Source organism: Flavobacterium sp. A45, from assembly GCF_002001005.1.
In the GTDB taxonomy this organism is placed as follows: Bacteria; Bacteroidota; Bacteroidia; order Flavobacteriales; family Flavobacteriaceae; genus Flavobacterium.
In genome coordinates, this window is sequence record NZ_MUNX01000038.1 from 1 (window position 1) to 41,139 (window position 41,139).

At 34.9% G+C, this 41,139-nt stretch carries 25 protein-coding genes; 15 read left to right on the forward strand and 10 right to left on the reverse strand.

From position 1 onward, the window contains the following. Positions 1–78: 78 nt before the first annotated feature. A complete protein-coding gene (locus B0E44_RS01355; RefSeq protein WP_077370406.1) occupies positions 79–1,446 on the forward strand; it encodes a hypothetical protein in 1,368 nt (455 codons plus the stop codon). Positions 1,447–1,525: 79 nt separating this feature from the next. Continuing rightward, entirely contained in the window at positions 1,526–3,793 is a 2,268-nt protein-coding gene (locus tag B0E44_RS01360; RefSeq protein WP_077370407.1) for a glycoside hydrolase family 3 N-terminal domain-containing protein, read from the forward strand. 85 nt (positions 3,794–3,878) lie between these two features. Here B0E44_RS01360 and bglX (B0E44_RS01365) read toward each other — a convergent pair whose 3' ends face one another. Together bglX (B0E44_RS01365) and B0E44_RS01370 are read right to left on the reverse strand one after the other, a co-directional pair. Further along, positions 3,879–6,128: a beta-glucosidase BglX gene (gene bglX, locus B0E44_RS01365; RefSeq protein ID WP_077370408.1), complete on the reverse strand. Its 2,250-nt coding sequence runs from the start codon at positions 6,126–6,128 to the stop codon at positions 3,879–3,881. A gap of 118 nt (positions 6,129–6,246) precedes the next feature. After that, positions 6,247–7,653, reverse strand: coding sequence for a glycoside hydrolase family 5 protein (locus tag B0E44_RS01370; RefSeq protein WP_077370409.1), 1,407 nt, complete (start codon positions 7,651–7,653; stop codon positions 6,247–6,249). A 695-nt stretch (positions 7,654–8,348) separates the two neighbouring features. On the opposite strand from B0E44_RS01370, the gene bglX (B0E44_RS01375) reads away from it, so the two are divergent. The 9 genes from bglX (B0E44_RS01375) (at position 8,349) to uxaC (ending at position 21,055) form a co-directional block, all read left to right on the forward strand. Beyond that, positions 8,349–10,589 carry a beta-glucosidase BglX gene (gene bglX / locus B0E44_RS01375; protein ID WP_077370410.1) on the forward strand — a complete coding sequence of 747 codons (2,241 nt, stop codon included), beginning with the start codon at positions 8,349–8,351 and terminating at the stop codon, positions 10,587–10,589. Positions 10,590–10,653: 64 nt separating this feature from the next. Continuing rightward, positions 10,654–12,456 carry a glycoside hydrolase family 2 protein gene (locus B0E44_RS01380; RefSeq protein WP_077370411.1) on the forward strand — a complete coding sequence of 601 codons (1,803 nt, stop codon included), beginning with the start codon at positions 10,654–10,656 and terminating at the stop codon, positions 12,454–12,456. Between the two features lie 50 nt (positions 12,457–12,506). After that, the gene (locus tag B0E44_RS01385; RefSeq protein ID WP_077370412.1) at positions 12,507–14,939 is read left to right on the forward strand and encodes a glycoside hydrolase family 3 N-terminal domain-containing protein; all 2,433 of its coding nucleotides are present in this window, start codon (positions 12,507–12,509) and stop codon (positions 14,937–14,939) included. Positions 14,940–14,943: 4 nt separating this feature from the next. Then, entirely contained in the window at positions 14,944–15,966 is a 1,023-nt protein-coding gene (locus tag B0E44_RS01390) for a sugar kinase (protein WP_174565119.1), read from the forward strand. A 43-nt stretch (positions 15,967–16,009) separates the two neighbouring features. Continuing rightward, on the forward strand, positions 16,010–16,678 hold the full coding sequence (locus tag B0E44_RS01395) for a bifunctional 4-hydroxy-2-oxoglutarate aldolase/2-dehydro-3-deoxy-phosphogluconate aldolase (RefSeq protein WP_217341282.1): 669 nt from the start codon (positions 16,010–16,012) through the stop codon (positions 16,676–16,678). Positions 16,679–16,682: 4 nt separating this feature from the next. Next, entirely contained in the window at positions 16,683–17,501 is an 819-nt protein-coding gene (locus B0E44_RS01400) for an SDR family oxidoreductase (protein WP_077370413.1), read from the forward strand. Positions 17,502–17,638: 137 nt separating this feature from the next. Continuing rightward, positions 17,639–18,451, forward strand: a complete 813-nt coding sequence (locus tag B0E44_RS01405) for an SDR family oxidoreductase (protein ID WP_077370414.1) — start codon at positions 17,639–17,641, stop codon at positions 18,449–18,451. Between the two features lie 22 nt (positions 18,452–18,473). After that, the gene (uxuA, locus tag B0E44_RS01410) at positions 18,474–19,631 is read left to right on the forward strand and encodes a mannonate dehydratase (RefSeq protein WP_077370415.1); all 1,158 of its coding nucleotides are present in this window, start codon (positions 18,474–18,476) and stop codon (positions 19,629–19,631) included. Positions 19,632–19,642: 11 nt separating this feature from the next. Then, on the forward strand, positions 19,643–21,055 hold the full coding sequence (gene uxaC / locus B0E44_RS01415; protein WP_077370416.1) for a glucuronate isomerase: 1,413 nt from the start codon (positions 19,643–19,645) through the stop codon (positions 21,053–21,055). Between the two features lie 89 nt (positions 21,056–21,144). Here uxaC and B0E44_RS01420 read toward each other — a convergent pair whose 3' ends face one another. From B0E44_RS01420 to B0E44_RS01460, 8 genes are all read right to left on the reverse strand, one after another. Further along, positions 21,145–25,170: a PQQ-dependent sugar dehydrogenase gene (locus B0E44_RS01420; RefSeq protein WP_077370417.1), complete on the reverse strand. Its 4,026-nt coding sequence runs from the start codon at positions 25,168–25,170 to the stop codon at positions 21,145–21,147. Positions 25,171–25,372: 202 nt separating this feature from the next. Further along, positions 25,373–27,520 (reverse strand): cellulase family glycosylhydrolase, encoded by a 2,148-nt coding sequence (locus tag B0E44_RS01425; protein WP_077370418.1) that lies wholly within the window; start codon positions 27,518–27,520, stop codon positions 25,373–25,375. 515 nt (positions 27,521–28,035) lie between these two features. Beyond that, the gene (locus B0E44_RS01430; protein ID WP_077370419.1) at positions 28,036–30,804 is read right to left on the reverse strand and encodes an Ig-like domain-containing protein; all 2,769 of its coding nucleotides are present in this window, start codon (positions 30,802–30,804) and stop codon (positions 28,036–28,038) included. Positions 30,805–31,067: 263 nt separating this feature from the next. Next, positions 31,068–32,714, reverse strand: coding sequence for an aryl-sulfate sulfotransferase (locus B0E44_RS01435; protein WP_077370420.1), 1,647 nt, complete (start codon positions 32,712–32,714; stop codon positions 31,068–31,070). A gap of 33 nt (positions 32,715–32,747) precedes the next feature. Continuing rightward, entirely contained in the window at positions 32,748–33,389 is a 642-nt protein-coding gene (locus tag B0E44_RS01440) for an SCO family protein (RefSeq protein ID WP_077370421.1), read from the reverse strand. Further along, complete coding sequence (locus tag B0E44_RS01445; RefSeq protein WP_124019258.1) at positions 33,364–33,951, reverse strand: toxin-antitoxin system YwqK family antitoxin; 588 nt, start codon at positions 33,949–33,951, stop codon at positions 33,364–33,366. The genes B0E44_RS01440 and B0E44_RS01445 overlap by 26 nt, the downstream gene beginning before the upstream one ends. A 3-nt stretch (positions 33,952–33,954) precedes the next feature. Next, positions 33,955–34,731 carry a YHYH protein gene (locus tag B0E44_RS01450; protein WP_077370422.1) on the reverse strand — a complete coding sequence of 259 codons (777 nt, stop codon included), beginning with the start codon at positions 34,729–34,731 and terminating at the stop codon, positions 33,955–33,957. A 1,440-nt stretch (positions 34,732–36,171) separates the two neighbouring features. Next, the gene (locus B0E44_RS01460) at positions 36,172–36,444 is read right to left on the reverse strand and encodes a DNA-binding protein (RefSeq protein WP_077370423.1); all 273 of its coding nucleotides are present in this window, start codon (positions 36,442–36,444) and stop codon (positions 36,172–36,174) included. A gap of 310 nt (positions 36,445–36,754) precedes the next feature. Between B0E44_RS01460 and B0E44_RS01465 the strand changes: the two genes are divergently transcribed. From B0E44_RS01465 to B0E44_RS01480, 4 genes are all read left to right on the forward strand, one after another. Next, positions 36,755–37,654, forward strand: coding sequence for a YafY family protein (locus B0E44_RS01465; protein ID WP_077370424.1), 900 nt, complete (start codon positions 36,755–36,757; stop codon positions 37,652–37,654). After that, entirely contained in the window at positions 37,654–38,133 is a 480-nt protein-coding gene (locus B0E44_RS01470; protein ID WP_077370425.1) for a 3'-5' exonuclease, read from the forward strand. Before B0E44_RS01465 ends, B0E44_RS01470 begins: the two co-directional genes overlap by 1 nt. Further along, entirely contained in the window at positions 38,133–39,830 is a 1,698-nt protein-coding gene (locus B0E44_RS01475; protein ID WP_077370426.1) for a DUF262 domain-containing protein, read from the forward strand. Before B0E44_RS01470 ends, B0E44_RS01475 begins: the two co-directional genes overlap by 1 nt. Then, positions 39,817–41,139, forward strand: a 1,323-nt coding sequence (locus B0E44_RS01480) for a DUF262 domain-containing protein (protein WP_131828080.1), incomplete at its 3' end; no start/stop codon positions are given. The genes B0E44_RS01475 and B0E44_RS01480, both read left to right, overlap by 14 nt.

The following is a 41,139-nucleotide window of genomic DNA, read 5'->3' on the forward strand; positions in this document are numbered from 1 at the left end:
GTCTTATTTAGATCATTCACAGGACTCTTTTTGCAACACTTTAGACTTTTTATAGTAATTATGAAATTATAGAAAATAATGAATAAATATTTATTTTATGGTTTATTGACTATATTATTAAACTCCTCTTGTTCTATTAAATCAGTAGTAACTCTAGAGGAAAATAATAGCGATTCTTCTGTTTCTAAAGAAGAAAAAAAAACAATACAGCCTATCAAAATTAGCCCAGTTCTTGTTGGAAATAACGTCTGGTTTTCAAACCCAACTAATGAGGTTTGGAAATTAACGGCTCAATCTGGAGTTACATCCATTCGAATTGGAGGCCATTCTTATGATAAAAAACTCCCATCGAAAGTAGAATTATTGGCGTGGGTTAAAAATATTCAAGCGATGGGTGCAGAGCCTATAATGCAGGTTTCACAATATGCACCAGCTTCTGACGCAGCAGATTTAGTTAAATATTTTAATATTGATTTGGCCTCTGGTAAAGCGATTAAATATTGGAATATTGGTAATGAACCTTGGCTGCAAAATGGTAAACCTGAGAGTTCAATTGTTGGTTCGATGGTGGAGACTTATTTTAAACCCTGCTCAGCAGCAATGAAATTAGTTGATCCAGCCATAAAAATATATGGACCTGATGAGTGTTATTATATGGATGAGGCTATGAATGATTTGTTTGGCGGTAAAAACGATATTTCAGGTAAAATACCTGGAAAGGAGTATTATTATTGTGACGGCATTTCATGGCATCGTTATCCTCAAGATACGAGTATTAATTTGGCATACGAAGGAATTGAAGATTTTAAATCCTCTATTTTAAAATGCAAGGCAAGAGTCGATTTTGTAAATGCATTGCACAATCGAAATGGTGATGATGCAATTGGATGGGCTATCGGTGAATATAATGGTAAAGGAGGTGAGCAGGTTCATACATGGGAAAATGGACAAATGTTTGGAGGCGTATTGAACTTGTGTATGGAATATGGTGCAACATATGGTGCAACTTGGAGTATGTTTGAAAATGAAGGCAATCGAAAAGGAACAGATTTTAGTTCCATTGACGGCAGCAATATGATTCCTAGACCTAGTTATCGTCACATGCAAATGATTGCCAAAAACTTTAAAGGCTTCTATGCAAAAGGGAAGTCATCATTATCAGATATAATAACTTTTGGTTCAGTTGATGGCAGCACAATTAGTGTTATGATCATGAATCGGGCAGATAAAGCAACTGCTTTTACATTGCATTTAAATAATACCGCTGAGCAATCAAATAGTAGTGTTCATTTAAATATAGATGCTCACAGTCCTATTATTTATACTGATACGATAGGACCATTGGCTACTTATACTTACGTTTTTAAAGACAATAAAATAGTCAAGACGGTGTATACTAATCAGCATTTTATAAATGAAAAAAGCCCTGATGAGGCAAAATTATAATCTATTCCATTAAGAATTGTTTTAGAGTTCTTTAAATGGAATTCGTATTAAATTTATATAACAATCAAAATTATACAAAATGAAAAAAAAGCATATATTTTTAATTCTCTTCAGTCTTTATTGTTTTTTTGGGTGGTCTCAAAAAGGCACTCCAACTGAAGCAGAAATAGAAAAGAAAGTAACTGAACTGCTTTCTAAAATGACTCTTGAAGAAAAAGTGGGTCAAATGACTAACATTGCGGTCACCATTTTTGAAACTAAAGGGCAACCTGGTGTTTTTGATATGGCCAAACTAAATGAAGCTGTTCAAAAATACCATATTGGGTCTTTGCAAAATATTCCAAATTCTGGAGCACCAACTCAAAAGAAATGGAATGAAATAATGACAAGTATAAATAATGAAACCAATAAGACAAGGCTTAAAATTCCAATATTATATGGAATTGATGCCATACATGGTGCAAATTATACTGCCGAAGGCACTCTGTTTCCTCAAGAAATTGGGCTAGCGGCTACATTTAATACTGCAATAACCAAAAAGGGAGCACAAATCTCAGCTTATGAAACTAGGGCATCTTCCATTCCGTGGGTTTTCTCACCAGATTTAGATTTACCCCGTAATCCTTCATGGTCAAGAATTTGGGAATCCTTTGGTGAAGATTCTTATTTGACAACCCAAATGGGATTGGCAATGGTAGAAGGTTTTGAAGGAAATGATGCTGGTTCAAAATACCAAGTGGGAACTTGTCTAAAACATTTTATCGGATACGGCAGTACAACAACAGGAAAGGACAGAACTCCAAGTATCATACCTGAACGTGTTTTGAGACAGTATGATTTACCTATTTATGAGGCTGCTATAAAAGCTGGAGCCAAAAGTATAATGATCAGTTCGGGAGAAATTAATGGAACTCCAGTTCATGCCAGTAAACAGTTGCTTACTGATATATTGAAGAATGAATTAGGATTTAAAGGCGTTGTAATTACCGATTGGAAAGATATTATTTATCTGCATACGAGACATAAAGTGGCAGAAACCAATAGAGATGCTGTTCGAATTGCTGTTTTGGCGGGTGTTGATGTTAGTATGGTTCCTGAAGATTATTCTTTTTATACGGATTTATTGGATTTGGTTAAGAAAGGGGAGGTGCCTATGTCAAGAATTGATGATGCCGTTACCCGAGTTTTAAGAATGAAAATGCAACTGAATTTATTCAATAGTAACATTTCAGATCCAAAAGACTATCCAAAATTTGCTTCGCAGGAATTCATCGATGAAGCTTATAAAGCAGCTTCAGAATCAATTACATTATTGAAAAACTCGAATGCAGTCCTTCCTTTAAATAAGTCCGAAAAAATATTGGTTACAGGACCAACTGCCAATAGCATGAAATATTTAAATGGAGGCTGGTCCTACAATTGGCAAGGGGAATTATCAGATAGTTTTGCCTCTGGTAAAATGACTATTCTTGAAGCATTACAAAATAAAGCAGGCAAAGAAAAAGTTCTCTACACTCTTGGTGCAGATTTAGCTATAGAAGATGATGCAGAAATCCAAAAGGCTGTTGAATTAGCCAAAGATGCATCAAAAATTATTTTATGCCTAGGAGAGAAAAATTATACCGAAACTCCTGGAGATATTGGCAATTTGTACATTAGCAGTTCTCAAATAAAATTAGCATTAGCACTTTCAAAATTAAACAAGCCTATTATTTTGGTTTTAAATGAAGGAAGACCAAGATTGATTAGTGATTTCGAAGATAAAATGAATGCAGTTGTACAATGTTACCTGCCAGGAAATGAAGGAGGAAGAGCATTGGCAGATATTCTTTACGGTGATGTAAATCCTAGCGGAAGATTACCATACAATTATCCAAGATATTCCAATTCATTAGAAAAATACAACAGAAAATATACTGAAAGTTTAGGTGATGAGGAACAAAATAATGATGCGAAATACGAGAAAAGCTATAATCCTCAATTTGAGTTTGGAACAGGTTTATCATACACCACTTTTACCTATACTAATCTTAAAATAGATAAAGCAGAAATAAACAACACTGATTCAATCACTGTTACTGTTGATGTAAAAAATACAGGATCAAAAGCAGGGAAAGAAGCAGTTTTACTTTATTTAACAGATCTGTATGCCAGTATTACTCCCGAAGTAAAGTCGTTGAAACGATTTGAAAAAATAAGTTTAGCACCAAACGAAAGCAAAACTGTAACGTTTGTTTTAAATCCAAAAGATTTGCAGTTTGTTAATAATGATTTAAAATGGATTTCTGAAAAAGGTACTTTTAGAATACAAATTTCAGATTTAAAGCAGGAGTTTTTATTGAAGTAAGTTTATATTTTTTGAATGGTAATGAACCGTCTCAATATTGTTTTGAGACGGTTTTTTTGTTAGCTTTTTTTAGAAAATTTGGAGTCTAGTTTTCCAGGTCAATAGTTGTTTTCAGCCGAATATCAGCTGAAGAAGAACCAATCATTACATCAAATGCTCCCGGTTCTGTTCCAAACACTAAATCTTTGTTCCAAAAAGCCAAATCTTCGGAAGTAATATCAAAAGTGATTTCTTTTGATTTTCCTGAAGGGATCATTACTTTTTTATACCCTTTTAGTTCTTTTACCGGTCTCGAAATACTAGCTGCCAAATCACGGAGATAAAGCTGAACTATTTCTTCTCCATCTCTTTTTCCAATGTTGGTTACCGTCAATTTAACTTTTATTGTTTCATTGGTTTTCAATTTTGTTTTATCCAGTACAAGATTGGAGTATTCAAAACGGGTATAGCTCAATCCGTGCCCGAAAGGATATAAAGGATCATTTGGAATATCCAGATATTTACTGGAATACTTTGCTTCTACATTAATTGGATTTCCTGTGTTTTTATGATTATAATAGATAGGGATTTGACCCACACTACGAGGAAAAGTGGCTGTTAATTTGCCGGAAGGATTATAATCACCAAACAAAACGTCTGCTACCGCATTACCAGTTTGAACACCGCCATGCCAAGCTTCTAAGACAGCATCAACATGTTCGTCTTCCCAAGTCAATGTCAAAGGTCTGCCATTTGATAAAATCAGTACAACAGGTTTTCCGGTGGCCAGCATTTCTTTTAGGAGTGTCTGCTGACATTCTGGAATACTAATATCAGAACGGCTTGCGGCCTCGCCGGACCAGTCTCTGGATTCCCCAAGTACTGCGACAATAATATCAGCTTTATCCGCTATATTTTTTGCCTCTTGCAATAATTGATTTTCTTTTTCAATCGATGGTGTGATGTAGTCTGCTTTCTTCTTGCTTACATTCAATAAATAAGGGTCGGTTGTATAGGAAGATCCTTTGGCATACAATACTTTGGCTTTGGTTCCTGTCGCATTTTTTATTCCTTCCAATATTGAGATCACGTTTTCGGCTTTGCCTTTCCAGGACCAAGTACCCAACATATCGCTTTTGCTGTTGGCCAATGGTCCAACCACTGCAATTTTTCCTGTTTTTTTAAGCGGAAGCAATTCTTTGTTGTTTTTTAGCAAAACAATGGAACGAGAGGCTATTTCTCGGGCAGCATCGATATGTTCTTTGCAGAGTATTACCTCCTTTGCTTTCTTTTCATTAAAGTATTTAAAAGGATCATCGAATAAGCCCAGCTTATATTTGGCTTCTAATATTCTTCTGCATGCACGATCAATCTCCTGTTGGGTAACTTTGCCTTCTTCAAGTGATTTACCCAAAGTGCTTACGTAAATTTGTCCCGCCAAATCCATATCTACACCTGCTTTTAATGCTCTAGCTGCTCCTGCTTGTGATTCGCCCATTCCATGTGTTTTCATTGAATTAATGGAAGCATAATCTGTAACGACAAGTCCTTTGAAACCCCAATCTTTTCTGAGCAAATCATCTAGCAGCCATTTGTTTCCTGTAGCGGGAATGCCGTCAACAACATTGAATGCTGTCATAAGGCTTCCGGCTCCAGCATCAATAGCCGCTTTATAGGGAGGCAGGTAATCTTGATACATAGAGAGTCTGCTCATATCAACGGTGTTGTAATCACGTCCGGCCTCACTAGCGCCATAAAGAGCAAAATGTTTGACACAGGCCAAAATGGTATTACTGGCTGATAAATCATTCCCTTGATATCCTTTTACATACGCTTTGGCTACTAGTGAACCATACCAAGGGTCTTCACCAGCACCTTCAGCAATTCTTCCCCAGCGTGGATCACGACAGATATCGACCATAGGGGAGTAGGTCCAGCAAATACCGCTAACACCAGCCTCGGTAGCAGCGATCTGGGCGCTTTTTTCAATTAATTCCATATCCCACATGCAAGACATCGCTAATGGAATCGGGAAAATGGTATTGTATCCGTGAATGACATCTTCACCGGCGATTAATGGAATTTTTAATCGGGATTCATTCACAGCAATTTCTTGATTTCTTTTTCCTCCTGTCGAGCCAATTAATCCTTTTCGGATGAAATCTTCCAATCCGCTTCCTTCTGTTGCAACGGGTAAATTTCCAACACCCGAAGCAAGATTGAGCTGTCCCAATTTTTCCATTAGGGTCATTTTGTTCATTAGCTGGTCAATGAATATATTCATTTTAGCATCTTGTGCTGAAACATTAACACAAAAAGTTATGATAGTAATAAAGATGCAAATAGCATTTTTCATAATTAATTTCTAAATTTTAGTTTGATTGTAATAATTTAATTGAACAGGATATATGAAATAACCCTTTTTGCTATTTCAAAAGCAAAAAGGGTCATTGGGTAGCAAATTTAATTTATCACTATTTCATCATTTCAATTACAATATTATTTGTAGATAAAGTGTAATTTATTTTATCAGTTGATGAGATTAATCCAAACCAACCGCGGTCATCCCAAACACTTGCAGACATATTATTAGCCAACATCGTTTTTCTCATTGTGCTATAATATTCATATACCACAGATGTGTTTCTTGCGGCAGAAGTTCTTCCTACACCAAATTCGCCATAATTTATAGCTACTCCTATTAATGCTGAATGCGTAGCAACTTTGGTAACGGCCGCTGCAATAGAAGTTGCCCCTGGGTAAGCTGAATCTGCTCCAGTTTGACCACAAAAGGCCCATGGATCATAAGTATGAACTTGAATAGCGAGATACTTGTCATTTCCCAGTCCGGGAAGCTCAGCTTTGCTAGGGTATACTTCCTCAATCATTCCTTGGTTTCCTTGCCCGTTTGGTTCAACCATTATAATACGGGTGGTGTTTCCGCCTCCAGTGGCACGTATTGCATCATATCCCACTTTGTTGATTTGTCTGGTAAGACTGATTGCGGTAGCACTAGTTGGGAGAGGAAATGTAAAACCGGCTTCGGCTCCCCATTGTCCCATTGTTCCTTCTGGTTCATTCAAAACATCAAAAATTAATTTACTGGAATAGCTTTTAAAATAGGTCGCTATATCTGTCCATATTGCTGAAAATTTATTGTTATACGTAGCCGATCCATCATAATAGTCTTTTAGCCAATGTTCATGGTGAGTATTAAGGACTACATATAAATCTTTGCTTAAGGCATAATCAATCGCAGCTTTCAATTCTAGAAAACGAGGGTTTGTGAAATCTACTTTTCCTGTCGAAGTATTTGCAAGTGTATTTCCACTCACGCTTTGTGCCCAGCTGACAGGAATACGTACGTGTTTCATTCCAGCCGCAGCATATAAATCAATTATGGATTTAATAGAGGTGATTGAAGTGGCATTTATTCCATTATCAAAAGTGTTTCCTAAATTAAAACCAGTACCCATCGCTTTTATAATATCAGCAGCAGTTTGAACAGCAGCTATAGTAAGAGTAACTGTTGTAGAGGCATTTATTGTTTTTCCATTATTAAAAGCAGTTACAGTTACAGTAAAAGTATTTGTTCCAGCTGTCGTAAAAGTATGGGTTAGTTCTCCATTTGTCATAGGGAGTGTTTTTCCTTCAACAACAATTTGATAGGTTGTAGCATTGTTTGCAGTTGCTTTAAATTTTACTGTTCCGCTGCCATCACCGTTTGGTTTGTCGGCTGTAGCTCCTGTAATTTCTGTCGTTATTTTTAGGTCAGATGGTGCTGAACTGTCTGTTTCACTTGAGGAATCACTGCTGCAGGATTGGAAAAAGACTAAAAAGCCTATTAGTAACAAAGTTAATTTTTGCATGTTTTTTTTCATTTTACTAGTATTGGTTTTTATTTGGGTTAATTAATATATTAAACATTCTAAATTATAAGGTGTTGATTATTTTGTTTCACTTTTTGGATTGAATGGTTTATGATGATTAAAAGTCTTGTTGATTTAGCATTCCTTATAATTTTAAGGATGATTGAAAGGGGTGTTTTCTTGTGCTATTTCAAATTTATTTAGTTTTTTAATAGTTAAGCTGTCCATATCGCAAATAAGGACGTATGAAGTATGAAATAGGGACGTTTGTCATATTAGTTGTTTTTTATTCAGGCCTTTTTTAGTTTTAGAAAAAAAATTAAAAGTATTTTTTTACTTGGCTAATTTTGAGAGGATAATATTTTAAAAGAAAGATTGAATTCTTAATAAATCTCAGATTTCATAAAAGAAAGCAAAAAGTGCAGATTCTTATATGTGTAAGGATTTGATGTGATAAATGAAAATAAAGATTCTCATTTTATTTTTAAATTAATAAAAATGGTACGTATAAACCCCTAAAGAAAGATTATCAGAACCCTCTTTGCAGTTATAATTTCCAAATTTTGTAATTAATTCAAAACATTTATTACGTAAACCAATATTACAGTTGTTTTTATAAAACTAAATAAAGGTCTTTATTAAGAAATAATTTTAGTGAACTGATAATAGCTCTAATTCGATTTACAATTCGAAAAAATATAAAACCTATGAATAAGCTGCCTTTTTTGCTATTTATTATAGCTAGTTTTTTAGCTGTTGAAAATAGTAATGCCCAAAAAAAAGATGTAGAAAGCAGAATTGAAGAAGTGCTTTCTAAAATGACCCTTCGGCAGAAGATTGGTCAGATGAATCAAATTAACGGGCGCAATCCTTCAGACAAATTATTCGAACAGATTCGTTCTGGCGAAGTTGGTTCAATGTTAAATGTTGGCAGCCCAGAATTGGTTAATCAATTGCAAAAAATTGCTAAGGAAGAATCGAAAACCGGAATCCCGTTAGTGATTGCAAGAGATGTTATTCATGGATTTAAAACCATGTTTCCAATTCCGTTAGGACAAGCAGCATCATTTAATCCTATTATAGTTGAAGAGGGTGCTAGAATTGCTGCAAGAGAAGCTTCGGAAAAAGGGATTCGCTGGACTTTTGCTCCTATGATGGATATTTCAAGAGATCCACGATGGGGAAGAATTGCAGAAAGTTTTGGTGAAGATACTTTTCTGGCAGAAATAATGGCAAAGGCTATGGTCAGAGGTTTTCAAGGAAATGATTTAACTAATCCTTATTCCATTGCAGCTTGTGCCAAACACTTTGTAGCTTACGGAGCAGCAGAGGGGGGAAGAGATTATAATACAACGAATATTCCGGATCGACAATTAAGAAACACCTATTTGCCTCCCTTTGAAAGTGCCATACGAGAAACAAATTGTGCGACGGTTATGACTTCATTTAACGCCAATAATGGGATACCAGCCAGCGGGAATGAATTTCTTTTGAGAGATGTTCTTCGAAAAGAGTGGGGATTTGACGGTGTTGTGGTTTCAGACTGGGGTTCTGTAAAAGAAATGATCCAGATTGGTTTTTGTGAAGATACCAAAGATGCAGCTCGAAAAGGAGTGAATGCAGGTGTTGATATCGAAATGGTTTCAGGCTGTTATTTAGAACACATTGAAGCTTTATTGGCCGAAGGGAAGTTGCAGCAAAAAACGATAGATGATGCCGTTAGAAATATTCTGAGGTTAAAGTTTAAATTAGGTTTGTTTGACAATCCCTATACTGATGTAAAGTCCAAAACTTCAGTGTATTCAAAAGAACATCTGCAGGCTGCAAAACAAGCTGCGGAAGAATCTTTTGTGTTGTTGAAGAATAAGAATAATATACTTCCTTTAAAAAAATCAGTCAAAACAATAGCTATTATTGGTCCAATGGCTGATGCCCCTCATGATCAGATGGGGACTTGGACTTTTGACGGTGAAAAAGCGATGACTCAAACTCCATTACAAGCTTTGCGTCAACAATATGGTAAAGATGTGAAATTTATTTATGAGCAAGGGCTTTCTTTTAGCCGGGATAATAATACGCAAAATTTTTCTAAAGCAGTTCAAGCTGCTCAACAGGCTGATTTGATTCTTGCTTTTGTGGGAGAAGAAGCTATTCTGTCAGGAGAAGCACATAGTTTGGCTGATATTAATTTAAAAGGAGCTCAAACCGAATTAATAGAAGCTTTGAGTAAAACAGGAAAGCCAGTAGTTACTTTGGTGATGGCAGGAAGACCATTAACTATTGCAAAAGAAATAGAATTGTCGGATGCAGTATTGTATTTGTGGCATCCCGGAACAATGGGCGGTCCAGCTGTTGCAGATATTTTGTTTGGAAAATCGATTCCAAGTGGAAAATTACCTGTAACTTTCCCTAAATATGTAGGTCAAATCCCTGTTTATTACAATCATGACAAAATTGGAAGACCGGCCACAAAAAAAGAAACATTAATAAATGATATTCCGTTGGAAGCCAAACAATCTTCGTTAGGAACTACTTCTTATTATTTGGATGCAGGTTTTGATGCGATGTTTCACTTTGGATATGGATTGTCATATACAACATTTGAGTATTCTAATATGGTTTTGTCATCAGATTTATTTTCTCAATCGGATGTGATAACAGTAAAAGTAGATTTAAAAAATACCGGAAATTACAACGCAACAGAGGTAGTTCAGCTTTATACGGCAGATTTATTTGGGTCAATAGCCAGACCCATAAAAGAACTAAAAGATTTCAAGAGAATCACTCTAAAACCGGGAGAAACACAAACTGTAGAATTTAAACTTCCAATTGCAAAACTTGCTTTTTGGGGAATCAATAATACAAAATCAGTAGAACGAGGAAAGTTTACAATAATGGTTGGGGGAAATAGCAATGATGTGCTAAAAAAAGAATTTTCTGTTCAATAAAAAAGTTTCAATAATATTAAACCTCAATGATTTCTTAATCTCAATAAAATAACAAATATATAATATGAAAAAAATGATAATGTTGTGTTTAACCCTTTCTTTCTTAGGGAAAACAACAGCTCAAGAAGTACCTCTGGTAGCTAATGTTTTCGCTAGAAACAATATTAATTTAAATGGGAAGTGGAATTATGTAGTGGATCCATTAGAAAATGGATATTATGATTACCGTCTTGTTCCTTTTCAAAATAATGGGTTTTTTGAAAATAAAACATTTAAGACCTCAGAATTACAAGAATATAATTTGAACACCTCTGCAACTATGGATATTCCATCAGATTGGAATACTAAAGATGATCGGTTGTTTTTTTATGAAGGAACAGTTTGGTTCAAAAAAGATTTTGTGTATAATAAAACAGCAGCGAGTAAAGGTATTCTTTATTTTGGAGCGGTTAATTATGATGCAAAAGTCTATGTGAACGGTAAATTAGTTGGCAGCCATGTTGGTGGTTATACTCCTTTCAATTTTGATGTTACCGATGTGTTGGTAGATGGGAATAATTTTGTTGTTGTCAAAGTAGATAACAAACGCCATAAAGACAATGTCCCAACGGTTAATATGGATTGGTGGAATTACGGAGGAATAACCCGTGATGTGGTACTTTCTCAAGTCCCAAATACGTATATTGAAGATTATCTTGTTCAATTGGATAAAAAGAACAAAGGGGTAATTTCAGGATGGGTAAAATTGAATGCTGCAACAGCAAATCAAACGCTGACAGTTCAAATTCCTGAACTGAAAATCAAAAAACAGGTTGTTACAGATGCTAATGGAATGGCATATTTTGAAGTAAAAGCCAATCCAGTTTTATGGATTCCGGAATCTCCTAAATTATATGATGTTACAATCAGCAAATCGGATGAAAATATTGCTGACAAAATCGGATTTAGAACCATAGAAACAAGAGGAAAGGAAATTCTATTGAACGGGAAAAAAGTTTTTTTGAGAGGAATCAGTATTCATGAAGAGGCTCCGTTTAGACAAGGGAGAGCTTGGTCTCGCGAAGATGCGGTTACCTTGCTTACTTGGGCAAAAGAATTAGGGTGCAATTATGTTCGTTTGGCACATTATCCTCACAATGAGACGATGGTGCGCGAAGCCGAAAGAATGGGATTAATGGTTTGGTCCGAGGTACCCGTTTATTGGACTATTTCATGGACAAACCCTGATACGTACAACAATGCACAGCGCCAATTGCACGATATGATTTATAGAGATAAAAATCGTTGTGCTGTTGTTATCTGGTCTATTGCCAATGAAACTCCTCATGGGGATGATCGTGATGTATTTTTGAGCAAACTTTCAAAATATGCCCGAGAGCAAGACAATACTCGTTTGATCAGTATGGCAATGGAAGTAACAAAAAGCGCAAATAATATGAACAAACTTAATGACAACATGAATGAATACGTTGATATTGTAAGTTTTAATCAATATTTAGGTTGGTATAGAGGAACAAATGAATCTTGTAAAACAATGCAGTGGGAGATACCGTATAACAAACCAGTTATTATCAGTGAATTTGGCGGAGAAGCATTACAGGGTTTGCATGGTGATAAAACAGAGCGCTGGAATGAAGAATATCAAGAAGAATTGTACAAACAAAATACTCAAATGTTTGCCAGAATTGATGGATTAGCAGGAGTATCTCCATGGATTTTGGTCGACTTTAGATCACCTCGCCGACAGTTGCCAGTAATTCAGGATTTCTTTAACCGTAAAGGATTAATCTCAAGTGCTGGAATAAAAAAGAAAGCATTTTATGTCATGAAAGATTGGTATGAAACAAAAAAAGAAGAGTATAAATAGAAAGCCATTTATAAGCTGCATTCCCTAGTTACACTATTTAAAATATCATAATGAAACAGAAGAATTTAATGTTTACTGTATTAGCAATTGCTATTACGGGTCAGGTCTCTATTGCGCAAAGTAAAGAGAATATTTACAAAAAAGGTTGGATCGATTTCAATAAAAATGGAATTATGGATGTCTATGAAAATCCAAAAGAACCAACGGAAAAAAGAGTCTGGAATTTGGTATCCTTGATGAACTTGGACGAAAAGACATGCCAAATGGCAACGCTTTATGGATTCAAAAGAGTATTGAAAGACTCATTACCAACACCGAATTGGAAAAATGAGATCTGGAAAGATGGAATTGCCAATATTGATGAGCAATTAAACGGAGTAGGACTTTTGACCTCCAATGGTAGAAATGCCGTTGTGTCCAAAAATCTTATTTATCCTTTCAGTAATCATGCCGAAGCCATCAACAAAACCCAAAAATGGTTTATTGAAGAAACACGATTAGGTATTCCTGTTGATTTTACGAATGAAGGAATTCACGGTTTAAACCACACTAAGGCAACTCCTCTGCCTGCACCAATTGGTATTGGTTCTACCTGGAACAAAGATTTAGTGTTAAAAGCAGGTCAAATTGCCGGCCGTGAAGCAAAAGCTTTGGGATATACCAATGTTTATGCTCCAATTTTGGATTTGTCCAGAGATCCAAGATGGGGTCGTGTTTTAGAAACTTACGGAGAAGATCCTTTTCTGGTAGGTGCTTTGGGAACACAAATGGTTAAAGGAATTCAAAGTCAGGGTGTAGCTTCCACATTAAAACATTACGCTATATACAGTGTGCCGAAAGGAGGTCGTGACGGAAATGCTAGAACTGACCCGCACGTTAATCCGCGTGAATTACACGAAATACATCTTTATCCGTTCAAAAAAGTGATACAAGAGGCGCAGCCTATGGGCGTGATGAGTAGCTATAACGATTGGAATGGTGAGCCGGTATCTGCCAGTCATTATTTCTTGACACAATTATTGCGTTGGGAATATGGTTTTAAAGGGTATGTGGTTAGTGATAGTGAAGCCGTTGAATTTATTTATACCAAACACCAAATTGCTCCTACCTATCAAGATGGAGTACGACAGGTTGTTGAAGCGGGATTGAATGTAAGAACCCATTTTACTCCACCAAAAGATTATATTCTTCCTTTGCGTAATCTAGTAAATGAAGGAAAATTATCGATGAAGTTAGTTGATGAAAGAGTAGCTGAAGTCTTGAGAGTGAAATTCAGATTAGGACTTTTTGATACTCCTTATGTGGCAGATCCAAAAGTGGCCGATGCCATTGTAGGTGCCGATAAAAACAAAGATTTTGTATTGGACATTCAAAAACAATCCTTGGTTTTGCTTAAGAATGAAGGGAATTTATTGCCATTGGATAAAACTAAAATAAAAAAAATTTTAGTTACAGGACCTCTTGCTGCCGAAGAAAACTATATGGTAAGCCGCTATGGTCCCCAAGAACTTAAAAACACTACCGTTCTTGATGGTATCAAAGAATATTTGGGTAAGGATGTCGCTGTTGATTATGCTAAAGGGTGTGACGCAGTTGATGCCAATTTTCCTGAAAGCGAATTGATTAATTTTCCTTTAACAACTAAAGAACAAAGCGATATTGATCAAGCTGTGTTTTTAGCCAAACAAAATGACATTATTATTGTTGCACTTGGTGAAGACGAGAAAACTACTGGAGAAAGCAAATCCAGAACAGGTTTAGATTTACCGGGTCGTCAACAACTGTTATTGGAAGCCTTGTACGCAACAGGAAAACCAGTGGTTTTGGTGTTGATAAACGGACAGCCTTTAACCATTAATTGGGCGCAAAAATTCGTGCCTTCAATTTTGGAAGCTTGGTTTCCAAGTCATCAAGGAGGTAAAGCCATCGCTGAAACATTGTTTGGAGATTATAATCCGGGAGGAAAATTGACGGTTACTTTTCCAAAATCAATGGGGCAAATTGAATTAAATTTTCCTTATAAACTAGGTTCTCACAACACACAAGGAAATGAAGGACCCAACGGTTTTGGAAAAACAAGTGTTAATGGTGCACTTTATCCTTTTGGTTATGGATTGAGTTATACCACTTTTAGTTATTCTAATTTAAAAGTAACTCCAACGAAACTGAATTCTCAGGCAGAAATTAAAGTTGCTGTAAATGTAACCAATACAGGAAAACGAGCAGGGGATGAGGTAGTACAATTATATATAAGTGATAAAAATGCGAGTGTAGTTACTTACGACTCTGTCTTGAGAGGTTTTGAGAGAGTGAATCTGCAGCCTGGAGAAACAAAAACAGTAAATTTTACTTTACAGCCATCGGATTTGATGTTGTTGGATAAAAACATGAAGTGGACAGTTGAACCTGGAGATTTTGATATTAAAGTTGGATCCTCTTCTGAAGACATCAAACTAAAAGAACGTATAACTATTTTGCCTTAAAATAATGGCTGCTGAAAATATAAAAAAACGAATTGTCTCATTTGGTGAAATACTAATGCGGCTTTCACCGCCCAATCTTTTGCGGCTTTCTCAAACCAAATCTTTTGATGTGCATTATGGAGGTGCCGAAGCTAATGTAGCCACATCGTTATCCATTTTTGGATTGGATGTGACATTCATTACGGCAGTTCCACCCAATGAACTTGGTGAATCTGCATTGAGTATGTTGCGCTCGCACAGTGTAAAAACAATTTCTGCAAAACAAGGAAGCCGATTGGGAATTTATTATTTTGAACACGGCGCTTCAGAACGTCCTGGTAAAGTCGTGTATGACCGAAGCGGTTCTTCTTTTGCGGAACTTAAAAAAGGGATGATTGATTGGGAATCTGTTTTCAAAGAAGCAGATTGGTTTCATTGGTCTGGAATAACTGTCGCACTTTCACTAGAGTTGGCAGATGTGTGTGAAGAAGCTTTGATTGTTGCTGATAGAATGGGATTGACCATATCGTCCGACTTAAATTATCGCCCCACTTTATGGAATTATGGTAAACAAGCTTATGAAATAATGCCCAACTTAGTGCAGTACTGTGATGTATTACTGGGGGGAATTGATGATTCTGAAAAATGTTTAGGTATAAAAGTAAATCCTTCGGATGATTTGGAAGTCGTTTTCAAACATTGGAGACAAAAATTCCCTAATCTAAAAATAATTGCTTCGACTGAACGATATGATGCGAATGCTTCTTCGAATATGCTGAGTGCCGTTTTGTGGACTGGAGAAAAAATGTTCCGATCGAAGAAATACAATATAAGTCATATTGTGGATAGAATTGGCGCAGGAGACGCATTTATGGCAGGAATAATTTATGGTCTTATACATTTTCCAGATGATGTTCAAACTGCTTTGGAATATGCTGTCGCTGCTGGATGTTTGAAACATTCGATTGCTGGCGACATCAATTTGGCTACTGTAAAAGAAGTAGAAGCCTTAATGAATGGAGCTAGCGGAGGTAGAGTGGTTCGATAATCAATATTAAAATAATGGATTTACGATTGAAAAAATATTTAAAATGATGAAAAAAACAAAAAGCGCAGTATCTGAAATTTTATTAAATGCAGGAATGATTCCTGTTTTTTATAATGGGGATGATGTTTTAAGTATAGAAGTGTTACAGGCTTGCTATAATGGTGGGATAAAAGCTTTTGAGTTTACAAATAGAGGCCCGAATGCTTTGACAGTTTTCCAATCGCTAAGAAAATATATTGACGAAAATAAATTGGATATTTTATTGGGAGCTGGTACTATTTTGAATGTTGATACCGCTAACGATTTTGCCAATGCTGGAGCTGATTTTTTAGTTTCCCCAATATTAAACGAAAAGATCGCGGTCTATGCTAATGATAATGAGTTGTATTGGATTCCGGGCTGTTCCACATTAACAGAAATTGCCAATGCGGAAGATTTGGGAGCGGAAATTATAAAAGTATTCCCAGGATCAGTATTAGGGCCAGATTTTATTTCGGCAGTAAAAGGGCCGATGCCTTGGTTAAAACTGATGCCAACTGGTGGTGTAGAATTAAACGAAAAAAATCTAGCAGCTTGGTATAAAGCTGGTGTAGTTTGTGTAGGTATTGGTTCGCAACTGATTACAAAAGTTATTTTGGAACAAAGAGATTTTCAAGCATTGGAAATGACTATAAAATTGACTTTAGAGATTATTAAAACTTATAAAAAGTAACGAGATGGATACTAAAGAATTATTTAATCTGAAAGGAAAAGTAGCACTTATTACTGGAGGAGCAGGTGTTCTAGGAAGTAGTATGGCACAGGTTTTGGCAAAATATGGAGTAATTACAGGTATTTTAGGTCAAACTATCGAAAAAACGGATGCCACAGTTCAGGTTATAAAAAAAAATGGAGGTGAGGCTTTTGCTGTAAAGGCGAATGTTTTGAATAAAGAGGAACTGGAAGAAGTTCGTGATTTTATTATTGGTAAATATGGTAGACTTGATATTTTGATCAATGCGGCGGGTGGCAATATACCTGGTGCAACTATAGCACCAGATCAGGCTATTTATGATATGGAATTAGAGCATTTGCAAAAGGTTTTGGATTTAAATAACATTGGAACCATGTTGCCTTCTCAAGTGTTTTCTGAAATTTTTGCCAATCAAAAAACAGGAATTATTATCAATATTTCGTCTAATACTGCTCAAAGACCTTTAACTAATGTTGTGGGTTATTCTGCAGCCAAAGCGGCAATAGATAATTTCACGAAATGGTTGGCTGTTGAATTAGCCAGTAAATATGGTGAAGGACTTCGTGTTAATGCAATAGCTCCAGGTTTTTTTATTGGTAAGCAAAACAGAACTTTACTACTTTCTCCTGATGGAAGTTTAACTTCAAGAGGAGAAAAAATTATAGAGCATACTCCGATGGGAAGATTTGGAATGCCAGCAGATATGGATGGAGCTTTGTTGTTTTTATGTTCTGATATGTCCAAGTTTGTCACCGGAATAGTTATTAATGTTGATGGTGGTTTTGGAGCCACCAGTATTTAAAAAATGAAATTTCAGGGTTATTTTGTTTATGACCCAAAAAACAAAAAAGAAGTGTTTTAAGATTATAAAGCTAAAATGAAATAAATGCTGTTTTGATCTTAATGCAATGTGTGTAAAATAATTAACAATTAAATTATATGAATTCAATATTTAATCTGAAAGGAAAAGTTGCTCTTATCACAGGAGGTGGAGGAGTACTAGGCAGTAATATGGCTATAGTTTTGGCCAAACAAGGTGTTATAACTGGTATCGTTGGACTTACAATAGAAGAAGCGGAAGCTACAGTAGCTAGAGTAGTTGCGGTTGGAGGTGAAGCTTTCGCGGTTAAATCTAACGTTTTGAACAAAGAAGATTTAGAAGTAACAAGAGATTTTGTTATGGAAAAATACGGTCGTTTGGATATCTTGATTAATGCTGCAGGTGGCAATATGCCTGGTGCTACTATAGGACCAGATCAAGCTATTTATGATATGCAATTAGCTCACCTACAAAAGGTTTTAGATTTAAATATCATCGGGACTATGTTGCCATCTCAAGTGTTTTCTGAAATTTTTGCAAAACAAAAATCAGGTATTATTATTAACATTTCTTCGGCATCTGCTCAAAGACCATTATCAAGAGTGGTGGGGTATTCGGCTTCAAAAGCGGCTATTGACAACTTTACCAAATGGATGTCAGTAGAATTAGCAGGAAAATATGGTGAAGGATTACGAGTAAATGCCATTGCTCCAGGGTTTTTTATTGGAGAACAAAATAGAGCATTACTACTTTCACCAGATGGAAGTTTAACTCCAAGAGGAGAAAAAATTATCGAACACACCCCAATGGGAAGATTTGGTATTCCGGAAGACTTAGATGGAGTATTATTATTTTTATGCAGTGATATGTCCAAGTTTGTAACTGGAATTGTTGTTCATGTTGACGGTGGTTTTGCAGCCACAAGTATATAATATAATAAAAAATTTATAAATTATGGAACAAACATGGAGATGGTATGGACCCAATGATCCAGTAAAATTATCTGATGCTAAACAAGCCGGTGCCACTGGAATTGTTACAGCCTTACACCATATTAAAAACGGACAAGTGTGGGAAGTGGATGAGATAATGAAAAGAAAAAAGGAAGTAGAAGCAGCAGGATTAACTTTTTCGGTTGTGGAAAGTATTCCAGTGCACGAGGACATCAAAAAACAATCAGGGGATTATTTAAAATATATAGATAACTATAAGCAAAGTATCAAAAATTTAGCAGCTTGTGGTATTTATACGGTATGCTATAATTTTATGCCAGTTTTAGACTGGTCCAGAACTGATTTGTCTTATGAAATGCCGGATGGTTCGAAAGCATTGCGATTTGATATCAATGAATTTGCCGCTTTTGAATTGTTTATTCTAAAAAGACCAGGGGCAGAAAATACGTATACAGAAGCACAAAAAGCGAAAGCAAAAACTACTTTTGAAAAGTTGACAGTTGCCGATAAAGTAAAATTGCAACAAAACATTATTGCGGGTTTACCGGGCGCAGAAGAATCCTATACTGTTGAGGATTTCTTGAAAGTACTTCAAGGGTATGATGGTATTGATGCCAATAAATTAAAAGAAAATTTATATTATTTCTTACAAGAAATAGTGCCAGTAGCCGAAAGCGTAGGCGTGAAAATGGCTATTCATCCAGATGATCCTCCTTATCCAATTTTAGGTTTGCCAAGAGTGGTAAGTACCGAAGCTGACTTGAAACAATTGCTAAATGCAATTGAATCGCCATCAAATGGATTTTGTATGTGTACCGGTTCATACGGCGTTATTGCCGAAAATGATTTGCCTGGAATCGTGGACCGGCATGGAGAAAAAATGAATTTTATTCATTTAAGAAGTACGCAACGCGATGCAGAAGGAAATTTCTACGAAGCCAATCATCTCGAAGGGGACGTTGATATGTATGAAGTGGTGAAATCGATTCTTAAAATGCAAAAACAAACCAATAGAATCATACCAATGCGTCCAGATCACGGTCATCAAATGCTGGATGATTTAAAGAAAAAAACAAATCCAGGATATTCAGGAATAGGTCGATTGCGAGGTTTAGCCGAATTGCGTGGATTGGAAATGGGAATAAAAAGAAGTTTATAAATAGTAGTATTATGGTTTCAAATACATTTATTACAGATGATTTTTTGCTTCATAATGAGGTGTCAAAAACCTTATATCACGATTATGCAAAAGTGCAACCTATTGTTGATTACCATTGCCATTTGTCTCCAAAAGATATCGCTGAGGACAGACAATTTGATAGTATAACTCAAATATGGCTCGAAGGAGATCATTACAAATACAGAGCTATGCGTGCTAATGGTATCAATGAAAAATTTATTACTGGAGACGCAAGTGATTATGAAAAATTTTCGAAATGGGCAGATACTGTTCCATATACTTTACGAAACCCTTTATACCACTGGACTCATTTGGAATTGAAAAATTATTTTGGCATTGATACTTTATTAAAACCTGAATCAGCGGAAACAATTTATAGTCAATGCAATGATTTATTAAAAAAGCCTGAATATTCTGTTCGTAATCTGCTTCGAAGAATGAATGTCAAAGTTGTAGGGACTACTGATGATCCAACAGATGATTTACTTTATCACAAACAACTTCGCAAAGAAAAATTTGAAATTATGGTTTTGCCTTCTTTTCGACCAGACAAAGCAACAGAAATCGAAAAAGGACAAGTTTTTTTAGATTGGATTAAAAAACTGGGAAAAACGGTTGGTTTTGTAATTGAGGATTTTAATTCTTTGATAAAAGCATTACAACAAAGACATGATTTTTTTCATGAAATGGGATGTCGTATTTCTGATCATGGTCATGCAACATTTTATGCAGAAGATTATTCTTCCGATGATCTTTTTGAAATTTTTGATAAAGCTTTGAGAGAAGTTTCATTAACAGAACTAGAAATTAGTATTTACAAATCGGCAGTTTTATTTAAGTTGGCATTGATGAATAATGAAAAGTCTTGGACTCAACAATTTCATATTGGAGCCATCAGAAATAATAATAATAAAATGATGCAAAATATTGGATCTGATCAAGGGTTTGATTCAATTGGAGACCTGAATATGGCAAAGAATATGTCTAGGTTTTTCGATAAATTAAGTTCATGTGATTCACTTGCTCAAACAATAGTATATAATCTAAATCCTCGAGACAGTGAAATGTTTGCCTCTATGGTCGCAAATTTTAATGATGGTAATGTCGTGGGGAAAATGCAATACGGAGCTGCCTGGTGGTTTCTTGACCAAAAAGAAGGAATGGAAAAGCAACTAAATGTGTTGTCAAATTTCGGTTTATTAAGTCGTTTTGTGGGTATGGTAACTGATTCTAGAAGTTTCTTGTCGTTCCCTCGTCATGAGTATTTTAGACGCATTCTTTGTAATGTACTTGGCGATGAAGTTGAAAAAGGGGAACTGCCTAATGATATGATTTTAATTGGGAATTTAGTTGAAGGTATTTGTTATAAAAATGCTGAGAGGTATTTTAATTTAACAGAATAATTGTTTTTTAGATTGAGATTGTTTGTTTATTAAAAGACTGCTTGAAAAAGCAGTCTTTTTTTGTTCAATAGATTTACAAAGTTTCTAAACTATTTTTTAATGATTTTACTTGTTTCCACAGTATCTCCTTTTTTAATTTTCAATACATAAGTTCCTGACGGGATATTACTAATGTTGATACTTTCGTGAAAGTTACCTTTCACATTTTGAAATTCATTTGATAAAACTGAGTTTCCTGAAAAGTTATATAAGACTAAGGAAACTGTTGCTGTTTTGTCAACAGAAGTTACGATTGTAATACTATCAGATGCTGGGTTTGGGTAAACAATTGTTCCAGTTGCTATTGTTTCTTCAGGAGATGCTGTTTTAGCAGTACTTGATTTAGCAGTACTTGTTTTCGCAACTGGATTTGCCAAACTCCATTTAAAAGACGAATATGTAGTGTTAATTGTATTTTGAATAATTTCAATGCCAGTTCCATTTGCACCTCCTGCAGGGCGTATGTACATGCCTGATTTTCTGTTTCTTATCCAATAAAAATTAGCTTCATCAGATGTTTCAATAGCCCATTGAAGTTCGGTATTAGTAGTACTTGTAACCAAAGTAGTTTGGGATAGATTTGTATTATCTACAGTTGATCCTCCAGTAGGCTGTATTGCTTTACCAGTATATCGATTTACAATATAGTAATAGCCTGCAACTGGTGCTGCTATAAATTCCCATTGATAAGAACTGAATGTAGGTACTGTTGTTTCTTCATATTGAGTAATAAAAGCGGTTGCAGTTCCCCCAGTTGGGCGCATATAATCGGCAGTGTATTTGTCAATCAAATGGAAGTACGAAGATGTAAATGGATCAGAAGAAGATGTAGTTACAGTGATTGTAATTGCTGAAGAAGTAGTTGTTGCTCCGCCGTTATCTGTAGCTTTCGCGGTAACGCTATGTGATCCTAGAGTTGGTGTCCAGCTATAGGTGTATGGACTGGAGGTATCGGTTCCTATGAGTGTAGTGCCATCATAAAATGAAACCGAAGCAACTGTTCCTGGAGCAGTATCAGTGGCAGTCGCACTAAGGGTTACAACAGTTCCTGATGTAACTGTAGCTTCAGCCGTAGTATTGACCACTGTGGGCGGTGTATTTGCCGTTGCCGAAGTAATGTTTACATAATTAATGTTTTGATCAGCAGTGTCCATTACAATACGTATCACTTTTTGGCCTGCGGTTAATTGTATACCATTAACATAAACGCTCTTAAAATCTTGCCATCCAGTTCCAACGGGTACAGCTACAGGCCCAGAAACGTTTACTCCGTCCACTTCCAAATGTATGGTTTTCCCTGTTGTAATTGCAGCGATGCGAAATTCAAAGTTATACGAACCGTTAGCAGTAACATTAACAGTATATTCTGTCCAGTCTCCAGCAGCCGAATAACTAAGATTATACCCACCTTCTGTAGTAGCTTCAATGTCTACATCGTCAGTACGGTATGCGTTACCGCTATTTCCTGGCGTGGCATCATTATAAGCAACTCCTTGTCCTCCTAGATCATAGTTTTCAGCTTCTATTTTTCCTGGTATAGCCAAAGCGGTACCGCTATAAGGAGATTGTGTCGTAACAGCTGGGGAATATGTGATTACTATCTGCGGCGGGTTAGCACCTTCTTTAGAGCTCCATGTCGTTTGAGGCGTTGTAACCGCTAAGTTTTTCATATTAAAACTTACGGCAGTTCTTCCTGCCAGTTTTTCTGATTGTATGTAACTGGTTACATCCCATAAGTAATATTTTCCGTTGATATCATTTACAGTAGTTGTTGCCAGTGCTGTGGCACCCGCTGCTGGTTTATTGTTCCAGTTTATAGTTGCTTCTGCCCATGTTGTGGTTGCAACAGAATACATACCTACAGGAATAGAACCAGCAGCGCCTAGGTTTCCATATACTTTTATCTGCGCATTGTTAATGTTCCCATTAATGGTAGTTAAATCGAAATTCAAATAGCCTTCTCTATTGAAACCGCTGTTAGTGGCTACATCCATTTTAGTTTCTATTTTGGCAGGATCAGTAGCTCCGTAATTTATGGCTGCATTGGCTCCGTCTTTTACATACGCATCTTTTGTGGCTGTAAGTGTAGCACTTAATGCGGTAGAAGGTACAAATACAGCTGTGTACGTGGTGTTATCCGTTGGTACTGAGAAGAATTGAGTCATCGTACCTCCGTGTTCCCAATGATCAAATTGATAATTAACACCGCCAATAGTCTGGTATTGTAAAGTACCCATTTCAAACGTTATACCTTCGACACCAGGCGTAGCATAAGGTGTACTTTGCGGTGCTCCATTTACTGTGACTTGAAGTCCAGCAGGTTGTGTGGCAAAACTTACTGTCGATAATTGAGGAAATATGGATACGGAGGCAGTACCTGTCAATCCATTGCTATCAGTAACTGTTAAAACTAATCGATACGACACATTGGTATCTTTTTCGTTTCCAGTTAAAGTAGCGAAGGATCCTGTTTTAGATCCAACAGCTAATCCTGTAGTTGCTAAATCATGTGAGTGATCATCATTATGGTCAAAAAACAATCCCCATTTGAATGCACTGGCAGGCAAGGTTCCGTCTTCTGTATCGCTGCCTGACCCTGAAAACGAAATGGTTTGACCCGCATAATAAGTTAATCCTGAAGCTGGAGTAATAATGGTAGCTACAGGAGGGGCATTGTAAGCTTGAACCGTCAGGGTAGCTGCATTACTTGTTGCCGAACCAAAAGAGTTAGTGGCAGTTACTGTGTAACTTCCTGCATTAGCTGCAACAACAACTGGTATTGTATACGTAGTACTGGTTGCCCCTGCAATATTGACCCCGTTTTTTTTCCATTGATAAGTCATAGGAGTTGCTCCCGAAGCATTTACAGAAAAACTTGCTGGTTGCCCCGAAATTATCGTAACACTTGCAGGCTGATTAGTAATTGCCGGTACGCTTGTATTGGTATAGATAATCTTATAAATGGTTCCGTTTTGAGCATAATACACGTTTCCATCTGCTCCTAAACGAAGTGTAGTGGTGTTAGCACCTGGAGATGCCGATCCAACTCCTGTTCCAAAATTAGTATAAGCACCTGTAGAAGGATTTATGTAATTAATCCAGTTATTACAATAATCCATATAGAAAAATTTGCCCACATAGGCTGCAGGATAATTAGTTATTGCAGACTCTAAAAACGCACCCCCTATAATGGCACAACCTTCCGATGTAGTTCCTGGAGTATAATTAGGATTTGTAACATAATAAACAGGGTTTTTAAAAGCAGGGTTAGTGGAATTTCCTTCAACAGTTGGATGACCAGAATTAGTACCAGCTGTTGTAACATCATTAATCTCCTCAGCAAAAGTTTGCCCTACGTTGCAAACATATATTTTTCCTGTTGATGGAGAAATATCCATTGACCATGGATTACGTTCTCCCATAGACCAAATACACTTTCGTGCCGTGTTTGCCCCAGCATCATTGTAATAAGGGTTTCCTACTGCTGGTGTTCCATCGGGATTAAGTCTTAAAACTTTACCACCATAAGAATTTTTGTCTTGAGCAGCCGAAGGAATATCATTTTCGCCAATAGATATATAGAGATAGCCATCTTTAAATCGTATTGCTCCCCCATTATGGCGTTGTGATGTAGTAGATAAAAGTGGAAAATCCCTAAGAGTTAACTGAGCAACTACTGCATCTCCGCTAAGAGTTAGTCTGGATAATCGATTTACCAAACCAGTTGTTGTATAGCATACATACATATAGTTATTTGTCGCAAAATTTGGATCTAATGTAATTGCACTAAGTCCGTCTTCTCCACCACTTCTTACATTAGATAATGTGATCATAGTCGATAGCACGCCGTTTTTATATAGCCGTATACGACCATCTTGATGTGCTATAAATATCCTGCCATCAGTTGCAAAAGCCAAATTTGTTACAGTAGCACCCGTACTTACAACTTGAACCCTGCTAAAACCTGAAGGAAATGTTTGAGCTTGGATTAGGCCACATGTTAGAAAAGTTAAAAACAGCATGGCACACAAGGTGAATCGCCGTAAACAGTTAATTTTTAGTGATTTTTGTTTCATGATTTTATTAAATTGGTTATAAAATTGTTCAGCGAATTATTTATATTAATAACTTGAATTCGATTAATCCTTAAATATTTAATAATTGATTGCCAGTTGTAAATAACATGTTCACGGATTGGCCCGTAAGGTTTAAAAAGACATATTTTGTGTATAACTAACTGTTAATTAATTTGTAATCATTATGAGTTTATGAGCTATTTTATTTTTTTATAATTTTATGTGTCTCTACAGTATTTCCTTTTTTGATTTTCAATACATAGTTTCCTGTTGGAATGTTATTAATATCAATACTTTCTTCAAAGTTATTTTGGATGTCTCGGAATTCTTTAGACAAAACAAGGTTGCCTGAGAAATTATACAGCATAATGGAAACAGTTGCTGTTTTTTCTACCGGTGTAACTATTTTAATACTATCGTATGCAGGATTAGGATAAATAATTGTTCCGGTCGATACTATTTCTTCAGGGGATGCTATTTTAGTAGTACTTGATTTAGCGGTAGTAGTTTTTGCAACTGGATTAGCTAAACTCCATTTAAAGGAAGAATAAGTTGTATTGAGGGTATTTTGAACTATTTCAATACCAGTTCCATTTGTACCTCCAGTTGGACGTATGTACCTCCCAGATTTTCTGTTTTTTATCCAATAATAATTAGCTTCATCAGATGTTTCAATTGCCCATTGCAGTTCGGTATTAGTAGTACTTGTAACCAAAGTAGTTTGGGATAGATTTGTATTATCTACAGTCGATCCTCCAGTAGGCTGTATTGCTTTACCTGTATATCGATTTACAATATAGTAATAGCCTGTAACAGGTGCTGCTATAAATTCCCATTGGTAAGAGCTTAATGTCGGGACTGTTGTTTCTTCATATTGAGTAATAAAGGCGGTTGCATTTCCCCCAGTTGGTCGCATATAATCGGCAGTGTATTTGTTAATCAAATGGAAGTAAGAAGATGTAAATGCATCTGAAGAAGATGTAGTTACAGTGATCGTAACTATTGCAGAAGTAGCTGTTGCCCCTCCATTATCAGTAGCTCTTGCAGTAATGCTATGTGATCCTGCACTTGGTGTCCAGTTATAGGTGTATGGGCTGGTGGTATCGGTTCCTATTAGGGTAGTGCCATCATAGAATGAAACTGAAGTAACTGTTCCGGGAGCAGTATCCGTGGCAGTAGCTGTTAATGTAACACTTGTGCCAGAAGTATAATTCGAGCCTGTTGCTGGTGCTGTTATACTTACAGTTGGGGCTCTATTGATTACTGAAAGCATATTTGGAACTAAATTATATGTGAAGGCATTTCCTGCATCATTTATTAAGCCAAACCAGCCCCTATCATCCCAAACCGAGAATGCAATGCCTAAATCAATACACGCTTTGGCAAATGTCTGGTAATATTCTTTTACAACTGTAGCACTTCTTTCCGCTTGATTAGTAATTCTTCCTACTCCAAATTCACCATAATGTATAGCAATTCCACCAAGATTATTTTGGGCATGTGTGTTACAAACAGTGATGTCATTTTTAATTTGCGTTACACCAGGATAGCTTGCGTTTGTTCCTGTTTGCCCACAAAAATTCCATGGGTCATAGCTATGCACGTGCATCGCAAGGTATTTGTCGCTACCACCTCCGGGTAATGTTGATACGTTTGGATAGACTTCTTCGATTTGAGAATCATTAGCCTGACCATTTGGTGAAATCATTACAATTCTTGTAGTATTATTGCCCCCAGTGGCACGGATTGCATCATAGCCAACTTTATTTATTTGCCTTGTAAGGAGAATTCCGCTTTGTGCTGTAGGAAGTACGGCTTCACCCCACTGGCCCATTACGCCCTCTGGTTCGTTAAGCACTTCAAATGCCAATTTACTTGGATAGGCTTTGAAATGATTGGCAATGCTTGTCCAAAGATTTGCAAAAATAGTATTGTAGTATGCAGACCCATTATAATTATCTTTTAGCCAGTGCTCGTGATGGGTATTTAATACAACATAGAGACCTTTGCTGAGAGCGTAGTCTACAGTTTTTACTAATTCAATAAAGCGTGGATGTGTTTTATCAATATTTCCGTTTACATCTGTCAGTCTTGTCCCGCCTACATAATCATACCATGTTGTAGGGATTCTTATATTAGTCATTCCTGCTGCTGCATAGGAATCTATGATTGGCTTAAATGAAGTAAATGTGGTAGATTTATTCCCGTTGTCAAATACATTACCAAGGTTAAAACCAGATCCCATATCTTTTACAACTTCTTTCGCAGTTTGGGAATATGAATTAAAAATGCTTAAGGTTAAGCATACATAAAACATACATTTGAATCGATAGTAAATTTTTGATTTCATAATTTTTTTTATTTTTTATTATGTTATTTTTTTTATTGTATTCAATTTCAATTGTTTATCAAATGTATTGGTAGTATTTGTAATTTTTAACTCACTTTTTAAAATAAGGACGTTTGTCATCCTAAAAAAGTACATTTGCAGTTCAACCGTTTTCGTAAAAGGCGTTAAAGTGACTTAATTAAGTAGAAGAATAATTGTATATGGTTAATTTCTATATGGTTAAGTGTTTGGATTGATATTGAAATATAGGTGGATCAGCAAATTTTTTAAAAGTATTTACTTAAAGGTTAATGGTAAGTTTAGTGTTTCTGAAAAACAGTTGCTAAATTAGAAGAGTTTTAAAATTCTGTGTTTTAAACCATAATATAATAATCCAATTCAATTTTACTCTGTCCCTCGAAGAGGGTGGGGATAACCAATAAAGACTGTTTTATATTTTTAATTGGTATAAGCAAAAGAGCTCGCAATTGCGAGCTCTTTTTATAAACTTAAAGTCTAGTCTTTTGACTAAATGATTACTTTTTAATGATTTTTTGTGTTTCTACAGTATCACCTTTTTTGATTTTCAATACATAGGTACCTGACGGTATATTACTAATATCTACTCTTCCTTCGAAGTTACCTTGGATGTCTCGGAATTCTTTAGACAAAATAAGGTTACCCGTGAAATTATATAAATTAATAAAAACTGTTGCAGTTTTTTCTACTGATGTTACAATTGTTATAGCATCTGATGCAGGATTTGGGTAAATGCTTGTTCCCTTGGCTGCTATTACTATTTCTTCGGAGGATGGCATTGCTTTAGTATTACTTGTCTTGGCTGTGGTTTTTGCTGCTGGGTTTGCCAAACTCCATTTAAAAGACGAGTATGTAGTGTTAATTGTATTTTGAACAATTTCGATGCCAGTACCATTTGCACCTCCAGCAGGACGGATATACATGCCTGATTTTCTATTTTTTATCCAATAATAATTGGCTTCGTCAGATGTTTCAATTGCCCATTGCAGTTCGGTATTGTAGGGACTAGCAACTAATGTTGTTTGTGATAGATTTGTATTATCAGCGGTTGATCCTCCAGTAGGTTGTATTGCTTTACCAGTATATCGATTTACAATATAATAATAGCCTGTAACTGGTGCGGCTACAATTTCCCACTGGTAAGAACTTAATGTAGGTACTGCTGTTTCTTCATATTGAGTAATATATGCAGTTGCAGTTCCTCCAGTTGGGCGCATATAATCGGCAGTAAATTTATCTATCAGATGAAAATAAGAAGATGTGAATGCATTATTTACTGCATTCACCGTTAATACAGCAGTTGCAGAAGTGGTTACTGCGTTATTATTGTCTGTTGCTTTTGCGGTAATGCTGTGCGAACCTACGGTGGCGCCTAACCAAGAGTAACTGTATGGGCTAGTAGTATCTGTTCCTAATAGTGTAGTGCCATCGTAAAAAGAGACTGATGATACAGTGCCTGGAGCCGTATCAGCTGCTGTTGCTGTTATGTTTATAGTGGCTCCATAAGTAACAGCCGTTCCAGTTGTTGGAGCTGTTATGCTAACTGTTGGCGCTGTATTGGTTGATTGAATGCTAATATTTACTGTTTTTTCTGCAGTATTTCCATCGGTTGAAGTCGCAACAGCTTTCAATGTATGGTTCCCTGCCGATAGGGTAGCTAAAGCATCATCTGCCGGAGTTGACCAGCCCCAATCAAAAGGAGTTAGTGTTTCTTCGCGTAGCATTACATTATCCAAGTATAATTTTACACCAGTAATACCAGACGAATGTGTTGCACTAACGTTTGGCGTTAAATCATATCCTTGAGCAAATACCTGTCCTTCAGTTATATTGGTAAATGCTACTACAGGATTAACGGGTACATTGTAAGGAGTGGTAACAGGTCCATTAGTGTCTGTAGATTTATATTCCATTTTTTTTAACATGTTTCCATTAGCATCGAATGTGAATAGTAACGTAGATGCTTTTGTAATTGTACCGTTAAAATCAATGTTTTCAGCGGCATTGAATCTGAATTTTATGGTCCCAGTTTTTGTGGAATAATCTCCCGTAGTAGTGGAGAATTTTACTGAATAAGAAAAATCAGTAGTGGTGTTTTCATTTATCAGCATAATAGTGTAACCGTTGGCATCTTGCATTCCAAATTCAACAAGATCATAGTTGTTATTATTGTTAATTTGACCACTCATATAATTATCACGTTTATTTTGACCCAACATTTTATAGTGATGTGCTGAAGAATAAAATTTTCCTGTTGTTTTATCAATCATAGACCAGCTCCAGCCTTCACTTAAAGACCATGGCGCGATGTAAACGGCGTTGTTTTTTAAACTTTGTTTGGACATAATTGCCAAGCGCTGGCCTACTCGAAAACCGGTATTGTTATAATTATCTTGGTATTCACCTACAGCTACTTTTAGAGGTTGATTCGCTGGACGTAAAGCATTTGTAGAATTAATCAGGGTCATCATAGTAGCGTATTTTGCACTAAGCTCACCTTCATCATAATTACCTGAACCGCCATCTCCATAAAAATGAAAAGCAAATATGTCTACTAATGGATCTCCATTATAAGTTGCTGTGCATACGGCATTTGCTCCATTATAAAGAAAATCTTTGTACCAAGTACCAAAAGGTCCAGTAGTTGTAGTTCCCCACCAATGTCTGAAGTCTGGTCCGCAAATAATACTGTTGACATCTTTTTGTTTGATTTTAGTAGCAATGGTTTTAAACTGCGCGGCAAATTGTTGAAAAGTTCGTCCATCGGCAGTTGTTGTATTCGCGTACCATGCATCAAAGTTGGATGAAGGATCTGGTTCATTACCAATACCCCAATAAATGATTCCAAGGTTTTTGGTTACATTAAAATAGTCCATCCATTCGCCTACTTGGGTTGCTGTAAGATCGATTGGGAGTTGTACCAAAGGAATTCCTCCTATAGATTTTGCATTTTGAATAGCAGTTACATACCAATCTTTATCGTTGTAAGGATCATTTTTGGTTGTATTGTTGTAATTTCCTCCAATGCGGATGACACCTAGATTCCAAGTACCTATTTCATTAATATTGGCCTTGAAAAGATCTGTCACAACCCCAGGGCTGTATTCAGCATATTCCCAATAATTCATTCCGAAGAATTTATCGGTACTCTGTGCGAAAGTTGTTGATAATGAAAGGAATAATAATGCAGTGATAAAAAATAGTTTGAGGCAGCCTTTCTTCATAATCCTCAAATGGCATGGTTGGGTTGGTAATTTTTTTTTCATTTTTTTCTTTTTTGGTATGGCAAACGTAATAGTAATTCGTTAACTACAAAAAGCTTGTAGTGAATTAAGTACGTTTGCCATACCAAAAAAGTACGTCTGCAGTTCAAACGTTTTCGTTATAACTGCAAAGGTGTCTTAATTGAGAAAAAAAATGTTTAATTGGTTATGGATCAGATTTTTATAATTTAGATAGAAGTAATGTGAAAATTATCTGAAAATCATCAAATTTTGAGTGTGAAGTATTCTATATGATATTTTGGTTGTTACTCGGTTTTTATAATTTTAAAAATTTTTGAAGTGAATTCATTGGAGACTTTAATGAAATAAATTCCTTCGGATAATGTATGGGTAGAAAAGGTTATTTTATTTGAATTGTAATTTTCTTTAGCCACAATTTGGCCCAAACTATTTAACACTTCGATATCTATTTTTGAAGTATTCAAATCCGAAATGGTAATATGCAATTCTGTTTTTGTAGGATTGGGATAGACAACAATATCTTTAATTAATGAATTATCGGCAACTGATAATGTCAAACTGCAGGAATTGGAAATTACATTTGAATTTTCAATGATATTTCCGCTAGTCAATGTATGGTTTTTAAAACCAATAAAGTCATTTGGATAAAAGCTGGATCTAAAAACGGTGTTCTGGGACGGAGCGGTATTTTGATTTATAATTCCGTTTGTATTTACTGGATTTATGTATTTCCAGAGTGTTGCACCACTATTATTGATTTCAAAAAGGGTTCCCGTAGGCCCACTGCAAATCAGCACATTTCCGTTGGATAATTGCTGAGTTCCCGAAATGTTTTGTGCATACCAGTTTTGTGTATTGTTTTGATTGTAGATCCACGAAGGTGAAGTAGGGAAGTAAGGTAAAGTTGCCGTATATTCGAAACCATTAACTGGGGGATTGATTATTTCTACTGTAGAATAATTGCCTCCTGTTCTGCCATTTCCATTATTAAAAATCATAATTTGATTTTCAAAAGGAAGTCCTTTTGCAATCCATTGTGCATTGTGCTGACCAAATAGTTTTTGATCAGTTGCAGACCCGTTATCGTAGCTTTGAGGGTTTCCCCATCGGTATAAAATGCCACCGCCTTTTTTGGAATTTCCTCCCGAATTAGTTTTTGCTTCTTGGGTTGTAGTACTGTGATCTATAATCCAAATTTCGTCTGAATTATGAGAGCTAAGTAGAATTTGATTTAAACTGGAATTATAATCAATGGAATTTATATGCTGCCAATCTTCCGTATTGGCAGTTGCTGCATAATTTAGATCAATGAGTTGCGGATTAGAGGAAACCATTCCATAATTAGATTTCGTTGCGTCATAATCCTGTATTAAATGGTCCCATATTTGCCATTCCCAGACAATATTTCCGCCATTTGTGCCAACAGGCTGGATTTCTATAATTTTTTCACTCCATACACTAGTCGAAATCAAATTAGGGTTTCGGCCTTGTGCAATAGCTTCATCTACTGTTTTTTTGTCCCAAACAATTGCCAAAACATTTCCGTTAGGAAGTGCTTTTACATCGTGATGCTGGCAATTTGTAGCACTTGATATGGTATAACTCCAAATGACATTTCCATTCGAGTCTATTTTTTCAATTACTCCGCCTTTTCCGCCGGCATTAAATGTGGTATTGTTTGCATTTCCAGAGCGTAATAAATTTCCATCTTCCAAGAGATAAACAGATTGTCCTGGTTTGTATACGCTTGTCCATGTTTTAACTTGTTTGCCACATTTATCAATAAGATAGGTAGTGTAACTATTTATGGGAGCAAATAAAACATATCCATTGTCCAGTGTTCCACTGTCGTGTTGAATTAGTCCGACAGTTTGGGAAAATGATGTTAATGTATAAAGAGCAATCAAAAATATGGATATCTTTTTTTTCATTTTAGAATAATAATTATTTGAAATTAGTTGTTTTTACTTTTCATTTTTTAAAGTATGAACATCTTTCATAAGTTGTTGTATTTCTAATTCTAAAGTGGCATTATAAATTCCTCTTATTTTTTTGTTTTTATCTACTAAAAGAAGATGTTCCGTATGCATAAATTCGGAGGTATCTTTTGCAAATCCTATATTTTCTTCGGCAAAATAACTTTGTCTTGCTAATTGATAAATTTCTTTTTTGCTGCCTGTGAGCAAATGCCAATTGGAAGCTGTGATTTTATATTTTTCTGCAAATTTTTTTAAAACAGGAACACTGTCCTGCCATGGAGTAACACTATAGGAAAGTAGTACAATATCTTTTTCATTTTTAAATTCATCCTGGAATGCAATTAAATTATTTGTCATTTTTGGACAAATCGAACCGCAGCTGGTGAAAAAGAAATTAGCAATATGAATCTTACCTTCAATGTCTTTTTGACTGATAGTTTTATTGTGCTGGTCTGTCATACTAAAATCAGCAATTGTGTGATCAATGAATTTTTGGGCTTCCAGTGTATTTAGAAACTGAGAATCAAAATTAGCATTGTTGTAGTATGGTAAAGCATTTTTAGAAGGCTTATTCTGACAGCTAATTAATAAAAGAAAACTACTAATGAGTATTGTTGTTCTTAACATTTTTACAATTTTTGGTTCCTAATAATCCGTATCTTCTTCCATTGATGATTACATAATTTGATCGAATGGAGCCATTATCATAATATAATTTCTGACTGCCGTCTTCCTGTCCGTTTTTGTAATGGAAAAATTTTATCAAGCGGCCTTCTCGATTCCATTCTTTGAATGCGCCAGTGTACACATCATTCGAAATTTGGTATTCGGTCTGTATTTTTCCATCTTCCCACCAAGCTCGATGTGTTCCTTCTTTTTTGCCAAGATGATAAAATCGTTCTTCGGCTAATTGTTTATTGGGATACCAGCTTTTGTGAACACTCTCTTCAATCCCATTGAGGTAGGATTTAATAAAAGCGGTGTCTTTTGGAGAGTACATTTCATAAATATAGCCGTCAAATTTTTTTCCATTCAGAAAAACAATGTCCTGTATTTTTTCCAAACCAAGAGTATTTACCTCAATATAAATTTTAGGAATTGGTCTTGGATTTAAGTTCTCTTTCTTCTCACTATGATTACAAGCAAAAAGAAAGAAAACTATAGATAGTGTGCTAAAAAAAGGTTTCATGTATTATTGTGTAACAGTACCAGGAGTTCCGTAATAACCACTACCGTTAATATAAGGGTCAGTATTATTTATGTGATAATGATAAATACCGTTTGGATAGTCTGCAGTAACAGCAGTATGACCGTGGTAAGCGTCAAGCATATCATTGGTTACCTCTTTTCCATTTTCTTCAGGTCCATAAACTGGAAATCCGTCCAATAAAAAACCCAGTAAGGAAGATTTAGTTACCTTAACATTTGTTAAATACAGAGGCTCAACATGGTAATGATAACTGCCTGTGCCAGTTGGATGCCCGCGATATTGATCGAATGATATTACTTCATCCGTAAGTGGTGTATTTGGAGCAGCATATTGGTTGTATAAAGGAATTCCATTAATTGCTACTCCCATTGCGCCAAGTGGTGTGGCTGCATGAGTTGAACTTACCACTGGGTTTAACGGAATCTTAAAAGTATAAGTTCTGGCAGTGATTGTATTTGGGTTCTTTTTGAAAGTGTTACCGCCAAAGGTAGTACCGCTAAAATTCTCGTATAGTGCATTTGTAGTAGGGTAATAAACACTTTTGTGGTCAGGAAGCCCTGTAGATTTTATAGTAATGTAGGTACCGTCACTAGTTATACTGGTAGCACCATATATTTTTGTGTAAACTGCTGGAATTTCAGATGTCGAGGGAACAGTAATATCTGTTGAAGGGGTTGTTGTATCCGATTCGCTGCTGCAAGAGGTAATTACAGCTACAAACATTGCAAGCAGTAAATGATTGATTTGTTTTGTTTTCATAGATTTGGTATTTGTTTTAGTTTATATAAAAAGTATTGTAATGGTCATAGAATCTAAAAACGATTTTATTAAGATTTGAATTTAAAGGATTTAAGACTCTTTTATTAAGACTTGGAATAAAACTAAAGGTTTAATCTAGCTTCTGATTTAATTTTTTCACATAAAATAAATGATAATATTTAAGGGTTTGTGATATAGGTTTCAATATTTATAGAATGTTGAAAAAACGACATCTGTTTGTTCTTGGAATTTGATTTTTATTGTTATGGGTTAAGTCTGATACAAGACAACTAGAAATAAGGGTTGTAAAATAATAGCCAGAGGTTTGGAGGCAACTTAACCAAATGCACTTCAGTTTTTAAAGCTTAAAAAATAAAGACTTTGTTATGTTTATAAAATTATTTAAAAAAAGCAAACACATTTAAAAACAAATAAATAGTAATAAAAATAGTGTAGATTTTGTTTTTGTGACAATTTGTTATTTTACAGCATTTTGCTGACTTTTTTTGAGGAAATTAGATGTTTTGCGAAGATTTTTTGTTGAAAAAAGTGAACAGAAAATAACTGGAAAGTTTCAAAACACCATTTCAAGTAATGTAAGATTGAATATTATCCAAAGTAGTATAGTTTTAATTGCTATCCACTATTTTTACAATAAAATATTAAAATTAAAATCTATCTAAAATGAGAGGTTTTTTATGGATGAAAAAAGTTATTAACAGGTAGATAATGGTACCTAAAATGGTATCTGTAAAATAATAACCCTGTAAATCAAATGATTACAGGGTTTTTTTGTGGAATCGCCGGGAATCGAACCTAAGATCGAAAACCCGCATTAATACCGATATTTTACATTGTAAAAATATAGATTGCCCCGATTTTGCCAAAAGTTTAAAAGTCCTTGAAATTTTTATTATTTAAAACTTTCCTGCACTAAGCGGATTGACTTTAAAAGAACGACATAATTCATTAATGATTATTACAAAAGTAAGCATTATTTTGGAACTATAAAATTATTGACAATTGATTTCGAAGTGTCTAACCGCTGAACAAATTTGGATATAGGTTCTTAGATAGCTACACTATATTATGTGATTTAAACTGTAAAATATTAAATAGATGTGAATTCAGAAGAAACCTTATTGCTGTTTATTTGGCTTTATTGTTATTTCTACTTCACTTCGATATCCAGGATGGTAGGATGGGATGTAATTTATGTACCCCATTTTCTGTAACTCTTTAAAGTATTTATGGTAGGTTGGTAGGGTACGGATATGTGAAAGCGACATTATTTTACTGCGACTTACTTTGATTGTCTTTGTGTGACCCTGTCTATATCCGAGATAAAGAATAGCACTAAAAAGGGCGAAATGCCAGACATTAAGTCTAGGATCCTCTTCTAAAATGGAAAGATATATTGAAAGCTTTTGTAGTCTCATATTAGTTTTCTTCATTGAACAGATTCATTAAATCTGATTTGTTGTAATAATAGGAACCTAAAACTTTTTTGAAACGTACTTTTCCTGTAATCCGGAGATTTTGCAGAGATGCAGCAGACATATCCATCAGTTTCCTGGCAATACGGCTTTTAAGCCAATCTGGATTTAAGCCGCCTTCTTCATTATTCCGGTTGTCCTCTATAATTTGTTTGAGTTGCTCGACTAGCAATAGGCCAAATTGCTTTAAATCATCTTTAGTAATATTATCGTTCATTTTTGTGCCTACTATCTTTTAATATTAAGTAATGATCTAAGATATAATGCAATTTTTTTCGTTGCTTTGAAGTGGTGCTTTGAGGTACTGTTAGGCATTCAAAGGCGTTTGGAGAATATTAAAATGCTTAAAAAGAATCTGTCTTTGCTTTATAAATTAAGTTTTTTGAATCGCCCTCACTCTGTTTCCTCACTCTTTTTTGCCACCTTAAAATTTAGAAATTAATTTATTCTGAAAAAAGAACAATACATTACTGCGTCATAAAATGGCAGACAAATGAATTATCTTTGACAAAATAATTGAAATCATTATGTCAAAGCTAATCTATTTTAAGAGGTATTTATACATCATAGACCGTCTAAGAAGCCGTCCTAGCAATTTTACAGAATTGCAGGAATATGTAATTCGTAAACTTGAAAATGAGGATATCGACACCAATTTTGAATATGCCATTCGTACTTTTGAGCGTGACAAAAAAGATATTTTGACCCTTTTTGGAATTTCCATAGAATACAATCGAAAAGACAAAACTTATAACATTGACGAGGAAGAAATTGAAGACCAGTCGGTAACCCGAATGATAGATGCTTTTTCTATCCATCACGCACTGCAGGAGGGAAATAAATTATCGCCAAGCGTCTTTTTGGAGAAGCGAAAATCATTGGGAACAGAACACATACACGGAATTATTCACGCCATTCAGAATGCTTATATCCTAAAATTTACCCACAAAAAACATTGGGAAGACTCCATTACCCAACGAGAGGTAAAACCCATAGCCATCAAGGAATCACAGCAAAGATGGTACTTGATTGCCTTGGACAAAAAAGACGAAAAAATCAAAACATTTGGATTAGACAGAATATCCAGTTTGATCATAACCGATACAAAATTCAAACCTATTCCATACAATGTAGAAAAAGCCTTCCAACACGCTTTCGGAGTGGAAACCTACGAAGCTGAAGTGAAAATTGTTTTGGAATTTTCGTGGCAACAAGGCAATTATATAAAAAGTTTTCCATTGCACGAATCCCAACGTATTTTAGAAGATAATGCGGACAGGGTTTTGATTGAGATTTACATTCATCCTACCAACGACATTATTATGGAACTCTTGAAGCACGGATCCAATGTAAAAGTAGTTTCTCCAATTTCGCTTCAAAACGAGATGAAGAGCAGGATTTTAGGAATGGCAAAATTATATCAATAATGGAGTCCTTTACTGCAATAGATTTTGAAACCGCACAAGGTTATCGCTGGAGTATCTGTCAGGTTGGTTTGGTTCGGGTAGAGAATGGAATCATTACCAAAGAAATTAATTTATTGGTTAAACCTCCCGATAATTATTATTGGAGCCGTTTTACAGACATTCACGGCATTTCCGCCAAAGACACGATAGACACACCTACATTCGACAAAATTTGGCATCAAATTGCACCTTACATCGAAAATCAGAGCGTAGTGGCACACAACGGCTTTGGTTTTGATTTTCCGGTTTTAAACAAAACTTTGGAATATTATGGGATTGAAGTACCGGAATACAATAAATTTTGCACGTATAAAATTTATAAGTCCAATTTGGCTAACTTGTGCGAAAAATACGCAATAGAACTAAATCATCACGATGCGTTGAGCGATGCTAGGGCTTGTGGGGAGTTGTATTTAATGAAATTAAAAAAGGAGAGATAATGGATAATAAATTAACAATTAAAAAATATTTGAAAAAAGGTAAATTCGTGATTCCTAATTATCAAAGAGGGTTTAAATGGGGAGAACCAAACAATGATCATTTAAAGGAGTGCTCAGTAGGTTTTTTTTGTGACAGTTTAATAAAAGCGTTTAAAAGGAATGATGAAGAGTATTTTATTGAAGCAATCACAGCTGTTGAAGATGACAATAGAATTATTTTAGTTGATGGGCAACAAAGAACAACTACTCTGTTTTTAATTTTCATTGCATTAGAACAAATTGAATATTTGAAATCAATCCAATTTAAATTAGTTTATGATGTGCGAAAAGATTCAGATAATTTCTTGAATAACCTGCTTTTGGGAGATTCTGAAAAAACTATCATTGAAGATGAAAATACTCAGGATATTCACTATTTTACGACAGCTTTAAAAAAAATTAGAGAAAAATTCAAAAAATTAGAGGAAGAAAGAAAGATTGGAGATTTTGTAAAATTCTTAAATGATAAAGTTTGGTTGTTATACAATGTGATTGAAGAAACAAAGGCGATTACAACTTTTATTTCTTTAAACGGATTAAAAGCTGTAATGAAGGATGAAGAATTAATCAAATCAGACTTGTTAATTAAATCCTCCCGCTATAATAAACCAGAGAGTAACTCTAAAGAAGAATTAATTGGTTTTGAATGGAAAATCAATGAAGACAGAAGTAGATTGGCACATAACTGGGATAAATGGTTATATTGGTGGAATCGGGAAGATGTGAAAAAATATTTTGGCACAGAAAATAGACATCCATTGTATTTTTTATTGGTTACATATTGGAACAGTGAAAATTCAGATGAAAATAAGAAATTTGATTTTGATAATTTTAAATCAAAATTTATAAAGGATAACGTTAGCGCAAAAAACACTTTCGAAAAATTGCGAAAACTACAGAAGTCTTTTGAAGATACATACAACAATCCAATCTCTTTTAATTACTTAGGGATTGCTTTAAAAACAACAACTGAAAAAGAAAAGACAATTGCTTATTTTTTAAATGAAAAAGAAGAAAAAAAGCGAGAAGAGTATACCTTATTTGTTTTGGTAAATTCAACACATCTTGAAAGTATTAATAAGACAAAAGAAAAAGACCAAGATGTCGAAATAAGGATTCTAAAGGCTAAAGAAGCTATTAATTTAGTTAATGAGAAGTTTGTATATAATAGTGCCGGAAATGAATTTGCTTTTAGGTTTTTATTACTACTAAATGTTATTGAAGATAATAAATTAAATAGAAAATTTAATTTTAATATATGGAATGAACGATCATTAGAACATATTCATCCTAAATCTAAAGCATATTATAAAGATGGAGGGAATTTCAAAGATGGAAATAATAACGATTTAGGTTCGTCTAAACCTAATGGTAAAGAGTGGCTAAATCGTGACGAAATCAATGAAAATGGTTCTGAACATTGTATAGGTAATTTGGTTCTTCTTTACGGAAAAAACAACTCTTCTTTTGGAGCTAAAACATTTGAGGAAAAAAAACAAACTTACTTTGAAACAAGTAGCGATTTGAAATTTGAAAGTAGAGGTTTATTACATACTTTTTCAATATTTGCATCAAGCGAATGGAATGCAGAAAGAATTGCAGGAAATAAAATAAAAATTATTAAAAATCTTGAAAATATTTACAATGGGTTCTATTAAAAATGACGAGTATTCTATAAAGGAATTGTTTTGTACAGATTATAGAAAAATTATAATTCCTGATTTTCAAAGAGATTATTGTTGGGGAAATAAACATTATGGGGAGAAAAAAGACATTAACATAGTTGCGGGTTTTATAGACACTTTATTGGAAGAAAAAAATAAAGGAAAAACAATATTAGGAAAAATTGACGTTTACGAGAATCCAAAAAACCATATTTATCTTACGGATGGACAACAACGGCTTACGACAATTTATCTATTAATTGGAATGTTATACAGAAAAGCCAGTGCAGAACAAAAAATAGAATTGAAAAAATGTTTACTTTCTGAATTTGAAGAAAAAGATGATAAAGAGCCTTATTTACAATATTCGATAAGGGAAAGCAGTGTTTTTTTCTTGAGAGATTTGGTAAATGAGTTCTTTATTGGAAATACAGATTTGCAAGTAAAAGATATTGAAAAACAACCGTGGCATTTTGATGAATATTCTTTAGATCCAACTATTCAAAGTTTCAAAGAAGCATTAAATACAATTGAAGATAAATTAAAAAACAGGAAAGAAAATGAGATTGATATTTTTTCCAAATTTATATTGGAAGACATAAAGATTCAATATCACGATGTAAGTGACAGAAAACACGGAGAAGAAAGATTTGTAATTATCAATACAACCGGTAAAGGATTGACTACAACGGAAAATATTAAACCTATTTTTTTAGGAACGGTTGAAAATGTTTGTTTTGCAGAACAATGGGAAGAGCGTGAAACCTTTTTTTGGAAAAACAGAATAAAAGAGAAAGAATCTACTGCGGATAATGGCGTGAACGATTTTATGACTTGGTGTTTTCAGATTATCGAAATACAAGAAGAAATAGATTTAGTCAAAATAACTAAAAGGATTTTGAAAGACAATGAAAATGAAAAGATATTGTTTAAAATTAATGATTTATTTGAAGCATATAAAAAACTTTTAGGATTAATTGAATCTTCAGAAATTCAAAAGCAATTGAATTTTATTAATGGAGGAGCTGTGTATAATATTCGTTTGTTGACTAAGGATAGAATAAATGAAATTATCTTGCCCTTGCTTTTATTTATAACAGAAATTAGCGATGAAAAAACTGATGTTTACCAGTTTTTGCGTAGGCTTCGCAAAAATTATTTTGATAAAAAATGGGAAGAAAGAAAACAAAATTATACTGACTGGAGATACATAATACAACTAATAGATAAATCAAAAAATATTGAAGATTTATTGAGCTTTAAGGACGTTTTTAACTTTAAAGATATTCCGAATGTTCCTAAC

Bases quoted from the DNA above. Each gene is read 5' to 3' on its own strand.
- B0E44_RS01470 (WP_077370425.1), top strand. From the start codon at position 37,654: ATGGAGTCCTTTACTGCAATAGATTTTGAAACCGCACAAGGTTATCGC.
- bglX (WP_077370408.1), bottom strand. From the start codon at position 6,128: ATGAAAAATGCTATTTGCATCTTTATTACTATCATAACTTTTTGTGTT.
- B0E44_RS01425 (WP_077370418.1), bottom strand. From the start codon at position 27,520: ATGAAATCAAAAATTTACTATCGATTCAAATGTATGTTTTATGTATGC.
- B0E44_RS01370 (WP_077370409.1), bottom strand. From the start codon at position 7,653: ATGAAAAAAAACATGCAAAAATTAACTTTGTTACTAATAGGCTTTTTA.
- uxuA (WP_077370415.1), top strand. From the start codon at position 18,474: ATGGAACAAACATGGAGATGGTATGGACCCAATGATCCAGTAAAATTA.
- B0E44_RS01475 (WP_077370426.1), top strand. From the start codon at position 38,133: ATGGATAATAAATTAACAATTAAAAAATATTTGAAAAAAGGTAAATTC.
- B0E44_RS01385 (WP_077370412.1), top strand. From the start codon at position 12,507: ATGAAACAGAAGAATTTAATGTTTACTGTATTAGCAATTGCTATTACG.
- B0E44_RS01445 (WP_124019258.1), bottom strand. From the start codon at position 33,951: ATGAAACCTTTTTTTAGCACACTATCTATAGTTTTCTTTCTTTTTGCT.
- B0E44_RS01380 (WP_077370411.1), top strand. From the start codon at position 10,654: ATGAAAAAAATGATAATGTTGTGTTTAACCCTTTCTTTCTTAGGGAAA.
- B0E44_RS01460 (WP_077370423.1), bottom strand. From the start codon at position 36,444: ATGAACGATAATATTACTAAAGATGATTTAAAGCAATTTGGCCTATTG.
- B0E44_RS01430 (WP_077370419.1), bottom strand. From the start codon at position 30,804: ATGAAAAAAAAATTACCAACCCAACCATGCCATTTGAGGATTATGAAG.
- B0E44_RS01450 (WP_077370422.1), bottom strand. From the start codon at position 34,731: ATGAAAACAAAACAAATCAATCATTTACTGCTTGCAATGTTTGTAGCT.
- uxaC (WP_077370416.1), top strand. From the start codon at position 19,643: ATGGTTTCAAATACATTTATTACAGATGATTTTTTGCTTCATAATGAG.
- B0E44_RS01465 (WP_077370424.1), top strand. From the start codon at position 36,755: ATGTCAAAGCTAATCTATTTTAAGAGGTATTTATACATCATAGACCGT.
- B0E44_RS01420 (WP_077370417.1), bottom strand. From the start codon at position 25,170: ATGAAACAAAAATCACTAAAAATTAACTGTTTACGGCGATTCACCTTG.
- B0E44_RS01390 (WP_174565119.1), top strand. From the start codon at position 14,944: ATGGCTGCTGAAAATATAAAAAAACGAATTGTCTCATTTGGTGAAATA.
- B0E44_RS01440 (WP_077370421.1), bottom strand. From the start codon at position 33,389: ATGTTAAGAACAACAATACTCATTAGTAGTTTTCTTTTATTAATTAGC.
- B0E44_RS01435 (WP_077370420.1), bottom strand. From the start codon at position 32,714: ATGAAAAAAAAGATATCCATATTTTTGATTGCTCTTTATACATTAACA.
- B0E44_RS01355 (WP_077370406.1), top strand. From the start codon at position 79: ATGAATAAATATTTATTTTATGGTTTATTGACTATATTATTAAACTCC.
- B0E44_RS01405 (WP_077370414.1), top strand. From the start codon at position 17,639: ATGAATTCAATATTTAATCTGAAAGGAAAAGTTGCTCTTATCACAGGA.
- B0E44_RS01400 (WP_077370413.1), top strand. From the start codon at position 16,683: ATGGATACTAAAGAATTATTTAATCTGAAAGGAAAAGTAGCACTTATT.
- B0E44_RS01395 (WP_217341282.1), top strand. From the start codon at position 16,010: ATGATGAAAAAAACAAAAAGCGCAGTATCTGAAATTTTATTAAATGCA.
- B0E44_RS01360 (WP_077370407.1), top strand. From the start codon at position 1,526: ATGAAAAAAAAGCATATATTTTTAATTCTCTTCAGTCTTTATTGTTTT.
- bglX (WP_077370410.1), top strand. From the start codon at position 8,349: ATGAATAAGCTGCCTTTTTTGCTATTTATTATAGCTAGTTTTTTAGCT.